Source organism: Roseburia sp. 831b (genome assembly GCF_001940165.2).
Lineage (GTDB): Bacteria > Bacillota > Clostridia > Lachnospirales > Lachnospiraceae > Roseburia.
The window spans coordinates 1390932-1448602 of record NZ_CP135162.1; the positions used below are offsets into that span (position 1 = coordinate 1390932).

The 57671-nt window shown below is 39.5% G+C and carries 50 protein-coding genes, 2 pseudogenes and 1 riboswitch (2 of these 53 cut by a window edge); of the genes and pseudogenes, 5 read left to right on the plus strand and 47 right to left on the minus strand.

Annotation, left to right across the window (positions count from 1 at the left end):
- The 8 genes from BIV16_RS06435 to BIV16_RS06470 form a co-directional block, all read right to left on the minus strand.
- On the minus strand, positions 1–139 hold the 5' portion of the coding sequence (locus tag BIV16_RS06435; RefSeq protein WP_075678612.1) for a hypothetical protein. The gene continues 3446 nt to the left of window position 1, outside the view; the window shows 139 of its 3585 coding nt (coding positions 1–139); its start codon is at positions 137–139; its stop codon lies off the left edge, out of view.
- An 8-nt stretch (positions 140–147) separates the two neighbouring features.
- Positions 148–984 carry a DUF4007 family protein gene (locus BIV16_RS06440; protein WP_075678611.1) on the minus strand — a complete coding sequence of 279 codons (837 nt, stop codon included), beginning with the start codon at positions 982–984 and terminating at the stop codon, positions 148–150.
- A gap of 6 nt (positions 985–990) precedes the next feature.
- On the minus strand, positions 991–2751 hold the full coding sequence (locus BIV16_RS06445; protein ID WP_083624986.1) for a phosphoadenosine phosphosulfate reductase domain-containing protein: 1761 nt from the start codon (positions 2749–2751) through the stop codon (positions 991–993).
- Positions 2748–2984, minus strand: coding sequence for a helix-turn-helix domain-containing protein (locus BIV16_RS06450; protein WP_075678610.1), 237 nt, complete (start codon positions 2982–2984; stop codon positions 2748–2750). The genes BIV16_RS06445 and BIV16_RS06450 overlap by 4 nt, the downstream gene beginning before the upstream one ends.
- A 171-nt stretch (positions 2985–3155) precedes the next feature.
- Positions 3156–3407 (minus strand): hypothetical protein, encoded by a 252-nt coding sequence (locus BIV16_RS06455; protein ID WP_075678609.1) that lies wholly within the window; start codon positions 3405–3407, stop codon positions 3156–3158.
- A 123-nt stretch (positions 3408–3530) separates the two neighbouring features.
- Entirely contained in the window at positions 3531–3785 is a 255-nt protein-coding gene (locus BIV16_RS06460; protein WP_075678608.1) for a hypothetical protein, read from the minus strand.
- Positions 3786–3902: 117 nt separating this feature from the next.
- A complete protein-coding gene (locus BIV16_RS06465) occupies positions 3903–4169 on the minus strand; it encodes a hypothetical protein (protein ID WP_075678607.1) in 267 nt (88 codons plus the stop codon).
- 166 nt (positions 4170–4335) lie between these two features.
- Positions 4336–4644, minus strand: a complete 309-nt coding sequence (locus BIV16_RS06470) for a DUF6674 family protein (RefSeq protein ID WP_075678606.1) — start codon at positions 4642–4644, stop codon at positions 4336–4338.
- Between the two features lie 849 nt (positions 4645–5493).
- On the opposite strand from BIV16_RS06470, the gene BIV16_RS06475 reads away from it, so the two are divergent.
- The 4 genes from BIV16_RS06475 to BIV16_RS06490 all read left to right on the plus strand — a co-directional run bounded on the left by BIV16_RS06475 (position 5494) and on the right by BIV16_RS06490 (position 9835).
- Positions 5494–6642, plus strand: coding sequence for an RtcB family protein (locus BIV16_RS06475; protein WP_083624985.1), 1149 nt, complete (start codon positions 5494–5496; stop codon positions 6640–6642).
- Positions 6643–6745: 103 nt separating this feature from the next.
- Positions 6746–6928 (plus strand): hypothetical protein, encoded by a 183-nt coding sequence (locus tag BIV16_RS06480; RefSeq protein WP_075678605.1) that lies wholly within the window; start codon positions 6746–6748, stop codon positions 6926–6928.
- Complete coding sequence (locus BIV16_RS06485; protein ID WP_075678604.1) at positions 6925–7983, plus strand: AAA family ATPase; 1059 nt, start codon at positions 6925–6927, stop codon at positions 7981–7983. The genes BIV16_RS06480 and BIV16_RS06485 overlap by 4 nt, the downstream gene beginning before the upstream one ends.
- A 16-nt stretch (positions 7984–7999) precedes the next feature.
- Entirely contained in the window at positions 8000–9835 is a 1836-nt protein-coding gene (locus tag BIV16_RS06490; RefSeq protein WP_083624983.1) for a DUF2201 family putative metallopeptidase, read from the plus strand.
- 6 nt (positions 9836–9841) lie between these two features.
- Here BIV16_RS06490 and BIV16_RS06495 read toward each other — a convergent pair whose 3' ends face one another.
- From BIV16_RS06495 to BIV16_RS06510, 4 genes are read right to left on the minus strand one after another with little or no spacing between them, the layout of a single operon-like run.
- The gene (locus BIV16_RS06495) at positions 9842–10261 is read right to left on the minus strand and encodes a sugar phosphate isomerase/epimerase family protein (protein WP_075678603.1); all 420 of its coding nucleotides are present in this window, start codon (positions 10259–10261) and stop codon (positions 9842–9844) included.
- Positions 10246–10446 carry a hypothetical protein gene (locus BIV16_RS06500; protein ID WP_075678602.1) on the minus strand — a complete coding sequence of 67 codons (201 nt, stop codon included), beginning with the start codon at positions 10444–10446 and terminating at the stop codon, positions 10246–10248. Before BIV16_RS06500 ends, BIV16_RS06495 begins: the two co-directional genes overlap by 16 nt.
- 12 nt (positions 10447–10458) lie before the next feature.
- Complete coding sequence (locus BIV16_RS06505; RefSeq protein WP_075678601.1) at positions 10459–10650, minus strand: hypothetical protein; 192 nt, start codon at positions 10648–10650, stop codon at positions 10459–10461.
- Positions 10647–11354 carry a ThuA domain-containing protein gene (locus tag BIV16_RS06510; protein WP_075678600.1) on the minus strand — a complete coding sequence of 236 codons (708 nt, stop codon included), beginning with the start codon at positions 11352–11354 and terminating at the stop codon, positions 10647–10649. Before BIV16_RS06510 ends, BIV16_RS06505 begins: the two co-directional genes overlap by 4 nt.
- Before the next feature lie 723 nt (positions 11355–12077).
- Here BIV16_RS06510 and BIV16_RS06515 point away from each other — a divergent pair.
- The gene (locus BIV16_RS06515) at positions 12078–13481 is read left to right on the plus strand and encodes a hypothetical protein (protein ID WP_075678599.1); all 1404 of its coding nucleotides are present in this window, start codon (positions 12078–12080) and stop codon (positions 13479–13481) included.
- 6 nt (positions 13482–13487) lie between these two features.
- Here BIV16_RS06515 and BIV16_RS06520 read toward each other — a convergent pair whose 3' ends face one another.
- From BIV16_RS06520 to BIV16_RS06690, 35 genes and pseudogenes are all read right to left on the minus strand, one after another.
- Complete coding sequence (locus BIV16_RS06520; protein ID WP_330546473.1) at positions 13488–14504, minus strand: helix-turn-helix transcriptional regulator; 1017 nt, start codon at positions 14502–14504, stop codon at positions 13488–13490.
- 223 nt (positions 14505–14727) lie between these two features.
- The gene (locus BIV16_RS06525) at positions 14728–15162 is read right to left on the minus strand and encodes a phosphotransferase family protein (protein WP_159435902.1); all 435 of its coding nucleotides are present in this window, start codon (positions 15160–15162) and stop codon (positions 14728–14730) included.
- A gap of 651 nt (positions 15163–15813) precedes the next feature.
- Positions 15814–16701, minus strand: coding sequence for an NAD(P)/FAD-dependent oxidoreductase (locus tag BIV16_RS06530; protein ID WP_075678597.1), 888 nt, complete (start codon positions 16699–16701; stop codon positions 15814–15816).
- Positions 16701–17384, minus strand: coding sequence for a hypothetical protein (locus tag BIV16_RS06535; protein ID WP_075678596.1), 684 nt, complete (start codon positions 17382–17384; stop codon positions 16701–16703). Before BIV16_RS06535 ends, BIV16_RS06530 begins: the two co-directional genes overlap by 1 nt.
- Positions 17385–17391: 7 nt before the next feature.
- Complete coding sequence (locus BIV16_RS06540) at positions 17392–18117, minus strand: hypothetical protein (RefSeq protein WP_075678595.1); 726 nt, start codon at positions 18115–18117, stop codon at positions 17392–17394.
- 2 nt (positions 18118–18119) lie between these two features.
- The gene (locus BIV16_RS06545) at positions 18120–19235 is read right to left on the minus strand and encodes a radical SAM/SPASM domain-containing protein (RefSeq protein WP_075678594.1); all 1116 of its coding nucleotides are present in this window, start codon (positions 19233–19235) and stop codon (positions 18120–18122) included.
- Between the two features lie 3 nt (positions 19236–19238).
- A complete protein-coding gene (locus BIV16_RS06550; RefSeq protein WP_075678593.1) occupies positions 19239–20156 on the minus strand; it encodes a radical SAM protein in 918 nt (305 codons plus the stop codon).
- On the minus strand, positions 20135–21115 hold the full coding sequence (locus BIV16_RS06555; protein ID WP_075678592.1) for a radical SAM/SPASM domain-containing protein: 981 nt from the start codon (positions 21113–21115) through the stop codon (positions 20135–20137). The genes BIV16_RS06550 and BIV16_RS06555 overlap by 22 nt, the downstream gene beginning before the upstream one ends.
- 554 nt (positions 21116–21669) lie before the next feature.
- Complete coding sequence (locus BIV16_RS06560) at positions 21670–22470, minus strand: IS3 family transposase (RefSeq protein WP_075678591.1); 801 nt, start codon at positions 22468–22470, stop codon at positions 21670–21672.
- Between the two features lie 79 nt (positions 22471–22549).
- Entirely contained in the window at positions 22550–22792 is a 243-nt protein-coding gene (locus tag BIV16_RS06565; RefSeq protein ID WP_075678590.1) for a transposase, read from the minus strand.
- Positions 22793–22858: 66 nt separating this feature from the next.
- Positions 22859–23011 (minus strand): hypothetical protein, encoded by a 153-nt coding sequence (locus BIV16_RS06570; protein WP_242940295.1) that lies wholly within the window; start codon positions 23009–23011, stop codon positions 22859–22861.
- 179 nt (positions 23012–23190) lie between these two features.
- Positions 23191–23760 carry a 4Fe-4S single cluster domain-containing protein gene (locus BIV16_RS06575; RefSeq protein WP_075678589.1) on the minus strand — a complete coding sequence of 190 codons (570 nt, stop codon included), beginning with the start codon at positions 23758–23760 and terminating at the stop codon, positions 23191–23193.
- 10 nt (positions 23761–23770) lie between these two features.
- On the minus strand, positions 23771–25621 hold the full coding sequence (locus BIV16_RS06580) for an AAA family ATPase (protein WP_075678588.1): 1851 nt from the start codon (positions 25619–25621) through the stop codon (positions 23771–23773).
- On the minus strand, positions 25621–26751 hold the full coding sequence (locus BIV16_RS06585) for a hypothetical protein (RefSeq protein ID WP_075678587.1): 1131 nt from the start codon (positions 26749–26751) through the stop codon (positions 25621–25623). Before BIV16_RS06585 ends, BIV16_RS06580 begins: the two co-directional genes overlap by 1 nt.
- Before the next feature lie 9 nt (positions 26752–26760).
- The gene (locus BIV16_RS06590; RefSeq protein WP_075678586.1) at positions 26761–29217 is read right to left on the minus strand and encodes a PIN domain-containing protein; all 2457 of its coding nucleotides are present in this window, start codon (positions 29215–29217) and stop codon (positions 26761–26763) included.
- Positions 29214–33488, minus strand: coding sequence for an AAA domain-containing protein (locus BIV16_RS06595; protein WP_202969649.1), 4275 nt, complete (start codon positions 33486–33488; stop codon positions 29214–29216). Before BIV16_RS06595 ends, BIV16_RS06590 begins: the two co-directional genes overlap by 4 nt.
- A gap of 60 nt (positions 33489–33548) precedes the next feature.
- Positions 33549–33743 carry a DNA-binding protein gene (locus BIV16_RS06600; RefSeq protein ID WP_075678585.1) on the minus strand — a complete coding sequence of 65 codons (195 nt, stop codon included), beginning with the start codon at positions 33741–33743 and terminating at the stop codon, positions 33549–33551.
- Positions 33744–33816: 73 nt separating this feature from the next.
- Positions 33817–33892, minus strand: a riboswitch (cyclic di-GMP riboswitch).
- Between the two features lie 178 nt (positions 33893–34070).
- The gene (locus BIV16_RS06605; protein WP_075678584.1) at positions 34071–34961 is read right to left on the minus strand and encodes a DUF6674 family protein; all 891 of its coding nucleotides are present in this window, start codon (positions 34959–34961) and stop codon (positions 34071–34073) included.
- Positions 34962–35025: 64 nt separating this feature from the next.
- Positions 35026–35724 carry a SpoVG family protein gene (locus tag BIV16_RS06610; RefSeq protein WP_075678583.1) on the minus strand — a complete coding sequence of 233 codons (699 nt, stop codon included), beginning with the start codon at positions 35722–35724 and terminating at the stop codon, positions 35026–35028.
- A 36-nt stretch (positions 35725–35760) separates the two neighbouring features.
- Positions 35761–36141, minus strand: coding sequence for a hypothetical protein (locus BIV16_RS06615; RefSeq protein ID WP_083624977.1), 381 nt, complete (start codon positions 36139–36141; stop codon positions 35761–35763).
- Entirely contained in the window at positions 36131–36766 is a 636-nt protein-coding gene (locus BIV16_RS06620; RefSeq protein ID WP_075678582.1) for a class D sortase, read from the minus strand. Before BIV16_RS06620 ends, BIV16_RS06615 begins: the two co-directional genes overlap by 11 nt.
- Positions 36767–36828: 62 nt before the next feature.
- A complete protein-coding gene (locus tag BIV16_RS06625) occupies positions 36829–44430 on the minus strand; it encodes a helicase-related protein (RefSeq protein ID WP_075678581.1) in 7602 nt (2533 codons plus the stop codon).
- 13 nt (positions 44431–44443) lie between these two features.
- Complete coding sequence (locus BIV16_RS06630) at positions 44444–45016, minus strand: MT-A70 family methyltransferase (protein ID WP_075678580.1); 573 nt, start codon at positions 45014–45016, stop codon at positions 44444–44446.
- Positions 45017–45385 carry a hypothetical protein gene (locus BIV16_RS06635; RefSeq protein WP_075678579.1) on the minus strand — a complete coding sequence of 123 codons (369 nt, stop codon included), beginning with the start codon at positions 45383–45385 and terminating at the stop codon, positions 45017–45019.
- Between the two features lie 13 nt (positions 45386–45398).
- Positions 45399–45581, minus strand: a complete 183-nt coding sequence (locus BIV16_RS06640; RefSeq protein WP_075678578.1) for a DpnD/PcfM family protein — start codon at positions 45579–45581, stop codon at positions 45399–45401.
- Between the two features lies 1 nt (position 45582).
- On the minus strand, positions 45583–46494 hold the full coding sequence (locus BIV16_RS06645; RefSeq protein WP_075678577.1) for a hypothetical protein: 912 nt from the start codon (positions 46492–46494) through the stop codon (positions 45583–45585).
- 47 nt (positions 46495–46541) lie between these two features.
- On the minus strand, positions 46542–48416 hold the full coding sequence (locus tag BIV16_RS06650; RefSeq protein WP_075678976.1) for a C40 family peptidase: 1875 nt from the start codon (positions 48414–48416) through the stop codon (positions 46542–46544).
- 167 nt (positions 48417–48583) lie between these two features.
- Positions 48584–49252: an endonuclease/exonuclease/phosphatase family protein gene (locus BIV16_RS06655; protein WP_075678576.1), complete on the minus strand. Its 669-nt coding sequence runs from the start codon at positions 49250–49252 to the stop codon at positions 48584–48586.
- Between the two features lie 52 nt (positions 49253–49304).
- The gene (locus tag BIV16_RS06660) at positions 49305–50711 is read right to left on the minus strand and encodes an RNA-binding domain-containing protein (RefSeq protein WP_075678575.1); all 1407 of its coding nucleotides are present in this window, start codon (positions 50709–50711) and stop codon (positions 49305–49307) included.
- Between the two features lie 273 nt (positions 50712–50984).
- Positions 50985–51929, minus strand: a pseudogene (locus BIV16_RS06665) (VirB4-like conjugal transfer ATPase, CD1110 family); the annotation flags it as partial.
- A gap of 95 nt (positions 51930–52024) precedes the next feature.
- The gene (gene ltrA / locus BIV16_RS06670) at positions 52025–53848 is read right to left on the minus strand and encodes a group II intron reverse transcriptase/maturase (protein WP_075678574.1); all 1824 of its coding nucleotides are present in this window, start codon (positions 53846–53848) and stop codon (positions 52025–52027) included.
- Between the two features lie 746 nt (positions 53849–54594).
- A pseudogene (locus tag BIV16_RS06675) lies at positions 54595–56025 on the minus strand (VirB4-like conjugal transfer ATPase, CD1110 family); the annotation flags it as partial.
- Positions 56026–56141: 116 nt separating this feature from the next.
- On the minus strand, positions 56142–56651 hold the full coding sequence (locus BIV16_RS06680) for a PrgI family protein (RefSeq protein ID WP_075678573.1): 510 nt from the start codon (positions 56649–56651) through the stop codon (positions 56142–56144).
- 5 nt (positions 56652–56656) lie between these two features.
- Positions 56657–57058, minus strand: a complete 402-nt coding sequence (locus tag BIV16_RS06685) for a DUF4313 domain-containing protein (RefSeq protein ID WP_075678572.1) — start codon at positions 57056–57058, stop codon at positions 56657–56659.
- Between the two features lie 13 nt (positions 57059–57071).
- Positions 57072–57671, minus strand: partial view of a hypothetical protein gene (locus tag BIV16_RS06690; protein ID WP_075678571.1) — the 3' portion only. It continues 243 nt past the right edge of the window; only the last 600 of its 843 coding nucleotides appear in the window; the start codon falls outside the window, past its right edge; it ends in the stop codon at positions 57072–57074.

Sequence of the window (57671 nt, forward strand, 5' to 3'; positions counted from 1 at the left end):
TATACTGCTTCATAATATCTACAGATGATTTTGTTGGAATATAGCTTTTTATCTTTTCAGTTTTATTCAAATCCAAATAGAGATTAACCGAATCCCTAAAATCACTATTAAAACTGATATAGTCTCTTAAATTTGCCATGATAGCACCTACCTATTGTTATAATATTCTTCCAAAACTTCACTAGGTAATCCGATGTTAACCGGATAGATTACATCCAACCCAGCAGTTCTATCAACCTTAATATAATTCATATTATCGAGCTTATCTAAAATGCTATTTAGTGTAACCCTGCTCAAATGATACAACTTTCGTGTAACATCATATATCGTGTCAATACTTATAGAGTCATGTCCATAAAGCAAAATTGACAATTCATAAAGAACAACTTTATCACTAAATTTTCTCATGTCTGGCTGCTGTTTATAATACATATCCTTTTCTTTCTTTATCAGACCAAGTGTTGCTAGAGGAGACCGATTCTTGTCTTCAGGATCGTCATCAGCATTATTTTTGCTATACATATTAAGCAATACATCGATATCATCTTTTAGTGAACCATCAGGGAAAGAATCAGTTCCCGCATACACAATTAATTCCTTCTTTAGCACATCAAATAATTCTTCCTTGACGAACTCTTCTGCTGCACACTTGTTGAAAAACAAATACCAAGCAGTTGCTCTATCATCATTCTTAGCAATCTGCGAGTGCATAATCCATAGTGAGAAATAGTCTTCCAAATATAAGTCATAACGGCAGATAAGTTTCCCTATGTCAGACAGTTTTGCACCTTCTTTGGGATTTTCTTCGATTAACCCAAAACTTTGCATCCAATAGCGAATTGACTTAACCATATTACTACCAACACCTAAAATATCTGGTCCTTCGTTTCCAGTAAAAACCTTAGGATTATTCTGTACACCTCTAATTCCTTTCGTTATCCATCCTTCTCGCAATGAAAATTTTTCATGTCCTTTTAATTTCATAGCTAATCAGCTCCTCTTTATTGTCAATACTTTTCGCATATAACACCCTGCATTAAAATGATCTACACACTCTGTGCATCGGACACATTTATCGTCATCAATTCGATAAATTAGTGCCTCATCATCGTCATCTCTTTCTATCGTATGCACACTAATAGCGTTATGCTTACACACACTTGCACATGCTTTACATCCCAAACACATCTGATACTTAGTTAACTGACATTTAATTTTACCCTCAGCTGCGGCGAGGCTCTGTGCTCCTGCAATATTAGTTTTCTTTATTGTTACCTTTAATCTATTTGTTCCTATACGTCCTTGCAAAACAAGCACCACATTCCCATTTCGGTCTAGAACATAAACCTCACCCAGACGTTTATTGCCTAGTTCCTTATTGATATAGCCAAATGGCTTAAATAATTCATATAAATCTTCTGTTATGAGATTTTGTAATTCATAATTGAAAGCATTGTCTTCTGTTGCACAAGGTTCAAACTTTATTATTGAAGTGTTTGCAATCTCAAGCCCCTGTCCACCTTGTCGAGCTTTCCAGTTTCCAGAGTCAACATATTCTTCTGCATCTGGTTTACCAATCTTCTCAGCAAAAGAAACCAAGATTTTTCTCCAATGAACATATTTGTCATACATATGTACCTTAGATAAAAACTCAGACCATGCACCATTATTAGGGCAACACCAACACCCTACTCTTGAATAACCCAATTTATATGCGTCATTAAAATCAATTCCTGTTGTCAATATATATAACCATACATCAAAATCTATCCAATCAATAATTGGTGAAACAACTGTTTGCTTTGTTATTTTCGGGCTTTCGCTTTCTCGATCATATTTACTTCTTGATGCTGATTCACTTTTTCGTATTCCATAAAAAGTTAATACATTCGTCTTGTCTTTGAATACCTGTGTAAGTGTTTTAGTAATTGCACCCGTTTTAAATACAGTGCAACACCATCTCATCACACGGCTTGGTGGTCCAATCTCTTCACACAACTGTTCAAAATTTTTTTCATAATTTTTAGCTCTTAATACGGTATGTGTTTTTGCAAATCGAGCTCTATACTCATATGTCAACGGAAATTCCAATGTAGTATCTCCGAAAATATGTTTCACCTTATTTGTGGCAAAAGCTCTTGTAACCAAATCTGATGTTACCGTAGAGTCCTTACCACCACTAAATGATACAAACATATCATCAAGGGTATTGTTTTCTCCATAATCCTGAATATATTTAATTGCCTCATCTGTAATATCAAAATATCGGTCTGAGTTTGCTTTTACAAACCTTTCTATCATACTCTCAAATCCTTCTCTATTGATTTCTGATACAGATTCATCATATCTTGCTTTTATTTTTTTAATATCCGCTAATGGTAATTGATTAATCTCTTTGATTGACAACTCCCTTTTATTTCCATCGAAAAAATAGCCACTATTACTATTCCAGACCGAAACATTATCTAATGCATGAACTTCTTCTCCCAAAAGAATTTCTAACAACAATTTTTCTTCCGGAAATACAGGTCTCATATCTGTTGCAATATATTTACACTCACTTTCACAGACCGGACACTTTACACTCTTATTTTTCTTATCATATGTTTGTTCATCTCCAAACACCGGCACCTTACATGTATCGCACCAATATAATGTAGTTGACACTATCGGTCTTGCAGTACATCCCTCTTTAGTACACTTTTCTCCATAGACAGGAACATTATGTACCGGACATATCTTTTCTATCATTTTGTTTCCTCATTCCTATTCTTTTCAATCGTTGTACTTTTGATTTCGACTACATCCTCTACTTTACAATCAAGTTTGTCGCAAATTTTTTCAATTACAGTTAATGTAACTGCCTCTCCATTAGTCATCTTAGCCACAGTGCTGCTACTAATACCTGTCATTTTGCGAAGATCACCTTTATTAAGACCTTTGTCAATTAAAAGTTTCCATAAATTATTGTATGAAATAGCCATATCGTTTACCTCACTTCTCATTAAAAAACGCCACTATTATCATACCACCATACCCTCAATTTTTCAAACATATTATCTGTTTTTTCAAATATTGCATTTGTTTTTCAAGATGTAAGCATAAATACTCAAAATCAAGAAAAAGGTAGAAGTTTCCCCCCTACCTTTACAAATTTAAAACTCATAATCATCAGGGTCTAAACCTGCATCTTCCAACACTTCACGCCTCTCATCCTCATCCATACACGAAAGCTCATCATAATCAAGACCTACCATTTCGATATCTTCTGCTCCATCATCACAGTCATCTGAAACATCGTCCTTCATCATGTTATCAAACATTTCAAATTCCATGACTTTTTCAAAAGAATCTAACTCACCGTCGTGGTTAAAATCAAATAAATTGCCAAAAATACCATTATTCATCGTGCCTTCCTCCCTTAATTACTATAATGATTCCGATTATATTTCACCGTCTTTTTTGCTAGTATTAAAACTTCTCCATAATGCCTCCTGTTATACCATTGACATCATCATCCCCTCTTGTATCTACGGTTTGTGATTCAAACATTCAAGCACCACATTTGCTATGACGCTTCCTACAGCCCAGCCAATCACAAGAAAGAATGCAGGTACATTTTCCACTTCAATTCCAAACAGAGTAAAAAATGCTGCTTCTAACACTAAACCACAAATTACAGATAATATTGCAATAATAGTGCTTCCATCTCCACCACCGGAACTTTGGTTTCCGCATTCACTGCTTCCCATCATATATCCAGTCCAAAAATCTCTGTTATTCATAAGCTCACCTCTTTCAACTGATAAAAAAATGGAATCAAGAATAAAGTCATTTCCTTTATCTTGATTCCAATTCTAAATCATTAGTTGTCCAATAAACAGGACTCTTATAAAATAGTTTTAATCTTGCTTATTAAATATTTCTTTCAGTTCAGACAAATCCTCTCCCGAATAGGCTTCTGCCATTTCCATTCTCCACAATAACTGTTCTCTTTGCTTTTCCAATGCGTTATGTTCACACATTCCCCAATAGGTACATTTTCGATTAGTACAATTACTTTTCTTTTGACATCTAATAGAATGATATCCTGCCCATACCCAATATACAGGCATTGAAATCAGAAATAGTATAACTATCAAACTACCTAATGTATTAATCACTTCCATAAGAATTTATCCCTCCCTTTCAACTTGATTTTATCATTGTAGAATTTGAATAACAACACATTTCAAACTAAAAAAAGCGTGCCACCATACCTTTACAGATACAGTGACACACCTTAGTCTATCTATCTTGCTGAAAACTCACAACTTCTCTTTATCCGTCATAGGATCACCTGCTCTTCCCATGCTTAGGAACATCAGGAACCTTTACTTCCGGCATCTTTTCCTGCTCTCCCTTTGCACAGGCAGCCTCAAATGCTTCCGCACCATACTGATACTCAGAAGGTTCCGCAACAGCAGATATTAAAGATACATCTTCCATAACCTCTTCGGTATGTTTCTCTGTATCAACCTGCTTATCTTTCATGCGGTTAATCTCTACATCCCTTGCCAAATCCTCCACTTTATTAATGGTTCCATCCAGACGAAGTACCATGGATTCATATACCTTCTTCTGCCATTTCCATGACTTTTTCATTATCTCTGTCTTGGAAAATTTCTTCTCCTACCCAGAATAATCTACCTCTTCCTTGTCAGCAAAGGTTCTGAACGTATTAGTCACTTTCTGTCCGGATTTCGAATCAAGATTGCGAACGCGTTTCGCAATTATCTATCCATTATTTTAGTATTAAATAACGGAGATTCCAATTAGATAACAGAAGTAAATTGCATTATTTTCTCCGTCAATTGAACATCCGCCGGAAGATTCCCAACCACCTTTGCCCTCACCTTATCCTCGCTGTGTTGCAAAAATTATCATTTTTCCATCTTAATTTGTTACTTTAATGATGGCTGCAACCACGCATATTGTTTTCATTCGGATTCTCCTCATTTTTTAGACCATGAAAAATTAGGCAACTGACGCCTCGCACACGAGCATTTTTCCCTACTAAATATCAAACATACAACGAATAGTAGGAACATAGTTGGAAATGACATATTTTGTCATTCCTCTTATTTATAATCAAGATAGTTTAAGCGGAGGGTTAAAAATATTCCAACCTCTTCCGATATAACCGCAGTAACTGTTAACTGGCACATGATCGTGCCCGAATGAAAGGAGGTCTACTATGACAAACATGAAATCAGTAAACAACAACTTATTAACATTACAACTTAATAGCAGGTGTAGGACCTCTTGCGGATTCGAACAGTAAACGAAACTTTTATTTCGTAAGTATTTCTTTTCATTTTCTATCCGTAGCTGTTCTTCCGTAAGAAATCAAATCCTATACCTTCATAAAAGGGAACTGTTCCATGCATTCACATTTTCCATAAATGAAATTATTCAATGCATGCACAGTTGCCATGAAAGGAATACGAAGATATGGGAACAACAACAACAATAAACGGAACATACACTTCCGCTACGATTTTCACTACAAACAATCATCCTATAGAGAACTATGCCCTGGCACAGCTTCAGATGCTCTGCGACAATGAAACCGCCAAAGGAGCATGTATCCGTGTAATGCCTGATGTGCATCCGGGAAAAGTGTGCACCATCGGACTTACCATGACAATTTCTGATAAAATCATGCCCAACGTGGTTGGAATTGACATTGGATGCGGCATGACCCTTGCTCAGGTCAAAGGCAAAACAAAAGAATTTCAAAAACTGGATACCGTCATCCGGGAACGTGTGCCCTCCGGCTTTGGAATCCGAACCCACGCACATCAATATATTGCTGATTTTGATTTCAGCAGTCTGCACTGCCATAGACATATCAATGTCAATAAAGCTCTGCTTTCCGCCGGAAGTCTCGGGGCAGGAAATCATTTTATTGAGGTGGACCAGGATGCAGACAATAACACCTATCTTGTCATTCACTCCGGTAGTCGCCATCTGGGAAAAGAAGTGACCGATTACTATTTAAATGAAGGGCAGAAACTTCTGCAAGCCAGAAATATTCAGATTCCTTACGAACTGACCTACCTGGAAGGAGCACTGATGGATTCCTATATTCACGATTTAATAATTGTCCAGGAATACGCAAATATCAGCCGTGACATTATGATCGCCGAAATCTGCAAGGGAATGAAATGGAAAGTGCAAGACACTTATTCATGCATTCACAATTATATTGATACATCCCAAGCAATCCTTGAACAGTTTGGCGCACCTATGCTGCGGAAGGGAGCAATCTCAGCTTTGGCCGGTGAAAAGGTAATCATCCCTATCAACATGCGCGATGGTATCCTTCTTGGCACAGGACTTGGAAATCCCGAATGGAACTGCTCTGCGCCCCACGGATCCGGAAGAATTATGAAGCGGGAAGATGTCAGGAACCATTATACCCTTTCCTCTTTCAAAACTTCCATGAAGGGAATCTATTCCTCCTGCATCAGCCGGGAGACATTGGATGAAGCACCATTTGCCTATCGAAGCTCGGAGGATATACAGGATGCCATAGGGGACACTGTATACATAGATAAGATTCTTCGCCCTATTTATAACTATAAAGCAAGTAATTAAGTTCACATATAATTATTAGTATTTTTATTATTGTTTTGTCAAATTCTATTTAAATTTGTCTTTGGCAATTGGATTTTAGCAAATACGAAAGGAATTATACACTATGAGTAAATTTAGAGAAACACCATGCAAATATTATAACGCATATGGCGACTGTGCCAAAGGGCGCAATGCCGACTACAAAGGTTACTGCCAGCACTGCAACAAATATTGCCCGCGGACGAAGGTTCGCCATATCAACAAGAAGAAACAATATAACGAAAAAATGAAAGGAATCGCAATATGAATTTACCAATTGCGGTCACCCAGAGTGACCTCTTAGAAATATTATTGAATGTTGCACCCACAAGACCGGTATTCATCTGGGGTGCTCCGGGAATTGGGAAATCTGCTCTGGTGGAGCAGTTTGCTTCAGAAATGGGACTCCCCTGCGTCTCTCTTCTCGGAAGCCAGCTGGCACCGGAGGATATCATTGGAATCCCGCAGATCAAAGGGGAAACTTCTGAATTTCTTCCACCAAAGATGATTGCAAGAAAAGAGCCTTATGTCCTTTTTCTGGATGAGCTGAATGCCTGCTCACAGGAAGTCCAGAAGGCTTTCTACTCCCTCATCCATGAAAGAAGAATTGGGGAATATCATCTTCCGGAAGGAAGTATTGTGGTGGGTGCCGGAAATCGGGCACAGGACAGTGCCATTGTAAAGACCATGTCCTCTGCTCTGATTAACCGTATGTTTCATGTGCAGCTGAAGGCCGATGCAAAACAATGGATTAAGTGGGCGCAAAGCGCCGGACTCCATCCGTGGGTCATTGATTATATTATCCAGCGACCGGATCATCTCTTCTCAGAGCCGCCAAAGACGGAAGAGCCATTTTCCACGCCCCGCTCCTGGCATATGTTAAGCGATGCCCTGACGGAATATGGTGCCGAAAAAAGAGAAATTCCCGCAAACACTTTGAAAATGCTTGCCTACGGATGCCTTAGTCCTTCCCATGCTGGAATGTTTTTTGCCTATACCAAAAGTCTGAAAAACAGCCATCTGCTGGATGAAATTATTGCGCAGAATGCCAAGTGGCCGGCAAAACCAGAGGACCGGGATGTGCTCTACTTTCTTGCACAGTCCTTCCGTGCAAAGCTTCTTACCGAACTGCCGCAGAACAAAAAGGACATTTCCGGAAATATGCTTTCTTTTGTGTATCGCGCCAAGGGAATGATTAAAGAACTGTCCCTCATTAATTTTGAAATTGCACAGATGACGGTTGCCGCAGATGAAGAACACGCACTTCCGGACTGGTTCATGGTAGAAGTGATCCGTGATCTTCCTCGTCTGGTGAATAAATAAAAAAGAGGTAATCAACATGCTTACTTTTCATGACAAATATTATTATCCGAGTCAACAAACGCCTGTTGGATATACCATTCTTCAACAGGGTGTCCGCATTCTGCAAGATCATCCGCTGTTCTGCCAGCTGGACGGCCATATTTATCCTAAGCCCTCACACCTGAAGGAACGGGGAAGCATCGCCTGTGTCACTGCAACTGGACAGATTTATACCAACTACAACGCCCGACTGACCGCGGAGGAATGGGCATATGCACTGGCACATTGTCTGCTTCATCCGGCATTCGGACATTTTGATTCCGACAAAATTCCCCAGACACCGGAATATTTTCCTGCGGTCTGGAATAAAGCCTGCGATATTTATATAACAAGATTTCTTATGGATATCGGCTTTGGAAGCCCACTGGTTACGGATCCGGCTGACCGCTATCCGAAACTCAGGATGAATGACGAAGCCCGTATTTATGAGTATCTGCTGACAGTGGAAGGAACCGAACCCCAGCAGAATTATGGACTAAACTCTGACGCCGACTGCGATATGATTGGACTGAATCATCCAATTATTTATAAGAACCATGAATCCAACCCATTTGCCGCAAAATTTTCCTATGCAATTACCCATTCGGTCAAGGATGCGGTCAGCAATGCCGGTGGGCATGGTTGGAACGAGAAAAAGGAGACGGTTATAACCAAAGCAGCCGAGTGGTTTCTGTCCCATTTTCCTCTGCTGGGCGGGCTGGCTGCCTCTTTCAAAATTATTGAAGATGTAAATGTCTGCCACCGTTATGAAATCCAGATTGCTGCTGTGGATGCTGTCCACGGGGAAATCTATGCCAATCCCACCTGTGGATTCACTGAGGAGGAGTGGAAATTCGTACTGGCACACGAATATCTCCATGCTGGACTCTGCCATCACAAACGCTGTCAGGGTCGCGACACTTACCTGTGGAATGTAGCATGCGATTATGTGATTAATGACTGGCTTCAGGAAATGCAGATTGGAGTCATGCCACGTGAAGGACTGCTCTATGATGAAACCCTGCACGGCATGTCCGCAGAGGCTATCTATGACCGCATCGTCCGGGAGCTTCGGAAATACAAGAAGCTGAAAACCTTCCGTGGTTATGGAAAAGGGGATATTTTTGGAAACAACAATCCGCATTTTGAAGGACTTGGGGAAGGAATTTCTTTGGATGATTTCTTCCGGAACGCCCTTCGTGAAGGACTGGATTTCCAAATCACAAAGGGCAGGGGATTGATTCCCGCGGGACTGGTGGAAGAAATCCGCGCCCTGTCCATGCCGCCAATTCCATGGGAAGTAGAACTTGCCGAATGGTTTGACGCGCAATTTCCACCACTGGAAAAACACCGGACCTATGCAAGACCAAGCCGCCGCCAGGGAGCCACACCGGATATTCCAAGACCAAGCTACGCATTACAGGAAAGAGATCTGACTAGCAGAACCTTCGGTGTGGTCATTGACACCTCCGGTTCCATGTCCACACAACAGATTGGACTAGCGCTTGGAGCTATTGCAAGCTACGCTGTTTCCAAGGATGTGCCCTATGTCCGGCTTATTTTCTGCGATGCAGCCGCCACCGATGCCGGTTATCTTCCGCTGGAAGAGATTGCCGGCAGAGTGGAAGTCACCGGACGGGGCGGCACCATCTTACAGCCTGGGGTAGATGCTCTGGAAAAGGCAAAGGATTTTCCTGTCAACGGACCAATCCTTATTATTACAGATGGATACATTGAACCGAACTTAAAAGTAAAACGGGAACATGCCTTTCTGATTCCAAAAGGAAACCGGCTGCCCTTTGTGCCGAAGGGGAAGGTGTTCTATATGAAATAAAGTCCTCTATGCCCTCCACTCTTTTTGTAAGAATGCAGCTGACTTTTCCATACATTGTTCCTGATTCTGGGCATCAAAATGCTCAATTGCCAGATACCCCTCATAATGAGATGCCCGGATTTTTTCCATCAATTCATGCATTGGGATATATCCATCCCCCACTGCAACAGGCTCTTCGCCCCGGTCTTTGCAGTGCATATGTATAATCTTTTCCTGAAGGATATCCCATGCGGACATAATATCCTCTCCATGGATAATAAAATTCCCGGTATCAAAGGTAACCTTCAACAGAGGAACCTGCTTTAAAAACCACAGAATTCCCCCAACGCAGGATAGTGGAGATTTTCTGTCATCAAAATCCTCCACCGTCACTGCAATTCCCATCTGTTTGCCATATTCGGCAATCTGATTCAGGCCCTCTGCCATCCAAGCGCCTTCTCATTTCCATTCAAAAAATCCGCCGTTTTTTCATAACTGCCAACACACGGGGCCAGCTGCTTTGCTTCCTGTTCGGAGAAAAATCCTGGTATCACTAAGACTTTCTCTGCGCCTGCCTTTTGGGCAATATCGATATGTTTCTTTGCCTTTGTGCGCTCATCCTGTTTATCCATCTCATAGAATTCCTAGACACAACTTACCTTTAATCCGGCTTCCTCAAGCAACGCATAGGTTTGTTCCTGCTGACTGAGGTAGGACATATTGATTTCTACTGCTTCAATTCCCGCATTTTTTACGTTGCTTAACAGCTCTGTTAAAGGTTTCCCGGTCTGTTCTGCTGCCTGCAGAATATGATCATAAAATACTGATATCTTCATTCTTTAATCTCCTCACATTCCGGATATTTCCGGTTCATCCGCTGCGGTGCACAAAAATGCACAGCATTCACAATAATCCGCTGAATCTCCGGGATATCATATATCGGATACTCTTCATGTCCCGGTTGAAAATAGAAAATTTTGCCCAGACCTCTGGTAAATGTACAGCCACTGCGAAAAACCTGTCCACCGGAAAACCAGCCTGCAAAAATAACCTCATCCGGTTTTGGAATATCAAAATACTCGCCGTACATTTCCTCCTGGGGGATTTCAATTTTTTCCGGAATACCCTCTGCAATCGGATGATTGGGAGAAATACACCAAAGCTTTTCCTGTTCGCCGTGTTTCCACTTCAACGTCATTGTAGTTCCCATCAGCCTTTTCATGATTTTGCTAAAATGCGCCGAATGCAATGCAATCAGCCCCATCCCGGACAATACGTGCCTCTGCACCCGCTCTGCCACCTCATCGGAGAACTTCTCCTGCAGAGCATGGCTCCATATTATAAGCACGTCCGTCTGCCTGAGCACTTCTTCCGTAAGTCCATGTTCCGGCATGTCAAAGGTTGCCGTCTGCACCGTGATATCTTCCTCTTTTCCCAGAAAATCTGCAATGCAGCCATGTATCCCTTTCGGATAAATTGCCCGAACCGATTCAAACTCCCTCTCATGTTTAAATTCATTCCAAACTGTTACTCTGATCAATTGTTTATACCTTCCGTGCTTTTGTATATTTATAACGATTTTATTTTCTTAAATTATATACCATTTAGTGATGTTTTGCATGCCTTATTTCTTTCTCTTTTTCAAAATATCAAACATAAATCCTATTCCCTGAGCAACCAGAGACCCACATCTCGGACAATACATCTTTCCCACATCCGGATTCCATGAATACATGCGTTTGCACTTTGGGCACATTTTATACATTGGTTTCATCGACATAAATTTCACCATACCTTTCCAGCAGTTATACTGCTTCAATATATGATAAATCTACCGCAACCTTATGACACGATTTGTCACTTGCAATAATCGCATATACTTTTATATCATGACATTCCGTGTCATTCCATAGAGATATGATGCATATAGAAAGTTGATAAACACATTTTATTTTTTACAATTGACGATTTCGAAACTCCAGAAAAGCAATTGTCTCCTCGACTTACAATATTCACCGAAGCACATCATATTTTGCTCAAGTCAAGAATCGAGATTGTACCATGAACGATTTCACGTAGATACTTATTATTTGTATCTTTTACGCTATTATCGTTGTTCAATGGAACCATGGTACTGTCGATTCTTGGACTTTCACAAAACACGATGCACTCCTGCGAATCATCCAAATAACATAAAACAATTGTTTTTCTGGAGTTTCGAAATCATCTAATTTTTTTACAAAATCGAAAGGAGATTATACCTATGAAACAGAAACCAATTACATTTCATGTTCCCGATTCCCAACAGGAAACAACATCACAACCCAAAGTGGAATTGGTGCTAAACGACACCACCATTCATTCCCTGGCCGAACTCCGTCAATATTTCGACCCGGAAGAAATCATGACCTATTTTATGAAAGGGCAATTACTGGACTGGCTCAGGCAACACTATTATGAAAAGGAAGCAGATGCCATTGCCAAAATTGATTGCACGCAGGCGGACTGTCTCCAGAAAATTTGTCTTGCCCTGGACGTAGAATATCTTCTTTATCAAAAGATGACCGCTGAAGAACGAAATAAATGGAATGAGAAACGGCGTATTGTCTGCGAATGTGCCAAAGATCCGGACCATTTGCCGAGTATGCAGCTGATTGCCCTGAACCAGGAAGATCTGGCAAAGCTGTTAGACAAACAGGAAAAGAAAATCTATCTGTGTAACAACAGTTTCTCCATCCCGCTGCGGGTATCCGGGGTAGAATATACCAATCTGGGAAATGCAACCATTGAAAATCCCTATACCAAAGCGCAGTACGAAAAGGCAGGCATCAAAATGTCCGATTTTGTCCTTCCGGCTGAGGAGGATCCGACCACCGCAGAATTTGCCAAAGCTGCAGCCATTTCCAATGGATATGATGATTTTCAGGAGACTCACACACCACTTGCCACAGCATTCCATAAACGGCTGAAATCCAGAAAGCTGATTACCCCACATCATCTTTCCTATAATTCTTCTGCTTCGGGGAAATTTTATACTTCCAAGTCCGAATGTAAAAAGGCAAGAGAGCAGATCATCCGGAAAGCTTATGACGAAGCCGAGAAGTACATTACCACCGGGAATTCCAAATCTCTGGTAAAAGAGGCTGCCGAATTTTACAGTAATGAAATCAGCTCAGTATTTGAAGACACCAGAAACCCCCTGGAAACCTTATGCTCTATGACGGGTACCAAGGACTTGTATGATAAGTTAATTGGAAAAGTGGATACCAGCTACAAATCGCTCCTTAGGGAATTCGAAAGTGAGTTGGACGACAACCGGGACTACTACAACATGTATGATTTCGATTATTTTATTGACCAGGTGGAAATTGAAGAACATGACCACAGAATCTATGACGATTTCTTCTCCCGCACGCTGGAGACACTGCTTTCCAAAGACAGTATCGAATACACCCTGCCAGATCTCTACTCCGCAATCCGGGAGATGGAAAATGACCTGAATGGACAGGCCAGCACTTTCTATGGTGCTGCGTTCTCTGCATACCAGTCGTATGTTTCTGAAATCGAGGATATCATCAACAAAATCGGAACCGGCCTGCCTGCGATGGACAAAGATGAAACGATTGAAGATTATCTTATGAGGTGCTGCGTGAAGGAAGCGATTTAGATTCTCCTAATACCTGTCCAGCATCTCCAGTAATGTCTGCTTCATCTGCTGACGAAGGGAATCCGGCTTGAGTACTTCAATACGGCTTCCCTGACTCAGCAGCCACATGACAATCCCCGTTCCATACACCTCTGCTTCAATAATGGCTTCCGACTCCTTTTGCTCAATAATTCTAGCAGTCGGGAGCCGGTCCAAAATCGGTTCCGGATTATTGCCATAATATTTCAGCCGGATTTTCATGAGCTTACCGGCATACATAAACTGAACCCGTTTCCGGAACTCGCCTTCTTCAAACCTGTTGGCATATGGAATCTGAAATTTCTCTCCAAGTATCTTGTAATCCTGAATTCGATCCAGACGGAAAATGGCCGGATAATCATATTTATGTACATATTTGCCATTATCATCAAGAACGTCAATGTACGCATTCAGGTAGAAATAATACTCCGAAAAAAGGATGGCAACCGGTTCAATAATCCGCTTAATGGATTCCTTCGGCGCATCTGCCTTGGTGTATTTAATTTCCAGAAGATTGTGCTCCTTAATATTCTCGCCAAGATTCCACAACATGTCCTGGGTAACAGGCTTATGGTGCAATTCCACATAATGGTATTTCTCGTTGGCAATCAGGTCGCTGACCAGCTTCATGTTTTTCAGGGGAACACAGCCCTCAACCAGTTTGTTCAGGATGCTGCTTAACTCCTTCTTGGTAAAGGCACGGCTCTCCAGAAGGATTTTGGTAACGGCAAGGATTTCGCTATTGGTCATAGCAGAGCCTACGCTGCCTTGCATAACGAAGCCTTTCCTTGAGCGGTCGTAGACGATGGCTCTGGTGTCCGAAGTATTGGTGACGCTCCGGTCGTCGAGAAAGGCGCGAATGTCATCAATGTCCCGCTGGATGGAGCGCTCGTCCACACCAAATCGGTGGGCTTCTTCAGTTTTGTTGATTACTTTTCCCTCACATAAGCGGACGTACATGTCCAGGGTGCGGGAGATTTTGGAGTGTTTGGTAGTTTCCATCATCAAAATCTATATCTTCTGAAAAGATTTAATTCCTTTTTTATTAACAATTTACTAAAATTCAGAAAGGAATTCCATCTATTCATTTCCTCTATGTATATAGTAGTAGTTTTTAAATACCCTCTCCAAGGTCTTTTGAACTCTTAAATAATCTATATTCGACATCATTCCGAATAATACTCTGTCTTCATTTCTGCGTTTACCTTCCTTTATATTCCGTTATTATTCAATAGTTCTGCAAAACATACTCATGTGTTTCACGACGCTGTGATATATTTTGATTTTTTCGAATGCTCTGTGCAAGCCTTATGTTGCTTATAATCTGGAGCATTTCTTTATTGCAAGAGAAATAGTCATATATCCTTCTAGCTGCTGGAAATTGTTTTTCCTCAATGAAACTGTATACCAATGTTGTTTCATCCCAGAGCAATGGCCCGAGTGTTGCATTTTCGTAATCAAGTACCTTCACATTACCTTCTCTGTCTAAATAGATATTGGACAACGTAAAATCTCCATGAATAAAATGTTCCCCACCGCTATTCTGTAGCCAATCTACTAAACCACTGCAATTGGGTACATATTGTTGCAAAAGTATACAATACCATGGAACCACAATATCAGACCATTCATCCGAGATTAGGTTTCGATACCAATCATTCATATTCCACTCAGAAAATATGAGAGTAATTTTTGTAATGAACTTCTCCAAGTGAAGACCATGAAGAAAAGTCTGTAAATACAAATCTTCCATGATAATTATGGAACTGGCAAGCGCTAAAACGTGCTTACAGCTCTTGTTTTATATATACGACAGGATTTTATGCATGTCAAGTAGCGAACGCTAATGGATGAGAATTTAGGCTGGCACAAACCGTCGAAATACTAAGTGCTTACTAAAAAACAGGAATTGCAAAAAATCTGACCCATCAAAAACAGGTATGGGTGTGGGTCAGATTTAAGTGAAAAAAGTGGGTCAATTTTACTTGACAATAAACACAATGAATGATATTTCTTTTTCCTTCAGTCATTTGTACTTTGTGTACAGGTTTCTTTTGTCTTGCCATAATAAAAGTCCTTCTATGATTTTAGATTTTATCATAGAAGACCGTATATATCTTAATTTACAGAAAAAGTTTCACACACTCTGTAATGTGAACACTCTGTATATGTCAACCGAAAAATCGGTCAACCGCTCATTGAAAACTAGGTCACTTCTGACCAAGTTTTGCACCTGTAGCATTCCTGCCACAGATGCAGTAACTACTTAACTATTGTTTCGAAGTCGGTTCCGTTGCTTCTGAGTAATTCAAAACTATTTTTTTACTTCACATTTAGCAAACATAATTGCCGATTCTATAGCACCAATTATCCCTCCGCCATTTAAAGGATTACAATTTCCCGCAAAATCTCCTATTCCGTTTGAATACATTTCCGAACATTTTCTTTGATCTACATGGCCAAGGAATTCTGCCCTTGGTTTCCTATAATATTCAAATCCATTCGGCATATACTGATTCAAGATATTTCTAACACACATGTTATAATCATGTCTTATATCTTGATACCAATATCTGCTCCATACACCGATATTCCACAATCCATCGCCTATTGGAAAAGCCCAAAAATATTTACTTTCATCATTCTCTGAGTAATACCAATAGTAGAATTTATGATCGTCTAATAGCATATCAGCTTTTACTTGTGCAGAATAACCTATGCTTTGTTTTCTTGAAATTTCTCCCCCTGCAAATGGTCTAGCACCCGATGCCATAATAATATATTTTGCTATGTAGTTGTTTATACAGTATCCATATTCAAGCTTATTAATAGTCTTTACTGTCTCATCATATCTAACTTGTGCACCTATAGCAACAGCTTGCCGCATTAAAAATCGATCAAATATATTCCTTTGAATTCCTATAGATATATTTTCCTTCTTATAATTGTTGATATATATATCGTTATCTTTATAAATAATATGCCCATTCACCTGTTTTGAATTCAAGCTCATCAACTCATTGCAATCAATTCCTATATTTGTCAGCAAGCGCAATGCCTTGTATGAAACGCCTCCACCGCACACCTTCTCATAATTTATAGGACGCTTTTCCAATACCAGACACTTATTTCCACTTTTAGATAGTTCATAAGCGCAGACCGCTCCTGCGACTCCTGCACCTACAATAATATAATCATACATTACCCATTTAGTACCTTTTCAAAATCATTTATATCGAAATCAATAAGATTGTTAAACAACTTATATGTTTTACTCATTTTAAGAAGCTTACCAGCAACAACATATATTTTTTCCCATACATTATGCGGATACATAGATTTAAGCATCTTCATCGCCTTTTCGTCATTGATTTCATAAATCTCATATCTTTGACCTTTTTCAATAAATATGATACCATCCACAGCATAATTACGCTCTTTACAACATATTCCTTTTTTACTCCAAGGTGTATTCCATACTTCTAAATGATTATCATTTTGGGCTATCACGGCTCTATCATCAGCTATTATACTGACACAATTCTGTCCTCCCTTTTCAAGCAACAAACCTGCAAACGTACTCTTACCTTCTCCCGGTCTACCCACAATCACAAAGCACCTTGATCTAACAGTAACAACTGCAGCGTGCAAAAGCAACTTCTCTCTCTTAAGTAATTCATCCGCAAAAATCTGTAGTGTGTATATACGCTCGGCCTGCTCATCAGACATAGAATGGTGATTCATAAAATCGACGAATCCCTCCATACCTAGATTAATCACATCACCATTATGGTTTAAGCATTCATATTGTGAAAACTGCTTTTTAATATTATCTCTTCTACTATTATATTCCCATGTTTCTCCTGCTATTTTATATCTCAACATCCATCCCCTATACCAAATAATATATGTTATAGCCCACGATTACTGAATTACAGATCCTTTGTGCAACTAAAACAACTGGTCCATAACTACCATTATCTTTCAAATCATAGCCCATGTAGTTTTTAAGCAAGGACTTTAACTGTCTCATCTCTATTCGGCCGTAAACTTTATAGTTCATACCATCCTGTTCATATGAAATACTGATTCCCTTCAGCTTATACATGTAGCTTATAAAAGTTTCCTTTTCATCACTGCATAATTTTTCGTTCAGGTCAATATGACCATAAAATTTATTCAGTTTTTCCTTAATCACACTTGCGTCCGTAATGCCTTCTATTCCGTACCTAGTTTTCTTCCACACCGTAGGATAATAATAATAACTTCTTCCTGTTATTACGGTATCCTTAAATTTATATCCTATCGTATAATTCTTAAATGGATCTCCCAACACGGAATGCATCTCTTTTATTTCATTACAAATACATTTAGGAATTCCATCATATATATCCTGATAATCGCAATTTAAATTTACATGAAAATTAAATGCATCTATTTCTTTATCAACAACAGAATATTCAAACAAAGAGATAATTCCATTAGCCTGCAAGTCATTTACCTGTAAATTTTTTATTTCATAAGAATCATCCGGCTCATAATAGACTTTTTCTTTATAAGAAATATCACCATTCGACTTTATCAGCCTGATTCCCCTTGATCTGAATACTCTTTGCATTATTACTCCATATTCTTCATAAAAATTTTCTTTGCAAATTCATTATATTTTTCACCGTTTCCATTATGTATATCTGCTATAATCTCATCATTAATATCCAATATGCTCTCAAAAATATGTCTGGACTGATTACAACTATATTCCAACAACTGAGAATCTTGCACATACATGTAGGACATACAAATACACACGCCATTACAAACCTGAGAAGCAGAACATGTTTTACAGTATCTTTCACGATATCCCTGCAGTATGTTTAACATTCTTTCATACTCTTTAGAAGAAAAACATTCCTCCAAATCAAGTTTCTCTTCTGGTTTTCCCAAACAAAACTGTATGTCATTCGGTCTTCCAAAAGGATAAATTCTACCATCAGGATTAAGAGCAATCTCACGTCTAAACCAAAAAGGCTTAAACTGTGTAGTTCTTCGAAGTGCAGCAAATTCCTCAAATGTATAAAATCTTATCCTACAATTCTTATCTACTAGCCAATGCCAATAAGTATCTGTAAGATTTTTTATGAATATATCTATATCCATGAGGAGTTCCTTATCAATTGCGGCATATCCCCTAGGCTCAATAGGCAATATCTTAAAATCGATAGCTCGCTCATTGAACCACAAATATATATCCTTTAAATGCTCATATGATCCTTTGGATATAGTGCAAAATGCTCTTGTTCTGCCACCTTTTGATTTTACGTTCATAATTCTGTCAAGAACTATTTCACTGTGTGACCTTAAGAAATCATTATAAGGACCATCAAACGAAATATTAATAAGTGCATTGTTCTCAATCAGTAAATCCATAAGTTCATCATTCAAGAGCAGTGCATTTGTAGTAAAATTATTTGAAAACTTTGTGCCATATTTTTCTTTCATCTCTTTTTGAAATGAAAAGACAGTTTTATAGAATTCAATGCCGGCAAGAGTTGGCTCTCCTCCATGAAAAGTTATTTTCACATCCTGATACTTTCTGCAAGCAGCTTCAATAAAATTTTGAACCTTATCTAGACTTAGAATCTCAGAATTATTTAATGTATCTCCATTAAAACAGTGCTTGCATCGCATGTTGCAATTCATCGTTGGTTTTATAGTTAGTGCTATCTCGTGTATCATTTTTTACTCCAAATTTTCAATTACTTTTCCGTCTATATATTCAATTACCTTGTATTCATCAACTGCTGAAACACACTTCAACTTGCAGCTACATTCAGCCATGCATTCCGGTATTTTTCTCCGCAAAACCATTTCTCTGAATTGGTTTTTGTCCTTAAAATAGACGGTCACTTCATCGCCATACGGCTTAGGCTCACCATAATTTTCCCAATTGATAGCTTTAACACAGGTATCAAACAGTTTAATGCTTACTCCCTTGTTTTTGTAATACTCGAACAACCATTCTGTATATTCTGCAGCAGTAGCATTTGTCACACTGCTGCACCCGTTCCTTTTTGATACTATAGTGTCCGCCATCTTTGTTATATGTACAGCATTATTAAAATGAATGTTAGCTAATGAAGCCTCAAATTTTGACTTGGATGGATCCTGATTTATCATATAATTATTTATAATTATTTTCACGTCAACTTTACACTTTGATTTTTCTGTCAGATATTCCAAACTTTGAATCGTCTCAGCATAACTTCCCGGCACGCCTGTAATTTTGTCATGAACCTCTTCGTATCCATGTATAGGAATAACAAACCTATATTTCTCTGTCATATATTCAAATGAAAAATTTTTTACTAATCTGCCATTTGTATATATCAATACTTCACACTCGTATGACAGTAAGCCTTTTAATATATCATCTATTTCCGAGTGCAAAAATGGCTCTCCACCATTTATAATAACTCTATCTTTAGAATTCAGATTATACTCATCAAGATAATTAAAGAAGGCTTCTGAAGATATTTCATTGCAAGTCTTTTTATTATGCATTGTATTATGAGAATAACAAAAAACGCAGTTGCTATTACAACCATATGTAATATTGAAATAAAATATTCGCATCATTATTTTTTTAGTTTTGGGCATCTCTTATCGCCCATTCCAAGCTCACCAAAATAATGGTAAGACATTCCTACACAACCTCCATTACAAAATGTTTTGTATTCACATGTTTGGCACTCTGATTCATTCTTAAGTACATATTCCGAAAATCTTCTGTTTTCAGCACCTTCCAGTATTTCTGGTAATGTTTTCGCTGCAAGGTTTCCTACACAAAAATCCGTCAGGCAAGTGCAAGGATATACATTAAAATCTGGATATACATATATTTTGCTTGACCCACTTCCGCAATTCAGACTTCTCTTTCTAGATGCCGCTAATTTTTCAAGTTCATCCTTCCTCTTATCGTATAAGTCAAACGGGAAAATTTTCTGTATCTTCAGCCTGAATTTCACTACCTCAAGCAAACGGTCTACAAAATCATTCCACTCATCCGCACCCATAATATCAGTAATTCCTTCTGCACTTCCAAATGGCATCTCGTATGAGATTCTCCAAAACCGCATATACCTCAAAGTTTCCAATTTAGGAATCAATTTAAATATCTCATCTTTGTTTTTTCGACTAACTACAGACGCAACCACATATTTCATATGAAGCTGATCCAGCTTTTCAAGTGTCCGCCAAGTACTCTCAAAAGCGCCCTCTCCACGTATGATATTATGTTCCTTTTTATCACCATCCAACGATATCTGAAAATATAAGTTGTCATGGTGAACCAAAGCATCCAGGTGTAAATCAAGAGTTCCATTACTCGTAACCGTTACTGTTTTTGCCTTCGAACACATTAATTCAACAATATCCTGATACTTTGAATGTATGGATGGTTCTCCCCCCGTAATAACAACATCGTGGTCAAAAAAATCATTTTTTCCCAATATATCCTTTAATTGTTCAATGTCCATATTTATCCCTTGTTGTCTTCCTCTTATACACATAGAACAATTCAAATTACAATTTTCAGTTAGTAAAAAATATACCTGCAATATTACCACCTCTAAGAAATGGCTGTTTGCCAACAATCAGCAAACAGCCTGCGCCCATTAACAGTTACCGCCACTTTTGAATTAGTTAGCTTCGCCCCATGAACACATATCGAACAAACTAGCATCTTCGCATTCAGCACGATTTATGTCCTGCCAAGACTCTTCCTGCATAACAATCATATTTTCTTGCATTTGAGCATTCTCCTTTCATTTAATATTTATCTACATAGCCAATATCGGCACATAAGATAGCATTATAAATTAATTAAATTCTAAATCACATACCCCTTAATGAATAATGTACTACTAAAATTAATTTTCACTATTTTTCTCTCCACTTCTTATACTCTAAAGTGAACCCATTTGTTAAGACACTTTTTTAAAAAAATTAAGTTGGATTTCGGAAGGGATAATCCTATCCTTTATCTCCCTTATTTACCCACTAAGTGTGGATATATGAACTGTCAAGGGTGTGCTGCTTAGCAGTTTCCGAAGGAACCCTTTACAGTTCATATATCCGCGCTTACCCTTCTGGGAAGGGAGAGACAGGATAATTACCTGTCCCAGTAGACTTCCTCAGGCGTGCGGTATTTCAGTCGTGAGTGCGGACGCTCATGATTATAAAAGTTCATGAAATTATTAATACCAATACGTGCTTCTCTAGGTGTCTCATATGCATTAGGATACACATCCTCATATTTTACAGTTCTCCAGAGCCTTTCTACGAAGATATTATCGTAGGCACGACCACGGTGATCCATACTGATTTTTGAGCCAGCATCCAGAAAAATCTGTGTGAATTTTGGACTCGTAAAATGACTTCCCTGATCAGAATTCATAATCTCAGGTTTGGATACTTTCAATGCTTTGTGGCTGGTATCCAGAACAAATCCTATTTCCATGGTGTCACTCAGCTGCCAATGTAGTACAAACCGTGAATACCAATCGATGATTGCCACCAAATAAAGCCAATCGGTTTTGACTGGTATATAGGTAATGTCAATGGACCAAACATGGTCAGGATGGTCGATTTTAAGCCCTTTCAGCAGGTAAGGATAAACTTTATTGGCAGACTCCGGCTTGCTTGTATTTTGCCGTGGATATATAGCCTGTATGCCCATTTCCTGCATATGCCGAAGGACTGCTTTGTGATTGATTAGATAATGCTCTTTTTCGTTAAGATACCAGCAAATGCGGCGATATCCATACATTGGATATCGGGTATAGATTTTGTCAATCAGTTGCTTTATGTACAGATCCTCTGTGGAATGTGGAGACGGCCGATAATAGAGCCCACTTCTATTAAGTTCCAAAAGGCTTGCCTGTACAGAAACCGGAAGCGTTGATCCGCTCATATCTACAAGCAGGCGGCGTTCAGGTACGCTAAGCTCAGAAACCAGATTTTTTTTTCAACCACTCGTTCTTAGTGGTAAGTTAGCCAATCTGAGCGTACAAATCGTTGATCTCGGTTTCACGTGCTTTTTGAGCCTTACGTTCTTTTGATGAGTTGTCCTGAAATAGTGTATACAGTTGAGTTTCCGCTTCTCGCTTCCACTTTGAAAGCATGTTTGGATGAATATTGTTCTCAGCAGCAATCTCATTGATGGTACGCTCGCCTCTAATTGCTTCGAGAACAAGTTTAGATTTCTCCTCTGGTGAATGTTGTTGTCTTGCCATAGTTGGACTCCTTTCGCTATAAAAATCATATGGGAAATCCAACTTAGAAACAACGATTTTTTTGTCTTAATTTATGGGTTCATTATACTCACCTGAAGTAACTGGTGCATCTTTTGGTTTTTCATAATCTGCAAGAATTGCCCAATCTCGCCCAAATTTTTTAGCATCTTCTATCCTTCTGCGCACATCCGTTGAACTCTTCTTGGCGTCACTCCCCACTTTTCGGTAACTCCCTTAATAATTATATCTCCCCCCATAAATTTGATATTAACCAATAATCTACACCAATTTCTTACTACATACTGATAATACAATAAACTATTTTCTATGTTATACTTTTAAATGTTCATTGTCAGCGTGTGCTGACCTATAATCAATCGAGATTCCGAGAGATTATTTTATACAAATGGCCATCCATTTACTAAAATCTCTTCCTCTGAAATCATTACTTCCATCTGATGCTCAGATTTTTCATATTCAATTCCTCTATCATAAAAATCCGACAAATACCAAACTCTTTGATTCTTAGATCCGACCCAATCTCTTTCAGTATCATATTCTTCTTCTACAAAAGACCCATCAACCAACAAATCGGTATATTGTAATAACCTATCAACATCCTCATTACCCATACTTTTTAATTCTTCTATAAGGTATCCAGTAAAGACCAATACACCTAATCCATTTGTTCTTGCCCATTGAGCTATTTCCGCCAAACCTTGTGACTGAAGAAACGGCTCCCCGCCAATAAAAGAGAGTCCTTCAATATCATTTCTTTCTTTACTTTGACGTATTATATTTACCAAATCATTAGTTTCAACTACAATATTTCTCCTTATTTCTTGCATTGTAGGATTACAACATCCTTTACAACGTCTTTCACATCCTTGAACCCATATTGCCAATCTTTTTCCTGGTCCCTCAGACTCTGTACAAAGTCTGATAGATGCTAAATTCAAATATGACATGGTCACCACCCTACTTTAATTCAAATTCAAATCTACACAATTCTGGTTTATCCGGAAACAATGGTTTAATCAAAATCTGTCGATTTCTTAACATATCAGAGCGTTCAAATATGAACTCAGATAAAGGATTAATAATAACAGTTTCCATAACATTCAGAAGGCCACGACCCCCATTCTGTTTTCCCGCTTTCATTCCGATAGACGCAAAAATCTCATCTTCATTTTCGAATGCGATTTTTGCACCATATCTCTCTTCTACGAAATCTTCTATTGCCTTAAACTTAAGTTTTGCAATTTCAGTAAATACAGTCGGATCATCAATAAAATTAAAAGCAACAATATTATCACCAATACGATTTAATAACTCTGGTCTTCCAAGTTCTTCAATAAAGTGTTTCTGAACCTTTTCAACAAACTGTCTTTTCACTTCCTTAGGATCCATATCAGGACTAATTTCCGCAGCTCCTATATTAGAAGTGAAAATAATTATTGTTTCAGAGAAATATACTGTCTCACCCTTACCATCAGTAAGACGACCATCTTCTAGTATCTGAAGAAACTTATCAAGAATTCTTCCATGAGCCTTCTCAATCTCATCAAATAACAATACGCAGAACGGTTTTTCTTTTACAGCATTCGTAAGTTGCCCTCCAGCTTCATATCCTACATATCCAGGAGGTGCACCTACTAGTCTTTGATCACTATGTTCATGATTATATTCGGACATATCAAATCGTATGCATGCATCCTCATCCCCAAATACAAAACTAGCTAATGCCTTTGCAAGTTCAGTCTTTCCTACACCTGTAGGTCCAACGAAGAACAAAGTTCCCTTTGGTTTTTTCTGTTTTGAAGAATGCTGCAAACCAGAAAATCCAGTATATGCTCGTATAATTACATCCTTTACCTTTGAAATTGCGTCATCCTGGCCTTTTACTCTCTTTCCAAGTTCTTCCTCAATACGCTCAATTTTATCCTTTGATAATTCCTCCCAAGGGCTCACCTTCTCACCATACTTAAATAAATTAATAAGTTTTTCAAATGACATCTTTTCTGACATCTGACGCGACAACTTCATCATCTGAGCAATATCTTTAAGAGAAAAACCATCTAGTGCATCGATAAGATCATCCTTAGCTGTTTTATCAGAAATAATATCCTGAGTGATATTAAAGCATGCTCTATTTGTATCAATGAAATGTTCTCTTTCATTATGACCTGGCAAAGGTACACTCACAGAACTAACCATAGAGTTATTTAAATAAAATGCCGGCGGAATCATTGCGTTATTATGAGCTACAATAACCACAATGTTTCCAATATCTGCAAAACTACTATCAAGCATATTGTATGACTGACCTGCTTCTAAAGTTTTACCTAATGTCGCCAAATAATCTCTTTCTTTTTCCGATAATGAATTAGCATTCCCAAATATGTAATCTGAATAATCTAAAATAAAAGCCGTCTTATTAGAACTATTTTTCATTACATTCAACATATATGGGAAAAATTCATCTGGGGATTTATAACAGTTACCACTCTGATTATTATTATCTTCCAAATCATAATTACCTAAGTCATAATCATTAGTATCTGTTCCCTGAGTGTCTTGAGGAGATACTCCTGTAATCTCATCAGATACACTATAATCAATTCCATCTACACGGTCCCACTTAATCACCTGCTTATATCCCTTATCTCTTACATAAGAAATAATCGTGTTTATCACTGATTCGTATTTCCCTGAGTTTTTAGGATTGAGCATTATATCAGCAGTGTTTCCATAAACTATAACCGAAGACTTATAGCCAATATCCCTACTGAAACGCTCCAACCAAAGGTTCAATTCCTTATCTGCCATTATGCTTTTCTCCCTTCATTATTTGGTAGACTGCTAGCATCCATTGAAAGTCTATCAGGATTCTGCCACAGTACTCTTTCATCTGACAGCTTTACGGAGTACACTTGTTCAAGATCAACATTAAACTTTTCAATATCCTTCAAACATGTCATTCCTGCATAATTATCAAACTTATACGCTATCTTTCCATGTAAATCCACATTACAAACTGCGCGTTTACCAGATGGTTGCTTTGCAACTATCTTTACAAAATTCTTTCCATCTGTTCGTACTAACTGAGGCTTCTCTACAGTAAATTCTTGACTCTTAAGCTGCTTTACAATTGCCATAACAGTTTCTCGTCTGGCCTCCTCTGAAATAAGTGTTTCATCTACCTCACTCTCAAGTGAAGCCACCTGTTCCTCAACTGTTTCTGCATCTAGAGTTCCTGATTCCAAATCAAATCTAAGTTTACTAATCTTATCCAAGAATTCTTGAGTCTTTTCCTGATTCTCAATTTTTTCAGTCTTAAGTCTTTCCTCAGCTTCACCAATAGCTTGTGCTACATCTTTCTGACGGTTTTTCTTAACCGTATTTTTTTTCCACTCAGCTGCTTTGCTTTCCGCAACTGAAATAACCGATGATGACTTTTTTCTAAGCTCGGCTGAACTAGTCAGCTTACCACTTTCAATTTCACTTCTAAGTTGTTGCATTTTCTCTATTGAATAATTCACTACAATAGGATCTGTTATCGTTTGTATGATTTCAAAATACTCTTTTATTAAAACATTCTGTTGATGTTCTTTTTCTGCACGAAGAGCCTCTACTCGCATTCTCTCCGCACGTTCAAATTGTTCACGCGCTTCTGAAGCTAAAGAAGACATGCTTCTGATATAAGAACCCACTTCCAAACTGAGATCCCTTGCTTCTTCAGGATCTGAAGTGAGCAAGCTTCTGATTCTGGAAAGATCTGATTCCAATTTACTCATTTCAGATGGAATATATGCAGCAAAGCCACGATCTCTCATGTTCTGATATTGCTGATTATAACGATTATAAAACTGCTCTGTTGTTGCAGCGATTCTATTTAAATATATCTGTCTTCTGCGCATCGCTTCCAGTGCATAAGAATATTCATATGAACTACTCATAAATCCTCCTTATTTCTTCTTTTTCTTGGATTTCTTACTATTACCTTTACTTGCTATTTTCTCATGTTGCTTCTTTGCTTGATATGATTCAAGAGTCATGTTTTCAATTTTGTTTGCACTAGCAATATTTCCAAGACTAGTATCATCTGTTAATAAGATAGGCTTCTTTGCACAATACCTTATTGCAATTGAAAGAATCTTATTATCATTTCGATCCTTATCCAAATCATCTGATAATAGTTCTGGATGACTCGATTCTCCAGTATTTAGCCAGTCATAAGCTTTATAATTTCTAATATTTCTGATTACTTCTCTTGCTCTATATGCTTTACCTTCATCATCAGAATTCTTTAAGCCATCCAACTCATCTAACACTATCATTGGGATAACCAATAAAGCATTTTCACCATCGAACCATGATATAAGACCTGGCTCATTCATTAATGTACAGGTGTCTACGATATAAACTTTGTTAAATCTCATAAATGAATCATCAAAAAATGTAGCCAACGCATTTCTTAATCCATCTATATTCTTCTTCACATTAGTAAACGGAATATCTGGCACAAGAACTTCAGAAAAATCTCTTATCTTATTACTAAATCTTTCTTCCTCATCCTGCCATTTTCTAACCTGATCATACAGACTTTCAATAACATCAATATGAGAAAGTACAAGTTCGTTATACTTTTCATCACTTACTGTCTGATACAAATTTAAATCAGGTAATAAATCTTCTACTTGTAAAGATATCCTTCTCATATTAAGAATAATCTGCTCTACTGCAGTGTATTCCTCTATTTCAAACAGATTCTCGTCAGTAAAGCGATCAATAAAATCCAATATACTTTTCTTAGAATACAGATTTTTCTGAAGTCCAAGTTTTGTAACCCAATTAATATATGATTTCTTTACCGCTGAAACGGATTGCCAGAATCCCCATATTTCTTCTAATGAATCCTGCTCACCAACATGTTCAATCGTAATTCGCATTATTCTCTGAAACAAAGATTCATCCTGTCTAAATGCATTAATTCCTGCATATTCTATTATTACATTCTTAGCACCTTCTATGTCCTGGCATTTTTCAATTATATATGCCTCATTAACAAGTAATCTTTCCTTATCCGCTGCTGAAATCACATTCTGCCCATAATAACCTCTACTCTTCTCATTAATCGATTCAATTACCTTTGCCTTATCTGCAATATCTTCCTCATCACATATAATTCGATCTATGTACTGCAAGAACATATCCTTCAGTCCAAGTTCATATAATGCAAATAGAATAATACTGTCCTGCGCATAATATTTATCAATCAAACCAACTACTATATTAGTAAGGTTTGCCTCATTTGTATTCGGAATATATGCAATCGCAATATCTTTGGATACTTTTCCTGCAGTTACAGTTGCAATACCAGCCTGCACAGAGTCCCTTGCGTTAAAGTACAGACCATTATTACGAAACTCGCAATCAGGCACCCGAATAATAATTTGTTTTCCCCTACTTTCTACTTCAAACTTATCCGCCCCATATACAATTCCAATTCTGATTTTTTTCTTATTCTGTTGCCTCGCTTTTACTTCCTTATAGTATTTTGATTCTACACAGAACATATCATCTTTCTGAAGAAAGTCTCCTATTAAAGAATTAATATCAGAAAATGAAACAAGTTTCTGTATTTCCTTGTCGGGATCTTCTATTTTCAAATAAGGTAAATCTCTTAAGTCATCAGGGCATGATATATCTGACTGTTCCAGTGTAAGTTCATCTATTTTTTCATCTTCAACTCCTAAAACCTTCCACTTCATACCTTCAACTAGTTCCACTTTTCTAGTTATATTTTTCCAATATAATTCTGAGCTTAAGCCTGTAATTGACTCAATCTTTGTAGTCGGTGTGAGCCAATTTAACGACTTTCTTTTTTTATCATTCTGAATTGTAAACAACCACTCCCTAATCATCCCTTCAGGAAATTCTGTATCGTCAGAATCAACTACATCCATTACACGAATTCCAGTAGCCTCTTTTTTGTAAAGATTTGCTTCATCCTTTAGTGCTCCTGCTACAATATCATAATAAATAGAGAATGTTTCTTCTGATGTTGTACCAGGTAAAAGTCTTTGTACCTGCATATCTCGTCCAGTGTTAGTCAACTTCAGATTACTCATTGCAACTGTATCAAGTTCAGTCTCATCATCAATTCCAGAAAGTGTTATCGCTCCCATATCTTGGAGCGATATTAAAACAGGTCTAATAAGAAGATCCGCATCTGAAATAGTAAATATCTGTTCAAAAAAAGTACCAATAGATATGCCCTCATAACTTGTTAATTTTTCACACTTACTGATAGACTCAAGAATAACCCACTCAATTGCTGTAGATTTTCTAGCTGTAAAGTGTGAAACTTCAACCCTATGCTGCACACAAGGATATGATAGTATTACTTCTGTAAAAATCATAATTTACCTCCCATCTCTTTGTACTCAGCAATAATTTTTTCTTCTATCTCTGGTGTAATTATCTTATTGCAAGTCTTAAAACAGCCTTTTCTATTTAATCCTTCCATAATGTTCTTGTATACCGGAGCAGTCTTAAAGCCAGGCATGTCCATGTTAGGCAACTGAACAGGCTGATTTTCGTACATATGTTTTGCTCCAACAATAAAAAGAAGTTCCTGAGCTCGTGAAAATGCCACATTAATACGTTCAAATGCAACTACATGCTTACTTGCATGGCCCTTTTCATTGTTTCTTACCAAACTGGTAATAATAATATTCTTTTCCTTACCCTGAAATCTATCAACGGTATTAATATCTACATCAATAGCTGAGAAATCATAAACTTTTTTAACCTCTCGAAATGCTTCTCTAATTTCATTTACCTGCATCTGATAGAAACTGATAACGCCTACTGTTTTCTGATTATTTTTGTTATATCCTTGTTCCCTATATGAATCAGCTATTTTCTTCAAGAGTTCTATTATGATGTATTTTTCCAAAACATTGCAATTAGAAGTGCTATTGTTAGGTCTTACTTCATAGATTGGTTTATTACTCGGAGTAAATGAAGAATCAATCCAGTATGCATGTCTCGTTGGTGTAACAAATGTACTACCATCAACCCCCTTTATTGTTAAATCATGGCTCTTTTCCATTCGTTCAACTTCTTCTGAGTTTCCACAAGACAGACGCTGCTCATAGAATCTATTAATAATGTCCATAATGTCAGTGTGCATACGATACTGCACTAACAAAGAATGCTTAATTTTCTCATCTGCTTGTTCAAAATAATCTTTAAACAGTGAAGAAGTAACCATCTTTTGGAATCTCTTAAAATTATCCTGCGTAAGTAAATCTCTTACTTCTTCTGGTGCATTTTCCTGACTCTCTGCTAATTCCTTATAAGAACCTTCATGTTCTTTAAACATTGGTGGCAGCTGTCTATGGTCACCCACTAATATAGCCTTTCGAGCTTTCATTAATGGAATCAATAATTCAGGCGGGGTAGCTTTACTAACCTCATCAATAATTACAACATCAAAATCATTGTAGCCATTATCAGAAAGATTTCTCATATTATCAGTACAAGAAATACCTACGACGTTACATGCATTAACGTAAATCTGCTGGTAATACTCTTGATCGTACTTAAAAGCATCTGCATCATCCAAGCGATCCTTAAATCCTCTGATTGTCTTTTCCCAATCATTTCTGAATTCCCGCTGCTCGTTAAGCTGTCTGATATTGTTTTCTTTTAACTTTTTAATGTGTGCAATGATATCATCCGCATTTGTTGATTCAATTTCATACTTCTCACGCAATTTAAGAAGTGTTTGCCTTTTAGATACTATTTGAGCCTTCGCACTATCTATTCTTTCATTAATTTCTAAAATCTTACCTTCTGCAACAGTTCGTCTACTAATGATATCCGAAACATCGAGACTCTTTCGTGACTCAATTGTTTCTTTTATTGCATCTAATGCTGAATTTATAGCTTGACTCCACTTATCAATAATCAGTCTAAATGTTTCCAGCCACTTATCTGCATCATTAGTCTCAATCCCTTCTATTACATTTTTATTAAGAATATTTTTTTCAATATCAGAGATAGTAACTACTGAAGAGGAAAATTTAAGTTTGTCAACTTTCTTTTGCAAAGACTTCATTTCTTTTGTGTACTGTGATGCCCCATCGGTGTCATCTTCTTGCAGACACTCCAAAAGTTTTTGTTTCACATCAGCCAATTGACTATTAAGAATTAATATCTCGCCATCATTACTATTATCATTCCCCTTTACCTTCTGAATCTTTTCACATAATCCCTTAAGAGTCTTTAGATTCTTTGAAATCATGTACACATAAGCCTGTTCTTTGCCCAGCCCCATCACATCAATATCTAATACTCCGGGTGTCAGATAAATGCCTGCTTTAGTTGTGATTTCAACAAGCTTATTCAACTTTGACTCAAAAATTTTAAGCAAATCCTCTGATAAGTAAAACTGAGAGTCTGATTTTCCCTTAAAGCATTCATATGCTAAACGATACTGGTGCTTATCCTCTTCTAACTTGGTATTATCATCATTAGCTTTTTCAAGTTCACTTGTTAAAAGAGCCAAGTGTTTTCTTGCATCGTCATACTCTTGATTTAATCCGGACAATTCCTCATTCAAAGCAGCAATATCCTGATTAAATAAACTAGCATCACGAATATCAGTATCATATTGAATGCCACCACTTTCAAGTGAGTCCCACAAATCGAGCCAATTCTTTGAAAGCTGAAGTGAAAGCGCGTGATAATAATACTTGAGCGCCTCATCCTCTCCAAACTTTCTAGTACTTAAGTCTTCAACCTTTCTTTTTCTCCTACCCTTTTGACCTAATCTAATGGCTCTAATCTCAGGCGAATCTGCCAATCGTTCCAAAGCATTATCAACCGCATCGTTAGACTGTGATGCAACTAAAACCCTATCTCCTCTGCGTACAAACTGATAAATTGCCTCAGCAATAACCGTTGTTTTACCCGTTCCAGGAGGACCTTGTATCAAACAAAGATCCGGTGCAGCAAGCATTTTTCGAACAGCTTCCTTCTGATTTTCATTCTTCTCAATTTTAGGATTGAGCCACTTATCTATATCTATGTCAATATCTTTAGGGACTCTTGCTCGTGTAACATCAAACAACCACATTGCAAGATTTGGAGAGTAGCATTCATCTCTTTCCAACTGGTCAATTGCTTGCTGAAATCTTCTTATGAGGACAAAATCTCCAATCGCTGATAATGCTAAAAATCCATCTGTATAGTAATTACCTAAAATATTGTCATATACGTACTGAATAGTTTCTTCATCATCCAGATTACGATGATTAATCTCATCAATATCTCTACGATTAAGATCGTATGCTACTTGTACTATATAAGGATTGCTATATGCATCATAAATACTCCGTTTCGATACCTCTTCGTCATCATAATCGCCGCTCATCCATTCTTCTTCTGTGAGAATATGCTTTTCTTCGGTATCATCATCAAAATATTCACTATTATCTTTTAGATAATATTCATTGACAACGCCTCTATAGCGTCCAAGTTCTACACTATTAAATCGTTGTCTTCTGTTATTGATATCGCCTGCGAAATCAAAATGCCACTTGTCTTTAGAATAGTTATTATCAAAAACCTGAATATCTCTGCTTAGATATTTTTTAAATGCCTTAAATGTATCTTGATCTTCGAAAACAAGCCAGAAGTTCAGCCTCTTCTTTTCTTCATCGAATCCTACTTTGAAATACTTACAACCATAGATTTGACGACTGGCTAGTTCTCTTTTCCAATCCAAATACTGTTTCCACTCTTCAAGCTTCTCTCCTGTATATTCAGTAAGTGAACCAGAATTATCCAAAATGTCATAAAGAAAATTTGCTCCGATTCTTTCTGGTGATGGATATGGAGTAGCAACAACATCTACTTCAAAATCGAGCTGCTCTGTATCCATAACCTCAAATACTGAATCTACCCTAAATTCTTTACCTGCAATATGTCCCTTAAAAAGCAGGGAGACATCATCTGGTAAATATCCCTCCAAAAAATCTCCGGGCGTTCTTTCCGGTCTAATTCCAAGAGTTTTGACATCGTAACCACTCTTACCAGTAAAAGTAAGATTTCTAACATACATCTGTTTTTGAAATCCCTCAGGAAACATGCCGTCCAGAATTTGTTGCATCCTATCTGTAGATGATAATTGCTTTAATTTCGGAAATTTTCTTACAAGAACTGCCTCACTCGTTCTCAAACGATTCCTTCTATCCTCTTCATTATCATTTAGCAAAATACAAATATTACGACCGAAGAAAGACATTTCAGAATTATCTATTTCTTCCTCTATATCATCATCTTCATCGAACTCGTCCTCATCTTCATACTCATCTTCTTCATATTCATCATCTCTATAATAACTATCCATATAATTATCGTTTCTATTTGCCATATTGATCCTTTCTGAGTCATATGTTGACTGTTGCATCATTCTATTTTTTCCCCACATCTCATCCATTTCTTGTTTAACACGTTCTTCCTCAAAAATATCCTCTGATGCTTTTTGAGGTTGTGAATTTGAGCTCTCTTTATCACTTGATGATTTACCGCCCTTAACCATAGCTGTTACTGTAACGCCCACAATACCGGCACCTATAATATCAGCTATCGCTTTTGTGAAATCCTTCTCATTTGCCATATGGTCCTTCAATCTAAATATATGGAAACCTTGAATATAACATATAAAATTACCATGACATCATTTGTCATTCTTAATATATCTTCCTGTCTTTATCCTATCATCCTTCGGTTTCTCCGCATCTTCTGGTATTGCCCAAGTATTGCCAAACTTAACTGCTCCTTTAATACGTCCTTCCAAACATAATGTATTGATTCTTCGCTCACCTATTCCCCACTTCCTTGATACTTCAGCAATTTTTAAATATCCGTTCATACATTACCTCACAAATAGAAAACAGCAGTATTAATTTGCTCTTGTTGCAAGCAAACTAACACTGCCTCGTTTACAGTACAACTGGCTGACATTTTACAGTCCCTCTAGCTTTGCGTCATAGATTTTCATCTACTTTGCCTATTTATATCTTTTATAAATTATTGTACTCTATTACTCGAACAAAATCAACTACATTCGGCAGCCTTTTGAGCATTTTAACTATTTTTTATTTAAATTATCGATAACAATTATCAATTATAGACAATAATAGGATATTTTTCTATTCAGGAAATACCCCCATACATTTTCTCTTTATCCGTCATAGGATCACCTGCTCTTCCCCTGCTTTGGAACATCAGGAACCTTTACTTCCGGCATCTTTTCCTGCTCTCCCTTTGCACAGGCAGCCTCAAAGGCTTCCGCACCATACTGATACTCGGAAGGTTCCGCAACAGCAGATACTAAAGATACATCTTCCATAATCTCTTCGGTCTGTTTCTCCGTATCAACCAGCTTATCATTCATGCGGTTAATCTCTACATCTCTTGCCCAATCCTCCACCTTATCAATGGATGCATCCAGACGAAGTACCATGGATTCATACACCTTCTTCTGCCATTTCCATGGCTTTTTCATTATCTCGGTCTTGGAAAATTTCTTCTCCTGTCCGGAATAATCTACTTCTTCCCTGTCAGCGAAGGTTCTGAACGTATTAGCCACCTTCTGTCCAGCTTCTCTCATTCCCTTACCAAAAGCATCAATCTTTGCGATAGTATGCTCCGTATCGGCAATTCCTTCTTTGACCTTATTCCTGATACCCATAAGTTTATCTTTCAAGCCTGCGAATTCGCAAACACGGTTTAAGGCTTCCTTACCACGCTTCTTAAAATCTGTCATGATTTCAGAAGCCTTATTCTTAATACCTTCCTTTACCTCAAAAATCTGCTCCTTAATCTCGTTGCAGCGATTCTCCAGACGATCAGCTGCTTCATTTAATGACTTCTTGAGCTTATTGGTAACAGTGTCATCCTGCATTCTTTGAATATCATCACGCAGCTTTGCAATTTCTTCCGTCATATCTTCGACCTTGTGTGTCATGCTGTCCACATAGGCACAAAGCTCATACACTCCGTTTGCAGTCTGCTGCATACCATTACCGTTCAAAGCTGACAAAAGCTGTTTCATAACCTCTTCCCCGGTCATTGATTTCTCTTCCATAGTCTGTTTCCTCCTTTTCCAGCGAAGTAGCCACCGGCCACTCCGCCTTAATAATTAGTTGTCATTAGCGAAAGGGCAAGTCCTTACCATCCGCTTTCATGAACTGATCCTTTGCCTGTGACTGTGCCTGATTCTTGGCAGACCCTAATGCCTGCTCTTCCTTCTTAGACTTGGCAATCTCATACTGGTTCACAATCTCGGTATAAAGCTTCTCACGAAATTCCTTCGTTACCGGATAACACACATCCTGATAGACTGCCTTGCCCTGTTCATCTGTCTGCTTTGTCTTGTAGGAAGGCATTGCCACAAAAAGCTTATCCTTCCCCTGCAGGATGCTTACATTATTGACGATAAAACTGTCCTCAAAATATACACGGGCAAGTCCACGGATATTGCTGCCTTCCCTCTCATAAGGTGTTACGGTAACACTAAACTCCGGCATTTGCATCTCACCCTTTTCTGTCTTAAACTCCTGACCATCCGTAGCCTTTACCTGCTCAAACGCCTCAAGGATATTGTCGTAAAGCTCCTTACGAAATTCTGCCGTAATCGGATTGCAGACATCCTTATAGATAGTACCACCATTCTCATCACGCTCCGATGACTTATAACGGGGCATGGATACAAAGAGTGAATCCTTCTCCCTGTTCTCCAAAATGGCAATGTTGGTAATCTTAAAGGAATCACCAAATACCAGTGTTGCAAAACCTTTTACATTCCCTTCCTGATTCTTTGCTTCTGTTACTTTAATTGAATACTTCATATAATCCTCGCTTTCTGTCTGGAACCGCCAGACCGGTTAATCTTCTGTATCCGGTATCACCAGATAACACTCTAAAGTTTCGATATTACTGATTGGCAGCCTGCCATTTAGCCAGTTTGCCAGAGTAACCGTAAATCCGTCCTGTTCATAGTAAATCCACTTATCGGCTGTAAGCTCATACTCATACAGTACCGTTACATCAAAGTCCGGCATGAACATTCCTGCCTCTTCATCAAAAGCACATGCCACACCTGCCCGTAAGGTAAGTGACAGGCTGGGAACCACCACATACCATCCGCTGATAACAAGCTGTAAGTCATCATCTATCTCCACAATCTCATCACATCTGTCCTCAAACTCCATCTCGGAGATAATCTCTTCAATATCCCCAAGACGATATTTCTTCCTATTCTCCATAAGCACCTTCCGCCCTGACCGGAACACATTTCACCACGAAACGCTTTGTGCCTCTCTCTGCACAGGTAAAAAGAGTGAGTTCTTCTGTATCTCCATGTGTCTTTATGGAATTATCATAAGGACCCACCACAAAGCTATCTGTCACTTCATAAGTATGAAGAGTTCCCTCTGTATCAAGCAATGTTACCTTATCCCCGGTTGCCACCTGATTCAGCTTTGTAAAGAACTCTCCATATCTGCTACCATTGTGTCCTGCAAGAACACAGTTTCCTTTTTCTCCTATCTTTCCGGTTTCGCTTAAATGTCCGATTGCCTTGTTAAGATTTGCGGAAGAACATCCTTCCACCACCGGATAGCGGATGCCTATACTCTCAATTTCCAGAATGGCAATAACATCCCCTTCTGCAAATATGGCTGCATCCTCCGAACGACCGGCGGTTTGGACTTCCGCCCCGTTTTCTTCCATCTCTGTCTCATCTTCCTGCTTCTCCTCCAACTTCTGTTCAAATTCCTGTGTCAGCCTGTCCGTCTCCCTCATCCCGGTATAGTGATACACAATCGGAATGACAAAGAACAAAACTCCCACCACAATACAAATCCCGGCAAACACCTTTCTTCTGCTCATATCAATCGCCTCCCAAATTCTTAAGATAGGAAATGCCCCACCAGACGGCAGGGCACACTCTCTTATCTTTGTTTATCCTGCCTTGTCTGATAAGGCACTTCGTTTTCTGCTACATTCATGCTCTTGTCTTCCTCCATTCCACCAAGGTCTGCATCTGCCACCTTTTCGTTTTCAAGGTCTAACAGGGCATTTAATTCAAACTGTCTGGATAACTTCTCCTTGAGCTCCTCTTCGTGCATAAAAGGCTTCTCATACTCTTCCTTCGATGCCTTTAAGTCGTTTTCGTACTGCTCAATCTTCTTTAACAGAAATTCCTCATTCTCGTGGATACCGTTAAAACAGTTTTCAAGCTTTACCATATTGCCCACCGGGCTGGTGGAAAGCTCTACCTTGTACTCGGTCTTGCCACGAAGAATCAGGTAATGGGTACCCATGAAGTTTTTTTCTACCAGAAGTTCAAAGCCATGGAAACTGCCAAGGGCACTTGTCTCCCCTGTTTTGCATTTACTTATGGCTTCAAGCATTATGGCACCGCCGTCTGCTCTCTCCGTATAAGTAAATTTGCCTACCGTAATGGCAAAGTCCGGATTGTCAATCAGCTCCTTATCCCTTGCCTTTATATCTTCCCTGACACAGGCTAACTTTTCCGTTGCCGCCTTAATCAGCTTCGGATAACGGATCATGAAATTATCCTGCAGCGAATACCTCTGGTTGTCATAGGATGCTTTCAAAAGTTTTAATCGCTGCACATCGTTATCAATCTCCATCTTTTCCTTTATCATCGGATTGCCTGTAGCCACAGCCTTAATCTCTGCATAGGAAAGCGTAGCCTCATCAATATCCTCACAGGTTCGACTTACTGCCTTGCTTGTAGTAACCTGACTGATAAATCGCTGCTTATTTTCCACCAGACTCCAGTTGTACGCATCAAAGGTTGATTTGGTAACATAACGATAAACTGCTATCTCCTCATTCTCATTACCCTGTCTGATACCTCGTCCTTCTCTCTGTTCAATGGAAGAAGGCTTCCATGGACAGTCCACATGATGAAGTGCTACAAGATGTGTCTGCACATTGACACCCGTACCGCATTTATCTGTGGAACCGATAAGCACTTTCTTCTTACCGGTCCTCATTTCCTTAAACAGCACATCCCTCTGGGCATCCGTCTTTGCATCATGGATAAATGCTATCTCTTCCGCAGGAATCCCGTACTGGATAAGTGCATCCTTAAGATACTGATAGACTGTAAAATCCTTGTCTGCTCCCGGTGTACCGATATCAGAGAAAATCAGCTGACAGCCTATCTTTCCGTCCTTGTTCCCTTCCTGATACTCCTTCCATACATTCTCCGCTACCTTATTTAACTTTCCATCCGGGTTATTTGGTGCATCCCTGTCAATCAGTCTTGCATCCGTTCCAAGCAGTCTCGCCTCGTGGGTAATCTTAAGAAAGTTATCTACGGAAGGGTCTACACCACCATTACGGATTCTCTCTGCTCTTACCACAAAATCTTCCATAACCTGCTTTACATACCAGTCAGGCTCTGATTCCACGATAATCGCCTTACCGCCACGAAGTGCAGGCACATCCAGATCAAGCATATCCGCAGTCTGCACATCTGCCACCTCTCGGTAGATATTCATAAGCTCCGGCAGATTGGTAAACTTATTAAAACGGCTCTTAAATCGAAATCCGCTTCCCTCTACCGTAAGTTCCAGTGCAGTTGTGACTTCACCGAAGTTTGCCGCCCATGCATCAAAGTGGTAAATTCCCATCTGCTCCAACGCCGGCTTCTGCAAATAAAGCTGCATTACATACATCTCGCACATGGTATTGGAAATCGGTGTACCTGTTGCAAATACAATGCCCCTATTTCCGCTAATCTCACTGATATACTGGCATTTCAACTGCATATCCGTTGCTTTCTTTGAGCCGGATGAACTGATACCTGACACATTGTTCATCTTGGAAAATATGGCAAGGTTCTTAAATGCGTGTGCCTCGTCTACCATAATGGAATCAATACCCAGTTCCTCAAAGGTGATAAGGTCATCCTTCCTGCTTTCATCAGCAAGGGAAGCTATCTGCTCCTCCAGCTTCTTTCTCTGGCTTTCCATCTGCTTGATGGTCCACTGCTCACCGTTCTGACTCTTCATATCCTCAATGGCATATGCAATCTCATCCACCTGTGCCTGAAGCATCCGTTCCTTTCTCTCCGCCGAAATCGGAATCTTTTCAAACTGGGAATGGGACATAATGATACAGTCATAATCTCCCGTAGCAATCCTGCTGATAAACTGCTTTCTTCGGCTCTTTTCAAAGTCTCTTTCTGTTGCCACCAATATATTGGCTGACGGATACAGTCTTAAAAACTCAGAAGCCGTCTGACCGATAAGCGGCTTTGGCACTACCATTACGGTCTTATTGGCAAGTCCAAGCCTTTTCTGCTCCATGCAGGCAGCCATCATCTCAAAGCTCTTTCCGGCTCCCACACAATGGGCAAGCAGTGTATTCCCCCCAAGAAGTATCCTTGCTACCGCATTCTTCTGATGTGGTTTTAACTCAATCTCCGGATTCATACCCGGAAACTGTAAGTGGCTGCCATCATACTCACGAAGACGGATGTTATTAAATGTCTCGTTGTAATACTCCACATACTTTGCCCTACGCTGCGGGTCAGCAAATAACCATTCCTTGAATTTCTCCTTCATCTGGTTCTGCTTTTCCCTTGCCAGCATGGTTTCATTCTTGTTTACCACATAGTGATACTTTCCATCCCCGTCATCCACTCTGTCACGCACGGTTACGGTTTTCAGATTCAGGCTCTCCTCAAAAATAGAATAAGCGTCCATGCGGCTTGTACCATAGGTCTTGGTAGCTGCTACTGAACGCTTATCCATGGACTTGTTCTCAATGAACCATTCCATACTTATTTTATTTAAGTGTACCTGAATACCGGAATTGTACCACTGGCTTCTCACAGCCCTCGCCCTTCTCGGTGTATTGAGAAGTTCATAGATAAACTGCTCATAGTCCTGCGGGTCAATCCATGTGATTCCGATTCTCACATCAATATCACTGGCTTCAATCCACTCCGGCTGCACCTTTTCCAGTGCCTCCACATTGATTCCGTATGCCAGATTTTCCTCTGAAGCCGCCTTTGCCACACGAAGCTTATCCCTTACATTGCCTGACAGATACTCATCCGCAGTCTCATATCCTGCATTTGGATTATTCTCATTGGCAAGTGCCGGATTAAGGTATATAAGTCCTTCCAGCTCCTTTACAAGTGCTGCTCTTTTAAGCTCCGCTGTCAAGTCTTCGGAAAAACCGATTTCTTCCTCCCCTGTCTGCTCCCGAAGCTCCTGCTTCACTGCTTCCAGATCAGGCTCATAGATGGATAACATATAGGGAATATTGACTGCACCAAACTCATTGATGGAGATATTCAGGGCTTCCACTGCTGTTTCCACCCTCTCAATCACAGGCTTTGCTTTTATGGTCTGCTTATAAAACATATCCGCTTTTTTCACCTCCCCGTCTTCATTTACTTCCTCCAAAGAACAAAGAAGCGGGTAATCACTGTCATCACGGAATGCAGTCCTATTGCTTTTACCTGTGATATATCCGTACCTCTCCACAAACTTATCATATTTGGCATTAAGAAGTGCCTGCTTATCTGCAAGCTCTTCCTCTGAGCAGCCTTCCATCTGGATATCAATCAGTTCCCTTGTAACGGTTCTGATTTCATCCAAAAGTCGGATTCTCTCCTCTGCCGTCTGTGACACATTCTGCCTTATCATCTGGGAATTTTCCCTGTAATACAGCTTTCCCTCATAGAAGGTGTAAGTATAGTTTCTTACATCCAGGTCAGCCGGAATAATGTCCTCGCTTTCTTCCTCCTCTTCTGCCAGTCTTTCAAAATCCGTAACCTGTGCCTGAATGTTATGGATAGCCCTGTTAAGCTCCTCATACATGTTGAAGTTCTCATCATCATTGACACAGACCGTATATCTTGAGTCCTGTCCGTAGATTCTGGTGTCATACTCCATATGCCCAAGCATCATTTCCGGATGCTCAACGAAATAGGAATTGACCGCAATTCCATTTTCCGTATAGCCCAAGTGTACCCAGTCCGGCTCAATATCCATCTTTCGCTCCCTCTTCTGTAGGAAAAGGATGTCCGATGTTACCTCGGTTCCCGCATTGTCCTTAAATGCAGTATTGGGAAGTCTTACTGCACCCACAAGCTCTGCCCTTTCCGCTATATACTTACGGATAGTCGGGTTGCTCTTATCCAGTGTTCCCTTTGTGGTAATAACTGCCACAATACCACCCGGTCTTACCTGATCCAGTGACTTTGCTATAAAATAATCATGGATACGGAAGTTGTATTTATTGTACTTCGGGTCATAAATCTTATAGTCACCAAATGGCACATTGCCCACAACCACATCAAAGAAGTTATCCGGATAATTGGTTTTTTCAAACCCTGTGATACTGATATTGGCTTTCTGGTAAAGCTGCCTTGCAATACGCCCTGATATGCTGTCAAGCTCCACACCATACAGATTGCTCTTTTGCAGTGGCGTTGGCATACTTCCAAAGAAGTTACCGATACCCATGGAAGGCTCAAGTATATTCCCACCATGGAACCCGAACTGCACCAGTGCATTGTTGATACACATGGCAATCTCCGGAGAAGTATAAAAGGCATTGTTGACCGTTGCCCTTGCCGCAGCATACTCATCGTCCGATAAGAGGCTTTTAAGTTCTGCATATTCCTTTTCCCATGAGGCATTTCGTTCATCAAACGCCTGTGCAAGTCCGCCCCAGCCGACATAATTCGACAGGACTTTCTGTTCCTCTCTGGTGGCAAGTCTGCCCTCTGCCTCTATCTCTTTAAGGGTACGGATGGCATCCACATTCCACTTAAATCTTGTCTTGGCTCCGCCCTTTGGAAGTTCTGCCGGATTGTAATGGAAATTTGTCTTTTCCGTCTTGGAAGCATCCTGCGTTTCTTCCGATGATACAGTGGGTGTCTCCGTTGCTTCATCCGCTGTCTCCCATCCGTTTGCAATGGCTCTCTCCTTTGTGGCTTCCCTGTTTGCCTTAATCTCTGCCTGCTTGTCGAGAAATTCCTGATAAATTGGCTTTCTTGCAGGGTTCTCGCCCTGCATCATCTTATCGAAGTATTCCCTCTGGTCCACACCACAGTAATATGGTGTCTTTACCATATAGGTCAGCACTTCATAAAGCTCACGATAGCCTGTGGTTTCCTTTACCCTCTCTCCAAATCGGTTCTTGTAATTTACCTCAAGCTCATAAGGCTTTAAGGTATATTGCACCAAACCATACTGATTATTGGCAAAAGCACTGCGGGAATCCTTACCGTCTAATACCACCTCTGATAAGAAATCAAGCTTGTTCGGCATAAACAGATACTCAGAAGCAACGATATCCTGCAAAAATGGCTTAAATGGAGTGTAGCAGCTGCACTCTGAAACAAGAATCTCCAAAGCATCCCGCAAATCCTCATCCATTTCCTCAATGTGTTTTGCATAATCTATGGGAGTGATATACTGAAGCTCACTGCCGTCGTGCTGTGTTTCTTCGTTTTGTACTTCATCCACTATCTCCGCTTCCGGCTCGTCCATCTCATCCTCATAATCTTCTTCCATCTGCATTTCAGGACTATATTCTGCCATGGTTGCAAATCTGTCTTCAATGGCTGCCTCCTCATCCGTAAGAGGTCTGCCCTCATTATAAGCTCTGTTAAGTTTCTCAATATCACTTAAGGAGCTGTTGTAACTTTCAGGTTCATCAGGAATTGCAAAATCATCAATTCCATCGGTAATGCCCTCTGATTCAATCTCACGATACTCTCCGTCGATTGCCTCATCATCTTCCCTTGTGCCTTCCAGAAAGAAATCTTCAAATCTTGGTATCTCCGGCTGGTATTCTCCGGTCATAATAAGAAGTCCGATTTCTTTTTCGATGTTCTTCCATGAAACATAGCCCTCATGTTCGCCTTCTTCATCACGCCACTGGAATCTGAGTCCCTGGGCATGGAAGCTGTCATAACCGTGAAGTCCGTATCCGTCTATCGGCCAGCCTGCTCCACCCTGACCATATTCCTTCTTAATACGCTGGGCTCTTGTGCCTGCATCAATCTCTGTCTGAAAGATTTCACATACTCTTTTTCTTCCGTTTTCAAATCCGGTTCCCCGAAGCACTACCTCTTTCACATACTCTGTAGGCACCACAAGCTCCTTCTTTGGATTCAGATAATTGTACTTGCCAGCCTTTGCCTCCTGCTGATCCTTTGCAAGCCTTTCTTTCGCCTTATCCGCATAGTCCGAAGCCGCTTTCTTTGATGGAGAAAGTCCGTATTCAGGGTCAAAAAAAGAAGCCTGATGATATTCACCGGCTTCCGTTTTTCCAAATGAGTCAAGCTCATTTAATTCCCTGTTAAGTTCTTCATCTTCTAATGAAACTTCATTACTACCTGACTTAAGACTACTTCCTCTGCCTGCATCTTCGCCTGTTCCCTTATCTTCCACATTTCCATCGTGGATGACGGGTCTTTCGGCTTGTGCTTCGCTAAATACTGGTCCATCAGCATCTCCAGCAGGTCGTTTGCTTCCTTCTCCACTTCCTGCATCTTCTCTGCCAGCTTCCCGAATCGGAGCAGTGTCTTGTATCTCTGAGGTTCCATTTCCTCCAGATACTTCATTGCCATCCTTCCGTATTTGCCCAGCTTCTTCATCTTTTCTGTCTGCTCTTCCGGCATCTGAATGTTCGGATAAAGCAGTCCGTCCACTTCCGTGTAACTGATTGCCATCTCTGCCATATTGATTTCTCCCTTCCGCAGATAATACTTTCTGCTGTTCCATGGTCTTTAAGTTGCTGTTAATACCTCTAAGAACACTACAGGAGACATCGCATACCAGAGAACCGAGACGGTAAACCATTTCCTCATTGGAAACCTTTACGATCTGACTGAAATCCTGTTCTTCTTCAGATAAGTCAAATCCGCATCTCGTACCCACCGTATATAAAACGCTTCTTTCTATAAGCTGCTCCATATCCGGCAAGCCCTGACGTTTTGGTTGCCCAGAGCCTTCGCCCTGAACATATTCAGTAATCCCACTACCTGATAGTTGTAATAACTCGGACATTCGTTCCACGAATTCCTCTTTCATTATGACTCCGATTTCTTTTCTTGTAAAGTCCTTAATTACCGAAAATAACTCTCCCCTGTCCGTAGTCTCCTGCTTTGTTATATGCCCCTCTGATGCCAGAAAATCTGCATATTCTTTTAAGGTATCCCCCTCCAAATCCCATGTCAGTTTTCTGTTTCTTCCACCCGTATCGCTGATATCAAACACATAGCGAAGGTGGGGATTTAATGCCCTTGATGGAAATATGGCAATTCCCTTACTTCCACGCATGACATATCTGTCCACCTTCTTCCATGTGTCATAGTCAGCTACCAGAGTGGAATGGGGTCTTTGTGCATGAATCAGCAGAATATTGTCAAACTCATAACGGTATAAGTTTCCTGCCAGCTTTAAGATGCTCTTCCACTTATCCGCAGAAGTGGTCACATCCTTAATCTGTGCATCATAAATCTGCCTTGCCTGATAATCTGCACCCATCTCTCATTCCTCCTTATGCTGTACTCAATTCGCAAATTGCATCACGAATATCTCTTCCATCTATCTCATTGCCAAGACTGTCCCATCCGTCGGCTCTGTTTCTTGCAAACAGTTCAATTCTTGGCACATCCCCGCAAAGCTCCACAATCCTGTCCCTGATTTCATCCGGCTTCTTACTGTGTTCCATAATCCTTGCATCACATATCTGGGAAACGGACTTGGATACCCTTTTCGGATGTCCCCTTGTTCCTATCAGACAAAGCTCTGAATTGGAACGGGTCCAGTATCCAAGCCCCACAAACCAGCTGTCCGCTTTTTTGTTTCTCTTAACCCAGTTAAATCCACAGGTCTTATAGGTAAATCCCCATCTCCTCATGGTTTCCAGTCCTTCTTTCAGAAGCGGAAATGTTACCCATAGGAAAAGTACACAGTCATCTGCTGCCAGTGTTTCCACCGGAAGTGCCATGATATCCTCCATATTCATACATGAATAATGGCAGTCCGCTGATTTTTGCAGGCTGCCTTTCTTTGAATACGTCTTAAATTGCCACGGCGGGTCAGCATAGATAATTCCGTACTTTCCCATCTACTTCACCTTCCCGTTAAACATCTCCTTGAAAAGTTTAAGCTCATCCTTGTCCAGTGCCACCTCGAACTCATAGCAGGTTCCGCTATTATAGGACTTGTGCTCCTCTGCCTTAATCTTTCTTGCAAGACGGAGCAGGATATAGCACTCTCTGGAAAGCTTCACACTCTTTTTGAATGTGATATCTCCCGTCTCTGCTTCCTTCTGCTGCTTTGCAATGCGAAGAAGAAGTGTCTTATTGACCTCCTCCACTTCATCAAGGGAAATAAAAACGGATGCCTTATTAGCACCCGATCTGTCCCATTCCTTATGAAGCTCTTTCATTAAAAACTCCATGTTATCAATTATCTCTTTATTCTGTTTTCCCATTGGTAATTCCTCCTTATCTGCTCTTTTCCGGCTGCATCTGCTGAAAGTCAACACCCTTCATATCCTCTGCATCCAGAATAATCTTCTGTCCATAGTAAAGCTCCATTGCCTTATCTATGGCTTCGCCAAGAGTTTCCGCCTGAATGGTTTCCACCCTTGACAGTTCTTCCTTAATCTCAATCTGAAACTCCTGCATCCTATCTCCCCCTGCTCTTTTCTGCCGGTACAATTCCATAGAATCCCTTGTCATATTCCCCGTCATTTCGTTTGGCAAGAAATGTATCCTTCTTACCGGTTCCAAACTCCTCATACATGGCATTGGTTGCGGCTTCCCTGACATAATCAGAAAGTGCTTCATTCTTTGCAAGGCTGTGGTAAGTATCAAACTTATCTGTTATGGAAGTACGATACTCCTCAATCGTTTCGATTTTCTTATCCGCGCCATACTCTCTGCGAAGCAATGCAAAGTTTATAGTAGACGGGGTATTTCCAAGATATAACCCATGTCCCCATTCAATGCCTGTCTCGCAAAGGTCCGAATGCTTATCCTCTCCCTGCGGATATCTGCAAAAATGATCTACTCCGATTCCCACTACAAACTGCCCCGAATCCACATCCATAAATAACATGTTTCTGCCGGAATACTTCTCCATCAGACGATAATCCGAACCGTTGAAGTTGTGATAAATCTCTCCCTGCTCCAAATCAGACTCCAGCTTTTCATAATGCGGCCATTTGGCAACAGCCATGCTTCTGTCTGTTGAAATGCCCAGTCTGCAAAGTACATCCAGACATTCCCTGTCGCAAAAGTCCTCTTCAAACACATTTGTCATGCCGTCATTTAACTTCCCGGCAATAAACATCCGAAGTTCATTGGCATCCCTGCAAAATCTCGCATACATGGTTTTGTTTGATGCAAAGTATATCTCACAGAAAGAATTATCCTTTGCACTTGCCTCATTCAGTTCTGTTATGATCTCAGCCACTTCCCAGAAGTTTTCACAGGCATTTGTCACATGCTGCTTCACAAAATTCTCAAAAGTACAGAGAAAGTTTTTCTCTATTCCCTTTTGATTATTGATTACCATAATCATATCTTCAATCTTCATCGCTACCTCCTATAAAACAGGCAGAGCCATAAAACTCTGCCCTCATTCTAATTTGGACTGCATATCAAAACAATATTTCCCGTTCTGACATCCTGATATACCACTCCATAGTTCTCATTCAAAGCTTCGACAACCTTTCCATTACCGACATAAACCGCAACATGTGTGATATTCATATACCTTCCATTCTGTGATGTGCTATAGAATATCAAATCACCAGGTTCCATTATATCGAATGAAGTCGATTTTCCCGCCTCATTTAACCCCTGTGCTTCTGCTGCGGCACTTGTTGCTCCTTCATAACTGATGTTCACACCTGCACTATTCCATGAATAGTATGCAAGTGAGCTACAATCATAATACTCGCCGGAATCTCTTAATGCCTGCGAATAGGGATATCCGACTCTGTGCAATGCATAACTACAGACCGTCCGCTGTGTTGAATCTGTGATGCCTGACAAAATACTGTTTATTTCATCTTCGGTAAGTGCCGACTGCATATTGCCACCACCGCCACCCGGAGAATATCCAAGCATTGCAAGGTTTTCCGGACTCATGAATTCAGCAAGTAATTCCTGCTCATCGCTATTAAATCCATATTCCGTGACCATATCACGCCAGGTCTTTAGAGTTACATTTACACAAAGATAAGTTTTCGTAACCGAAGAGGTCGAACCATCCTCATTTTCAACAGTTTCCGTTTCAGTCTCTGTTGATGTGGTGTAACTGCACATATCATCCACAATATCCTGAAGCCATCCCTTTGATGTGTCATTCATTATTGTTGCCGTGTCACCAACACCATGCTTTACCATATAAACAGCCAGAATATCATAGTAATTATTAGGAGTATCAGTACCCTCATAATTTACATACACAATCTTTCCATCATCATATCCTGTATGAGCATTAGCAAGATCAGAGATTTCCCTGTTGAACTCAGCAACATATGCACTTGCCACTATTGTTACAGTATCGCCATCTTCCAAAGGTGGAAAAAAGATTGCAAATGGAGAATTATAAATTACTCCCACAACCGCAACTACAGGGATTGCCACCACCGATACCAGAAGCACCAGACCTAACAGAAGCGGCAGGACAAGCTTTGCCACATACTTTGCCACAAACATGCCCTTCTGCACAAAGACATCCTTAACAAGCTTTGCAAAACTGTCCGTCTGCTCATCCTGTGCTTTCATCTTATCCAGAAAGAATTTAATCTTTCTGGAACGCACATTGTTCTTCATATCTGCTTCATCCATCTTGTAGGCAACTGTTTCTCCAACTACCTCCCCTGCCGCAAAACCTATCACTGTACCAAGTCCCGGCGAAACGGATGTGCCAGCTGCCGTTGTTGCTGCCGTTGTTGCAGTTTTTGCAACAGCTTTTGAAGTCTCCTTTGCAACCGTCTTCGCAGTATCTTTCGCCACCTTTTTACCGGTTTCCTTCGCAGCCTTTTTTACAGTATTTTTTGCACCTTTCTTGGCAAGCTTCTTACCGGCATCCACCTTCTTAATCTTTAGCTTCTGCCTGTTAATTACCTGTCGCTTAAACAGTTCTGCTCCCCTTGATGCAGTTCCTATTACCGGTCTTGAGGCTTCATACATAATCATGGCTGACTGCTGAAGTTCTTCTCCACCCTCTATCTGGTCTGTAGCAGCCTTGCCTCCAACCATTCCGGCATTGCGAAGAGAATGGTTATTCACCTTGATGGACTGATTTGACTCCTTCACATTCTTGCGAAGCTTTGCAAATCTGCCCTCCTTCGATACCTGATGAACCGTACTCTTTCTATAAGTACCTTCAGCAGTTTTCTTCTTGGTCGGGTCCCGGTCTACCGTGTAGATGTTGCTGCCCTTGATGGAAGCCTGCTTTGGTTTGTGCATATGAATCTTGGCTTTCTGCTTGGTGTGAATGACCATCGGTTTGTCATCGACCTTTTTGATTTTCAAGTGTATCACCTCCCTCTTTGTGAAATAAAATAAGCCGTCAGGGAGTAATATTAACTCCTTAACGGCTATGTAAAATCATTTAATATTTAGTTGTTAAGAGCATCAGTAAAACTGGGAGTTTCACTTGTCTTTTTTATCTATACATTTAGTGAAAATGAAATTAGATTGTGGTCTGACAAGAATGTTTCAGTGATTCCATTAAAAACAATATTATTATCAAATTTTCCTTTTCTAATAAAAATACGATCAATTGCAGTTTGTCCTGGCTTATAGGTAATCATGTCATTTGTTACCACGTCTCTATAATTCAAAGCTGTATTATTGTTTAATTCATTAACCCACTCGTTATCATTAAAATCTCCTAGAAATATATCAATATCATCTTGTTCAGAAAAGAGTTTTTCTACTTTATTTTTAATTGCAATATCTGTATTATGAAAACTTACAATACGTATAGATTTTTCATCTAAATACATATCTATAATTTTATTCTTAAACTCAAAATTGTTATATTCTTCCTTCTTCTTCCATAAACTATTTTCCAAAGTTATTGCTACAACAAGGCTCTTTAATGTTAATCTATCGTAGCTATGAATTTTATATTTATCATTTGGAAACAACTTTTCTAATTCAACAAACTTATTATCTGTAACTTCTTGTAAAAACACCACATCCTCATTTGTTTCAAGCAAAGTATCAATCATTCGTTTTATAGGAGTTTTAAAATCAATGTTTTTCGGATTAAAATAGTTTCCATTACTATACGCTCCACAAAATTTATTTACATTAAAACTTGTAATTCTCATTTATTCGTCATCCTTTTTATTCTATAAAACTGTAAACTTCTTATTCATCTTCCTATTCCGCCACGTCAACATTCAATACTATCAATGACTTTGGAGACTTAATATTTCCTTCTCTGTAGACAACTCCACTTTCGATAAGAGGATTTAGTATTTCACGTAAAAACTGACTTCTACTCTTGTAGTTCGTGACAGCTTGTAGCTCTTTTACATGCTTTGGACCTTCTGCTTGCAATAGTTCCAATACTCTTTTTTTAGTTCCAGATAGCTCATCATATATATTCGTTTCTATTTTTTCGTATAGGCGATCATACAAACGCAAATTCAAAAAACCCGGATAAATTGACACAACCGGTTGCAATTTTTCTTCACATCCACTATAACATTCAATCATTGTCTGAAAACCAGTTCCTCCACGCTCCATCAAATTTGCTACATCCAAACATGCTGCTATAATAGAATTCCTTCTAATAGAAGGGATTGAACCTACTGGATATTGAGCATAATCTTTAGGAAGCAACCAAGACCCCGGCGAAACAATTTCTATTCTGTCACAATATATATCCACATCAATCTGCGTGCCGGAAATAGAATAATCTCTGTGTGCGATTGCATTTACTAATGCTTCTCGAATTGCCTCTTTCGGATATGCACGCACTTCCTCTCGCCCACCGGATTCCGTTTTTTTCCAGCCGGTTTTTGTGTTTCTTTCAATAAAACTTAAAGCATTTCGAAATCCATTCACCAATGATCCCTTATATCTTCCACTATCAAGTACTGTTCCTGTTTTGGTATTGCCTTTCCAAAGACGACAACAAATCAGTGAATCATCACCTTCATAATTATCTGCAAACATAAGAAATCCTGATTTAGCATAACAATCCTTTGAAATAACCTCTTCGTTTTGTAAATCCTTTATAGTCGGCACATTGGAACTCTCTCTATATTCCTTGCATAAAGCGATATATTCACTCCATTTCGATTCCTCATATAAGACCTCGCTGGTTTCATTATCAACACCATATTTTCTTTTAGACAAAGAAATAATGTCTTCCGGAGTAGCTGGTGTTGTATTTCCGTCACCCTTAATATAAACAGTTTCATTAAAATCACCTTCTCTGTATCTTACTACAGAATTTGCCGGATTCACTTTCACTGCCAAAACAAATCGTTCCGCATTCGAATCAACACTTCTCATCATATATTGAACTTTTGTATGAGGAAAAATGTGTCTATCAATGATTTTAGCTATTAGATTTTTTGTGTTATCAATCTCATTCAAATCAATGCCAAAAGCTTCTCCATCATTAGACACACCTACAAACATAATTCCACCTTCACCATTTGCATATCCAACAATAGTTTTTGCCCACTTTACCGGTTTATCCGGATTCAATATTGCCTTGTATTCATAGGTTAAATCTTCTGTTATAACATCTGAAAACAACTCTGAAATCTTCATTTCAGCACCTCCAAACTGCAATTTTATAGCAAGCATAGCATACATTTCGATACATTACAACAACATTGCTAAACATTTTGATAACATTTTGATTTTTTTGCAATGTTCTTATTAAACAACTCATCTGTTTCATTGTATTACTCATGCAATCTTCAAGTTTTACTTTCCCTAATAATTATCAGTTCTTATAAAATCATTATATCATTAATAATCATCAAGGCCGGACCTTCATCCGACCTCTTGATTATCCTACAGAATCGAAAATGTCATCTGTTATCCCTTCGTCATTGCCTCTTTCTTTTTCTGCTCCGCAATCTTCTCATGGATATTCGTGTTATACAGCTTGTAAAGGTCTGTATCCTTGCTGATCTGGTTATCAAACGGAATCACCACGGAACCGCATTTAATCAGTCCCATACCGGATGCGGTGTTGGTTACGAAACGAAGCTGGGCTTCTGATACACCAATAACCTCTGCCATCTTGGAACTGTCCGTATTTGCCTGCTTCAGAAGTGCCACGAACTCAGAGTTGGCAAGCATTGTAGTTGCCGTATAGTTCTGCAAAAGGTCAACAACATTCTGAGTAATACCGGTACAAAGACCACCCTGCTTACGCACCTTCTTCCAAAGCTGCTGCAAATACTTCGCTGAATACTCAGAATTAAGAAGCACATGGAACTCATCAATATAGAGCCATGTTGCCTTGCCCTTCTTTCCATTCTCCACGATTCTCTGCTGGATGGACTCCATCATTACAAGCATTGTGATAGGACTAAGTTCTGCACCTAAGTCCCTGATACCGTAAACCGTAAAACGGTTATCTACATCCACATTGGTCTGGTGGTTGAAGATATTAAGGGAACCTGATACGAAAAGCTCCAAGGAAAGTGCTATATCCTTTGCCTCTTCCTCCGGCTGTGCTAAAAGCAGATCATAGAAGTCACTCATAATTGGAATATACTTCTCTCTGCTTCTTGCAATGTCGATATACAGTTTTCTCACGCATCGGTCAATGATTGACTTCTGACGGGAATTTAAGCTGTCACCGATACACTGCTCACAAAGTCCAAGCATAAACTCACCTTTTTCCCTTACCCAGCCCTTTGTATCGTTTTGGTCAAGATTCCAAACATCCATGGCAAGAGGATTCACATAGTTATCCGTGTAGGTGGACATATTTACCACAGTTCCTCCATAAGTCTGGGCAATGTCAAAGTATTATGTCGATAGGTAAGCCTTTGAAATTATCTCCAACTTTTCCCCCGACTCACACCGTACGTGCGACTTTCACCGCATACGGCGTTCCCTCGTGTTCAAGCAAGTTTACAAGTTCCTTTGACAGGTTTAAGTTTTCTAGCTCGTCTTAGTCGATTCAGCTTCACTTTCTGCTTTTCCGAAAGGTTACTACAGTAATCAGCATTTTTATCTTCAATAAGTGGAATAACAGCTTTGCTAACAATAACGATATTGCTATAATCGTCAGTACCATTTCTTTCTTTTGGTTTTATTCTGATACCGACTGCATTTTCTGGCTCTAATTCATTTCCAGTAATGTAACATTTCCCATACTGTGCCACGAACTTTGAAACCACATTATTTCTAAATTCAATCGTATCATCTTCATTAAGAAACATCTGAAATGCTTTCAGTTTACTGCTTTCCACTGCTCTCTGATTATTATGAATTTTCTTTCTGCCCTTTTCAGTATAATTGCATATCTCCTGTGAAAAATTCATTGGAGATTTATGATGCACTCCTGTAATCGGCAACATATGAATATCCATAATTCTGTAAATCTTTTTACAGTCTCTGATTCCTGTTGTTTTCTTTTTGAAATCACTTGGAGTTTCTCCGAATCTGACTATTTTTGCTTTCTTCCTCAACCTGTTGTTACGGGTTCGTAATAAAGCATAATCAACCTCTGTAAGGTTGTTATAAACATTCGTTGCAATCCGATAATAATTCTGTATCCCAGTGACTGCACTGTTATACTTCTTTACTTCCTCTGCGTTTGTATGATTCTGTATTTCAAGAATCTTTTGTCTCAAATTAGCTTTTGATTTCTTCAAGGCTTTTTCACACATATCTGTTTTTGCAACATAACCATACTTTGATTTTCCCTGTGGCACTGCTTTGATTTTGAATCCAAGAAAATCTGATGAATTCTTTTTCAAATTTGTTACCTTAGACTTCTCTGGACTGATTTCCAATCCCAGCCTGTTATTCAGAAAATCTACTACAGCATGGTAATATCTTTGTGCTTCTGGATATGTTCTGCACATTATTTTAAAGTCATCTGCATAACGCACAATATATCCGTCTTTCAGATTTGTGTATTGTCTGGCATATTGTGCAAAACCTTTGCTATTTCCCTTTCGTGGCATATAAGTTTCCCATTGGTCACTTATCCACCAGTCAAGTTCATTTAACACAATATTAGATAATAACGGAGAAAGTATTCCCCCTTGTGGAGTTCCTTTAGTCGGTATTCCCTCTCCCTCGATTTCACACTTTAAAAGTTTGCTTATAATACACAACAGCCTTTTATCCCTGATTCCAAGATTCCAGATTTGCTTCATTAGTTTTCCATGATTGACATTATCGAAAAATCCTTTAATATCAATATCCACACAATAATAATGTTTGCCTAAATTGATAAGGCTTACCATTCTGCTGACTGCGTGGTGGGTACTTCTGTTTGGTCTGAATCCATAGGAATGATTATGAAATTTCGGCTCGCATATGGGTTCTAGCACCTGCAAAATACATTGTTGAATCAGTCTGTCCCATATAGTCGGTATGCCAAGAGGTCTCTTTTTATCACTGCCAGGCTTTGGAATATATACTCTCCGCACTGGTAATGGATTATAGTCCTCTAATCTGGCTCTCACTTCCTTTATCAGCATTTCATCATTAAGTTTGGAAATATCCTCTATTGTCTTTCCGTCAGTACCTTTGGTTTTACTACCAGTATTACCTTTCAGATTTCTGTATGCTAATCTGATATTCTGCTTTGAACCTATTACCTCCATTAACTTGTAAAAATTATTGTTGTTTCTGCTTTGTTGATACAACTCATCAAATATGCTCTGCATATCAAAATATTCGTTGTATCTCAGCTTGTCTTTCTTCAACATGGTCTGTACCCTCCTTTCAGAGTAATACATCTCTTAGTCTTACACGAACCCATGCTGAACTCTCTACTTGCTCTAGCACACGACTAGTGGCTATCCCTCCACCACTTATTATCATGGTTTCATCGGTACTGTGCCACCACTCTCACTGGCATAAATACAGGTTATAACTATGCTAATCTCACACAGCTTTTCCCTGTAAACACTTCACAGATGGTAAAATCTCCATGTTGCCAGCTTTCCACGTTCCAAATATGCTATCTTTACATATACCCTTAGGTTTCCTCTATAAGCCTGTTACTTTACCAATGCCTGTAACATTGTATGGACTTTCATATGAACGATTTTTACTCATCCACAAGTAACGACACTAATTGTGTCACATGGCCTTTCGACCACATCCCGATATAGACCTGTACATTCGAGGATTCGTCAGTTTTTAGCTGTACTCGTCAGCTTTTATTCCATTCTAACCATAGGTATTTTATAGACCTCCGGCATATCACATACAACTCCCACCTCTGGGAATCTTTCGACAACCTAATGTTTCGGTATGCTTCTGCCGACTTCACCGAGCTTCTGACACTTCATATTTACCTAATCCGTGCCAGTCGGAGTATCAAGGAAGCCCTTCGAGGCGTTACCCTCTCATTTGACTTTTCGCATATTTAGTTCTCCTTATGCTAATTGTTTTTATATAAACGCGACGCATAAGTGGACAACCTTTTCAGTTGCCAACGTGTCGCACCATTCATCGGGTCAATGACAATAATCTCATCATTGCCGGATAAGAATACACTGCCCATCTCCATCTTACAGAAAAAGGACTTACCGGACCCCGGCACACCGAATACGAATCCGTTACCATTGATAAGCTTCTTACGGTTTCCCACATTGATGTTCTTACTGATCTGGTTGATACCATAGTAATTGCCGCCGCTGTCATTCAGTTCCTGCACATTAAAAGGCATAAGTACCGCAAGGGACTGGGTAAGCATGGTCCTCATTGTCTCCACCTGTCTTACTCCTATCGGAAGTGCTGTATTAAGTGCCTCCCTCTGCTTTAAGAAATGAGTATCAATGGTACAGCTGTTACGCTTTCCAATAGTTTCGATTGTCTCACAGATACTCTCCAGTTCTTTCTTACTCTCTGCCATTACAATAATGGTAACAGCCACATAGAATAAGCACTGGTCATTTTCCCTGACATCATCCATAATCGCCTCAATTTCCCTTTTCTCTGTTCTCTTTGCATAAGAGATTTCAGTGGAAAAGTCATTGTTCTTATTACGGACTCTCTGCTGCTTGATGATATCTGATTCAATGCCAAGATATTTCTTCTGTAATGTCTTTGTTGTTAAATCCTTTGGCACAGGCACTACATCAATACTCGTAATGGAATGAACCGGAAGGGATGTGATTTCATTGATGAAACGGTCCGATAAGCTGCTCGGATACTTCTTAATAAACAGTGCCCTGCAAAACTTATTCTCATCCTCAAAGTGATCCGGATAAAACTTAATCATTCCGTTGCACAAATCATTCTTAAAATCTGCTCCCACCTTCTTTGCTTCCTTCAGACTGAAATTGAAGCTGTTTTCATCCCCAAGGTGGTAATAATCATAAAGCACCTTGATTCTCTCATCCCCGGATAAAGCAACAATCTCTGCCCCCAGCTCGATAAATGCCTTATGGATGGTTGCCTCCAGGGTTGCAAACTGTGCCTTTGCCTCCTCAAAATTCTTACGTTCAATCGTGATGGTTAAGTATCTCTCCTGCTCGATACCCTGTCTGCCCTCACGAATCTTCTCCTCGATAATGTCATTATAAATCTTACGGAAATTGTCATAGCCATCATCACAGTAGGCAAGCAGCACCTTTTCCCTCAGATCAATCATGTTCTTATTCTTGTTATTTACCGTAATCTTGAAATTACAGTCCAAAGAATTTAAGAACTTGCAGTATCTCTCAAAGATACCAATCTGCTCATCCTCCGTGGCAGTGGTGTAATTGATATCCTGAAAACGATAGCATTTACTGTACTTGTTCCTTGCTACCTCAAAGATACCATTTTCCGCTACTGCCATGATTTCTATGGTTTCCTGAATGGATTTCGGAGTCTTGTAAAGCGGCTCACTCGCCTTTTTAAGCTCCTTAAATCCGTCTGCAAATAAACCCATATCTATTTACCTTCCTTTCTGCGTTACGCTTTCCTCATGGATTTACGCACCACACCGGGAACAACCCGGCTGGTGCCCGGATTGCTCCCTAAAAGGAAGTCAATCAACTCTTGTTACTATCTTGTTGCCTTAAAGATGGCAATTCCTGCCACCGCTGCAACTACTGCTGCAATCATTCCAAACAGAATGTTTCTCGTCTTTTTCTTCATAGCCTCAAATTCCTCCTTATTCTTAGTCTGGTCAGAAGCTTTTGTATCAGCATCCGCTTTGCCCTTTTTCTTCTTACCCGTACTGTTCATTTCAAACTCATACGCTTTAATTGCCGGCTCCCCTTCCGTTGATACATAGGTCAATGCCTTATTGCCAAACATATAGTGAAACTTCCTTCCCATATACTCATAAAAGCTCATGCCGTTATAGGAATAAAAACCGCCTAGTGCAATGGGTGCCACACAGGGTATTGCCACATAGGCTGCTCCCGTAAGTCCGATATACTTATAAAGCAGAAGAACAAGCCCTCCGCCAACTACCACACTTGCTGCCGAGAACAACAGCTGCTTTGCGGTAAGTCCCATTGCCACCGACTCCTGATAACGGTCAATGTCCTTATTGATTTCAATTACCAATTACCTCACCTCGCCTTCTCCTTTACTTTTTCATCCTTTACTCTGCCAATCAGTGTTTCATATGCCTGCATCCCGTCCGGGCAAAGTTCCCTAAGCTTATCCACATTGAACAGATAAAGTGGATATTCACAAAAGCCGCTTCTTTTTGTCAGTCCCGTAAACTCCCCTAAATCATTGTCCTTGATAAACTCTTCCAGTTCCGGCATGTTATTCATATCCACATAACCACAGTAAGCCGGCACTTTTCCCAGATTCACCGTAATGTCCCCATATGGTTCCGGACCCATTTCCGATACATCGGTAAGTCCGATATAGAGATTCTGGTTATTCAGATAACTGTTTATCTCAAGCTTAACCGGAAACGGCATATGGGTCAGATAGGATTCAAATTCCAGTGTCTTTTCCATCACGATCTCCTTTCTACAATCCTAATGCTTTGCTTGTAAGTGACTGTGCTCCCTTCACACTTCCCACGGTCATTGCTATGGTAAATGTCATTTCACACAGATAAATCAGTGTCTTTGCCCAGTCTGCATAACTTCCCGTAAACGATGGAAGTCCCGCATTGATAAAGGCATTGCACACAATAATGGCAAGTGCCATCGTGACTGCTTCCATTACGACGGATAAAAAGTATTTACAGTAAGTCACTACCGTATGGCTGACCATTCTGTTTCCGCCCATTGTGGAAAATGCAATGGCTCCAAGCGGCACAATAATCAGTATCTTTAAGAACCTGAAATACACCGTGTAAATGATAAAAAAGCCGCAGATAATGACAATAATCGACAACAATGCTGCCAGTATAAGCATTACCAGACTTTCTCCAAAACCAAGATTCTTAATGACATCCGCCTGTGTACTGTCAATGGTAAGCTGTACGGTTGTTCCTGCCGATAGCAGATTAACCAGATTTCCGATTGATGTGAAAAATGCCTTCATAATCGTGACATTGTTTGCCACGAACCACTCTGCAAGACCAAGTCTGATTAACATTCTCAGTATTGCCTCAAATCGCAT

What these genes read in the sequence shown, in the direction of transcription:
- BIV16_RS06440 (WP_075678611.1), bottom strand. Translation starts at nt 984, where the DNA reads ATGAAATTAAAAGGACATGAAAAATTTTCATTGCGAGAAGGATGGATA.
- BIV16_RS06445 (WP_083624986.1), bottom strand. Translation starts at nt 2,751, where the DNA reads ATGATAGAAAAGATATGTCCGGTACATAATGTTCCTGTCTATGGAGAA.
- BIV16_RS06450 (WP_075678610.1), bottom strand. Translation starts at nt 2,984, where the DNA reads ATGGCTATTTCATACAATAATTTATGGAAACTTTTAATTGACAAAGGT.
- BIV16_RS06455 (WP_075678609.1), bottom strand. Translation starts at nt 3,407, where the DNA reads ATGAATAATGGTATTTTTGGCAATTTATTTGATTTTAACCACGACGGT.
- BIV16_RS06460 (WP_075678608.1), bottom strand. Translation starts at nt 3,785, where the DNA reads ATGAATAACAGAGATTTTTGGACTGGATATATGATGGGAAGCAGTGAA.
- BIV16_RS06465 (WP_075678607.1), bottom strand. Translation starts at nt 4,169, where the DNA reads ATGGAAGTGATTAATACATTAGGTAGTTTGATAGTTATACTATTTCTG.
- BIV16_RS06470 (WP_075678606.1), bottom strand. Translation starts at nt 4,644, where the DNA reads ATGAAAAAGTCATGGAAATGGCAGAAGAAGGTATATGAATCCATGGTA.
- BIV16_RS06475 (WP_083624985.1), top strand. Translation starts at nt 5,494, where the DNA reads ATGGGAACAACAACAACAATAAACGGAACATACACTTCCGCTACGATT.
- BIV16_RS06480 (WP_075678605.1), top strand. Translation starts at nt 6,746, where the DNA reads ATGAGTAAATTTAGAGAAACACCATGCAAATATTATAACGCATATGGC.
- BIV16_RS06485 (WP_075678604.1), top strand. Translation starts at nt 6,925, where the DNA reads ATGAATTTACCAATTGCGGTCACCCAGAGTGACCTCTTAGAAATATTA.
- BIV16_RS06490 (WP_083624983.1), top strand. Translation starts at nt 8,000, where the DNA reads ATGCTTACTTTTCATGACAAATATTATTATCCGAGTCAACAAACGCCT.
- BIV16_RS06495 (WP_075678603.1), bottom strand. Translation starts at nt 10,261, where the DNA reads ATGGCAGAGGGCCTGAATCAGATTGCCGAATATGGCAAACAGATGGGA.
- BIV16_RS06500 (WP_075678602.1), bottom strand. Translation starts at nt 10,446, where the DNA reads ATGGATAAACAGGATGAGCGCACAAAGGCAAAGAAACATATCGATATT.
- BIV16_RS06505 (WP_075678601.1), bottom strand. Translation starts at nt 10,650, where the DNA reads ATGAAGATATCAGTATTTTATGATCATATTCTGCAGGCAGCAGAACAG.
- BIV16_RS06515 (WP_075678599.1), top strand. Translation starts at nt 12,078, where the DNA reads ATGAAACAGAAACCAATTACATTTCATGTTCCCGATTCCCAACAGGAA.
- BIV16_RS06520 (WP_330546473.1), bottom strand. Translation starts at nt 14,504, where the DNA reads ATGATGGAAACTACCAAACACTCCAAAATCTCCCGCACCCTGGACATG.
- BIV16_RS06525 (WP_159435902.1), bottom strand. Translation starts at nt 15,162, where the DNA reads ATGAATGATTGGTATCGAAACCTAATCTCGGATGAATGGTCTGATATT.
- BIV16_RS06530 (WP_075678597.1), bottom strand. Translation starts at nt 16,701, where the DNA reads ATGTATGATTATATTATTGTAGGTGCAGGAGTCGCAGGAGCGGTCTGC.
- BIV16_RS06535 (WP_075678596.1), bottom strand. Translation starts at nt 17,384, where the DNA reads ATGTTGAGATATAAAATAGCAGGAGAAACATGGGAATATAATAGTAGA.
- BIV16_RS06540 (WP_075678595.1), bottom strand. Translation starts at nt 18,117, where the DNA reads ATGCAAAGAGTATTCAGATCAAGGGGAATCAGGCTGATAAAGTCGAAT.
- BIV16_RS06545 (WP_075678594.1), bottom strand. Translation starts at nt 19,235, where the DNA reads ATGATACACGAGATAGCACTAACTATAAAACCAACGATGAATTGCAAC.
- BIV16_RS06550 (WP_075678593.1), bottom strand. Translation starts at nt 20,156, where the DNA reads ATGCCCAAAACTAAAAAAATAATGATGCGAATATTTTATTTCAATATT.
- BIV16_RS06560 (WP_075678591.1), bottom strand. Translation starts at nt 22,470, where the DNA reads ATGAGCGGATCAACGCTTCCGGTTTCTGTACAGGCAAGCCTTTTGGAA.
- BIV16_RS06565 (WP_075678590.1), bottom strand. Translation starts at nt 22,792, where the DNA reads ATGGCAAGACAACAACATTCACCAGAGGAGAAATCTAAACTTGTTCTC.
- BIV16_RS06575 (WP_075678589.1), bottom strand. Translation starts at nt 23,760, where the DNA reads ATGTCATATTTGAATTTAGCATCTATCAGACTTTGTACAGAGTCTGAG.
- BIV16_RS06580 (WP_075678588.1), bottom strand. Translation starts at nt 25,621, where the DNA reads ATGGCAGATAAGGAATTGAACCTTTGGTTGGAGCGTTTCAGTAGGGAT.
- BIV16_RS06585 (WP_075678587.1), bottom strand. Translation starts at nt 26,751, where the DNA reads ATGAGTAGTTCATATGAATATTCTTATGCACTGGAAGCGATGCGCAGA.
- BIV16_RS06590 (WP_075678586.1), bottom strand. Translation starts at nt 29,217, where the DNA reads ATGATTTTTACAGAAGTAATACTATCATATCCTTGTGTGCAGCATAGG.
- BIV16_RS06595 (WP_202969649.1), bottom strand. Translation starts at nt 33,488, where the DNA reads ATGGCAAATGAGAAGGATTTCACAAAAGCGATAGCTGATATTATAGGT.
- BIV16_RS06600 (WP_075678585.1), bottom strand. Translation starts at nt 33,743, where the DNA reads ATGAACGGATATTTAAAAATTGCTGAAGTATCAAGGAAGTGGGGAATA.
- BIV16_RS06605 (WP_075678584.1), bottom strand. Translation starts at nt 34,961, where the DNA reads ATGGAAGAGAAATCAATGACCGGGGAAGAGGTTATGAAACAGCTTTTG.
- BIV16_RS06610 (WP_075678583.1), bottom strand. Translation starts at nt 35,724, where the DNA reads ATGAAGTATTCAATTAAAGTAACAGAAGCAAAGAATCAGGAAGGGAAT.
- BIV16_RS06615 (WP_083624977.1), bottom strand. Translation starts at nt 36,141, where the DNA reads ATGGAGAATAGGAAGAAATATCGTCTTGGGGATATTGAAGAGATTATC.
- BIV16_RS06620 (WP_075678582.1), bottom strand. Translation starts at nt 36,766, where the DNA reads ATGAGCAGAAGAAAGGTGTTTGCCGGGATTTGTATTGTGGTGGGAGTT.
- BIV16_RS06625 (WP_075678581.1), bottom strand. Translation starts at nt 44,430, where the DNA reads ATGGGTGCAGATTATCAGGCAAGGCAGATTTATGATGCACAGATTAAG.
- BIV16_RS06630 (WP_075678580.1), bottom strand. Translation starts at nt 45,016, where the DNA reads ATGGGAAAGTACGGAATTATCTATGCTGACCCGCCGTGGCAATTTAAG.
- BIV16_RS06635 (WP_075678579.1), bottom strand. Translation starts at nt 45,385, where the DNA reads ATGGGAAAACAGAATAAAGAGATAATTGATAACATGGAGTTTTTAATG.
- BIV16_RS06640 (WP_075678578.1), bottom strand. Translation starts at nt 45,581, where the DNA reads ATGCAGGAGTTTCAGATTGAGATTAAGGAAGAACTGTCAAGGGTGGAA.
- BIV16_RS06645 (WP_075678577.1), bottom strand. Translation starts at nt 46,494, where the DNA reads ATGAAGATTGAAGATATGATTATGGTAATCAATAATCAAAAGGGAATA.
- BIV16_RS06650 (WP_075678976.1), bottom strand. Translation starts at nt 48,416, where the DNA reads ATGGTCATTCACACCAAGCAGAAAGCCAAGATTCATATGCACAAACCA.
- BIV16_RS06655 (WP_075678576.1), bottom strand. Translation starts at nt 49,252, where the DNA reads ATGAGAATTACAAGTTTTAATGTAAATAAATTTTGTGGAGCGTATAGT.
- BIV16_RS06660 (WP_075678575.1), bottom strand. Translation starts at nt 50,711, where the DNA reads ATGAAGATTTCAGAGTTGTTTTCAGATGTTATAACAGAAGATTTAACC.
- ltrA (WP_075678574.1), bottom strand. Translation starts at nt 53,848, where the DNA reads ATGTTGAAGAAAGACAAGCTGAGATACAACGAATATTTTGATATGCAG.
- BIV16_RS06685 (WP_075678572.1), bottom strand. Translation starts at nt 57,058, where the DNA reads ATGGAAAAGACACTGGAATTTGAATCCTATCTGACCCATATGCCGTTT.